43 protein-coding genes and 2 rRNA genes (2 of these 45 running past the window's edge) are annotated in these 57,671 nt (G+C 54.1%); 23 read left to right on the forward strand and 22 right to left on the reverse strand.

Annotation, left to right across the window (positions count from 1 at the left end):
* From FAES_RS08255 to FAES_RS08270, 4 genes are all read left to right on the forward strand, one after another.
* Positions 1-1,902 (forward strand): 23S ribosomal RNA (locus tag FAES_RS08255) (it extends 952 nt beyond the left edge of the window).
* Positions 1,903-2,034: 132 nt separating this feature from the next.
* A 5S ribosomal RNA gene (rrf, locus tag FAES_RS08260) occupies positions 2,035-2,145 on the forward strand.
* 131 nt (positions 2,146-2,276) lie between these two features.
* On the forward strand, positions 2,277-2,741 hold the full coding sequence (locus FAES_RS08265) for a (2Fe-2S)-binding protein (RefSeq protein ID WP_015330750.1): 465 nt from the start codon (positions 2,277-2,279) through the stop codon (positions 2,739-2,741).
* A 2-nt stretch (positions 2,742-2,743) separates the two neighbouring features.
* Positions 2,744-4,894, forward strand: coding sequence for a xanthine dehydrogenase family protein molybdopterin-binding subunit (locus FAES_RS08270; protein WP_015330751.1), 2,151 nt, complete (start codon positions 2,744-2,746; stop codon positions 4,892-4,894).
* Between the two features lie 83 nt (positions 4,895-4,977).
* Here FAES_RS08270 and FAES_RS08275 read toward each other — a convergent pair whose 3' ends face one another.
* The 4 genes from FAES_RS08275 to FAES_RS08285 all read right to left on the reverse strand — a co-directional run bounded on the left by FAES_RS08275 (position 4,978) and on the right by FAES_RS08285 (position 9,004).
* Complete coding sequence (locus FAES_RS08275; RefSeq protein ID WP_015330752.1) at positions 4,978-6,030, reverse strand: sugar phosphate isomerase/epimerase family protein; 1,053 nt, start codon at positions 6,028-6,030, stop codon at positions 4,978-4,980.
* 121 nt (positions 6,031-6,151) lie between these two features.
* On the reverse strand, positions 6,152-6,580 hold the full coding sequence (locus FAES_RS29520) for a four helix bundle protein (protein WP_083891521.1): 429 nt from the start codon (positions 6,578-6,580) through the stop codon (positions 6,152-6,154).
* Positions 6,581-6,627: 47 nt separating this feature from the next.
* A complete protein-coding gene (locus tag FAES_RS08280; protein ID WP_015330754.1) occupies positions 6,628-7,773 on the reverse strand; it encodes a Gfo/Idh/MocA family protein in 1,146 nt (381 codons plus the stop codon).
* Between the two features lie 91 nt (positions 7,774-7,864).
* The gene (locus tag FAES_RS08285; protein ID WP_041257666.1) at positions 7,865-9,004 is read right to left on the reverse strand and encodes a Gfo/Idh/MocA family protein; all 1,140 of its coding nucleotides are present in this window, start codon (positions 9,002-9,004) and stop codon (positions 7,865-7,867) included.
* 334 nt (positions 9,005-9,338) lie between these two features.
* Between FAES_RS08285 and FAES_RS08290 the strand changes: the two genes are divergently transcribed.
* Positions 9,339-10,580, forward strand: coding sequence for an MFS transporter (locus tag FAES_RS08290; protein WP_015330756.1), 1,242 nt, complete (start codon positions 9,339-9,341; stop codon positions 10,578-10,580).
* 86 nt (positions 10,581-10,666) lie between these two features.
* Here FAES_RS08290 and FAES_RS08295 read toward each other — a convergent pair whose 3' ends face one another.
* The gene (locus FAES_RS08295) at positions 10,667-10,948 is read right to left on the reverse strand and encodes a DUF427 domain-containing protein (RefSeq protein ID WP_015330757.1); all 282 of its coding nucleotides are present in this window, start codon (positions 10,946-10,948) and stop codon (positions 10,667-10,669) included.
* Positions 10,949-11,394: 446 nt separating this feature from the next.
* Positions 11,395-11,829, reverse strand: coding sequence for a globin domain-containing protein (locus tag FAES_RS08300; RefSeq protein WP_015330758.1), 435 nt, complete (start codon positions 11,827-11,829; stop codon positions 11,395-11,397).
* Positions 11,830-12,093: 264 nt separating this feature from the next.
* Between FAES_RS08300 and FAES_RS08305 the strand changes: the two genes are divergently transcribed.
* On the forward strand, positions 12,094-12,867 hold the full coding sequence (locus FAES_RS08305; RefSeq protein ID WP_015330759.1) for a LytR/AlgR family response regulator transcription factor: 774 nt from the start codon (positions 12,094-12,096) through the stop codon (positions 12,865-12,867).
* Between the two features lie 17 nt (positions 12,868-12,884).
* Here FAES_RS08305 and FAES_RS08310 read toward each other — a convergent pair whose 3' ends face one another.
* Positions 12,885-13,259, reverse strand: coding sequence for a hypothetical protein (locus FAES_RS08310; protein WP_015330760.1), 375 nt, complete (start codon positions 13,257-13,259; stop codon positions 12,885-12,887).
* A gap of 326 nt (positions 13,260-13,585) precedes the next feature.
* Here FAES_RS08310 and FAES_RS08315 point away from each other — a divergent pair, with 326 nt between their 5' ends.
* Positions 13,586-14,665: a hypothetical protein gene (locus FAES_RS08315; protein ID WP_015330761.1), complete on the forward strand. Its 1,080-nt coding sequence runs from the start codon at positions 13,586-13,588 to the stop codon at positions 14,663-14,665.
* 56 nt (positions 14,666-14,721) lie between these two features.
* Positions 14,722-15,744 carry a YqhG/Tai3 family protein gene (locus FAES_RS08320; protein ID WP_015330762.1) on the forward strand — a complete coding sequence of 341 codons (1,023 nt, stop codon included), beginning with the start codon at positions 14,722-14,724 and terminating at the stop codon, positions 15,742-15,744.
* 82 nt (positions 15,745-15,826) lie between these two features.
* On the opposite strand, the gene FAES_RS08325 is transcribed toward FAES_RS08320, so the two are convergent.
* Complete coding sequence (locus FAES_RS08325) at positions 15,827-16,267, reverse strand: DUF3592 domain-containing protein (protein ID WP_015330763.1); 441 nt, start codon at positions 16,265-16,267, stop codon at positions 15,827-15,829.
* A 229-nt stretch (positions 16,268-16,496) separates the two neighbouring features.
* Here FAES_RS08325 and FAES_RS08330 point away from each other — a divergent pair, with 229 nt between their 5' ends.
* Both FAES_RS08330 and FAES_RS08335 read left to right on the forward strand, forming a co-directional pair.
* Entirely contained in the window at positions 16,497-19,496 is a 3,000-nt protein-coding gene (locus FAES_RS08330) for a two-component regulator propeller domain-containing protein (protein ID WP_015330764.1), read from the forward strand.
* Between the two features lie 159 nt (positions 19,497-19,655).
* Positions 19,656-19,970 carry a hypothetical protein gene (locus FAES_RS08335; protein ID WP_015330765.1) on the forward strand — a complete coding sequence of 105 codons (315 nt, stop codon included), beginning with the start codon at positions 19,656-19,658 and terminating at the stop codon, positions 19,968-19,970.
* Positions 19,971-19,987: 17 nt separating this feature from the next.
* On the opposite strand, the gene FAES_RS08340 is transcribed toward FAES_RS08335, so the two are convergent.
* The 6 genes from FAES_RS08340 to FAES_RS08365 all read right to left on the reverse strand — a co-directional run bounded on the left by FAES_RS08340 (position 19,988) and on the right by FAES_RS08365 (position 29,894).
* Entirely contained in the window at positions 19,988-21,088 is a 1,101-nt protein-coding gene (locus FAES_RS08340) for a lytic transglycosylase domain-containing protein (RefSeq protein WP_229364447.1), read from the reverse strand.
* A 273-nt stretch (positions 21,089-21,361) separates the two neighbouring features.
* Positions 21,362-22,627 carry a lytic transglycosylase domain-containing protein gene (locus FAES_RS08345; RefSeq protein ID WP_015330767.1) on the reverse strand — a complete coding sequence of 422 codons (1,266 nt, stop codon included), beginning with the start codon at positions 22,625-22,627 and terminating at the stop codon, positions 21,362-21,364.
* Positions 22,628-22,812: 185 nt separating this feature from the next.
* On the reverse strand, positions 22,813-24,378 hold the full coding sequence (locus FAES_RS08350; protein ID WP_015330768.1) for a hypothetical protein: 1,566 nt from the start codon (positions 24,376-24,378) through the stop codon (positions 22,813-22,815).
* 237 nt (positions 24,379-24,615) lie between these two features.
* Positions 24,616-26,118, reverse strand: a complete 1,503-nt coding sequence (locus FAES_RS08355; protein ID WP_015330769.1) for an APC family permease — start codon at positions 26,116-26,118, stop codon at positions 24,616-24,618.
* 153 nt (positions 26,119-26,271) lie between these two features.
* The gene (secDF, locus tag FAES_RS08360) at positions 26,272-29,388 is read right to left on the reverse strand and encodes a protein translocase subunit SecDF (RefSeq protein ID WP_015330770.1); all 3,117 of its coding nucleotides are present in this window, start codon (positions 29,386-29,388) and stop codon (positions 26,272-26,274) included.
* A 137-nt stretch (positions 29,389-29,525) separates the two neighbouring features.
* On the reverse strand, positions 29,526-29,894 hold the full coding sequence (locus FAES_RS08365; RefSeq protein WP_041257667.1) for a hypothetical protein: 369 nt from the start codon (positions 29,892-29,894) through the stop codon (positions 29,526-29,528).
* A gap of 100 nt (positions 29,895-29,994) precedes the next feature.
* Between FAES_RS08365 and FAES_RS29525 the strand changes: the two genes are divergently transcribed.
* From FAES_RS29525 to FAES_RS08415, 11 genes are all read left to right on the forward strand, one after another.
* The gene (locus FAES_RS29525) at positions 29,995-30,609 is read left to right on the forward strand and encodes a phage integrase N-terminal SAM-like domain-containing protein (protein ID WP_015330772.1); all 615 of its coding nucleotides are present in this window, start codon (positions 29,995-29,997) and stop codon (positions 30,607-30,609) included.
* Between the two features lie 134 nt (positions 30,610-30,743).
* On the forward strand, positions 30,744-31,196 hold the full coding sequence (locus tag FAES_RS29530) for a tyrosine-type recombinase/integrase (RefSeq protein ID WP_374755352.1): 453 nt from the start codon (positions 30,744-30,746) through the stop codon (positions 31,194-31,196).
* A 762-nt stretch (positions 31,197-31,958) separates the two neighbouring features.
* Positions 31,959-33,293 carry a hypothetical protein gene (locus FAES_RS08380; protein ID WP_051054046.1) on the forward strand — a complete coding sequence of 445 codons (1,335 nt, stop codon included), beginning with the start codon at positions 31,959-31,961 and terminating at the stop codon, positions 33,291-33,293.
* Positions 33,294-33,653: 360 nt separating this feature from the next.
* Entirely contained in the window at positions 33,654-34,364 is a 711-nt protein-coding gene (locus FAES_RS29995; RefSeq protein ID WP_148289315.1) for a hypothetical protein, read from the forward strand.
* 244 nt (positions 34,365-34,608) lie between these two features.
* On the forward strand, positions 34,609-34,875 hold the full coding sequence (locus tag FAES_RS30000; RefSeq protein ID WP_148289316.1) for a hypothetical protein: 267 nt from the start codon (positions 34,609-34,611) through the stop codon (positions 34,873-34,875).
* 366 nt (positions 34,876-35,241) lie between these two features.
* A complete protein-coding gene (locus FAES_RS08390) occupies positions 35,242-36,000 on the forward strand; it encodes a DUF1889 family protein (protein WP_041257669.1) in 759 nt (252 codons plus the stop codon).
* A gap of 529 nt (positions 36,001-36,529) precedes the next feature.
* Positions 36,530-36,994 (forward strand): DUF4468 domain-containing protein, encoded by a 465-nt coding sequence (locus tag FAES_RS08395; RefSeq protein WP_229364448.1) that lies wholly within the window; start codon positions 36,530-36,532, stop codon positions 36,992-36,994.
* An 86-nt stretch (positions 36,995-37,080) separates the two neighbouring features.
* A complete protein-coding gene (locus FAES_RS08400) occupies positions 37,081-37,539 on the forward strand; it encodes a hypothetical protein (RefSeq protein WP_041257671.1) in 459 nt (152 codons plus the stop codon).
* Positions 37,540-37,887: 348 nt separating this feature from the next.
* Complete coding sequence (locus FAES_RS08405) at positions 37,888-38,250, forward strand: hypothetical protein (RefSeq protein ID WP_041257672.1); 363 nt, start codon at positions 37,888-37,890, stop codon at positions 38,248-38,250.
* 386 nt (positions 38,251-38,636) lie between these two features.
* A complete protein-coding gene (locus FAES_RS08410) occupies positions 38,637-38,843 on the forward strand; it encodes a YodC family protein (protein ID WP_041257673.1) in 207 nt (68 codons plus the stop codon).
* Between the two features lie 387 nt (positions 38,844-39,230).
* Complete coding sequence (locus FAES_RS08415) at positions 39,231-40,079, forward strand: hypothetical protein (RefSeq protein WP_229364449.1); 849 nt, start codon at positions 39,231-39,233, stop codon at positions 40,077-40,079.
* 36 nt (positions 40,080-40,115) lie between these two features.
* Here the strand turns inward: FAES_RS08415 and FAES_RS08420 are convergent, their stop codons facing one another.
* From FAES_RS08420 to FAES_RS08455, 8 genes are all read right to left on the reverse strand, one after another.
* Positions 40,116-42,734 carry a glycoside hydrolase family 95 protein gene (locus FAES_RS08420; protein WP_148289317.1) on the reverse strand — a complete coding sequence of 873 codons (2,619 nt, stop codon included), beginning with the start codon at positions 42,732-42,734 and terminating at the stop codon, positions 40,116-40,118.
* An 81-nt stretch (positions 42,735-42,815) separates the two neighbouring features.
* Positions 42,816-44,537, reverse strand: a complete 1,722-nt coding sequence (locus FAES_RS08425) for a RagB/SusD family nutrient uptake outer membrane protein (protein ID WP_015330778.1) — start codon at positions 44,535-44,537, stop codon at positions 42,816-42,818.
* A gap of 13 nt (positions 44,538-44,550) precedes the next feature.
* Positions 44,551-47,901, reverse strand: a complete 3,351-nt coding sequence (locus FAES_RS08430; protein WP_148289318.1) for a TonB-dependent receptor — start codon at positions 47,899-47,901, stop codon at positions 44,551-44,553.
* Between the two features lie 202 nt (positions 47,902-48,103).
* The gene (locus FAES_RS08435) at positions 48,104-49,231 is read right to left on the reverse strand and encodes a FecR family protein (RefSeq protein ID WP_015330780.1); all 1,128 of its coding nucleotides are present in this window, start codon (positions 49,229-49,231) and stop codon (positions 48,104-48,106) included.
* Between the two features lie 95 nt (positions 49,232-49,326).
* Complete coding sequence (locus tag FAES_RS08440) at positions 49,327-49,932, reverse strand: RNA polymerase sigma factor (RefSeq protein ID WP_015330781.1); 606 nt, start codon at positions 49,930-49,932, stop codon at positions 49,327-49,329.
* A gap of 319 nt (positions 49,933-50,251) precedes the next feature.
* Complete coding sequence (locus tag FAES_RS08445; RefSeq protein ID WP_015330782.1) at positions 50,252-52,528, reverse strand: alpha-L-rhamnosidase-related protein; 2,277 nt, start codon at positions 52,526-52,528, stop codon at positions 50,252-50,254.
* A gap of 5 nt (positions 52,529-52,533) precedes the next feature.
* Positions 52,534-53,814: a DUF2264 domain-containing protein gene (locus tag FAES_RS08450; protein ID WP_015330783.1), complete on the reverse strand. Its 1,281-nt coding sequence runs from the start codon at positions 53,812-53,814 to the stop codon at positions 52,534-52,536.
* 142 nt (positions 53,815-53,956) lie between these two features.
* Positions 53,957-54,850 carry a glycoside hydrolase family 16 protein gene (locus tag FAES_RS08455; protein ID WP_051054047.1) on the reverse strand — a complete coding sequence of 298 codons (894 nt, stop codon included), beginning with the start codon at positions 54,848-54,850 and terminating at the stop codon, positions 53,957-53,959.
* 358 nt (positions 54,851-55,208) lie between these two features.
* Between FAES_RS08455 and katG the strand changes: the two genes are divergently transcribed.
* Positions 55,209-57,488, forward strand: coding sequence for a catalase/peroxidase HPI (gene katG / locus FAES_RS08460; RefSeq protein WP_015330785.1), 2,280 nt, complete (start codon positions 55,209-55,211; stop codon positions 57,486-57,488).
* 126 nt (positions 57,489-57,614) lie between these two features.
* Positions 57,615-57,671, forward strand: partial view of a hypothetical protein gene (locus tag FAES_RS08465; RefSeq protein WP_148289319.1) — the beginning only. The gene runs 732 nt beyond the window's last position; only the first 57 of its 789 coding nucleotides appear in the window; the start codon lies at positions 57,615-57,617; its stop codon lies beyond the right edge, outside the window.

Below are 57,671 nucleotides of genomic sequence, written 5' to 3' on the forward strand. Positions count from 1 at the left end.
CGAATGCTGGCGAGGGTGCAGGGCAGTGAGGGGCAGGGTGCTAAGGTCCTGCTCCGAGAGGGGAACAACCCAGACCATCCGCTAAGGTCCCCAAGTGTGTGCTAAGTTGAACAAAGGTGGTCCGGCTGCCGAGACAGCCAGGAGGTTAGCTTGGAAGCAGCTATTCCTTTAAAGAGTGCGTAACAGCTCACTGGTCGAGCGGGGCGGGCATCGATAATAAACGGGCATCAAGCACATCACCGAAGCGGTGGATCGATACTACACACGTGTAGTGTCTGATGGTAGGAGAGCATACGACAACCGGCGAAGTTGGGGCGTGAGCCCTGGTGGAGGGTGTCGTAGAGCAAATGTAGGCATAAGTAACGAGAAGACAGGTGGGAACCCTGTCCGCCGAAAGACCAAGGGTTTCCGGGCGACGGCAGTCAACCCGGAGTTAGTCGGGACCTAATGGCTTAGCGACAGCGAAGGTCAGATGGACAACTGGTTAATAGTCCAGTACTACCCGCTGATGCCAATCACTGACAAATTGATGGAGTCCACACGTCCTGCGGGAATAGGGCGTCACAGCGGCGGCTTCGGCCAAAGCGAGGGGGCGAAGTTGGTTTCAAGAAAAGGTGGTGAAGCGTCAGTCAGTGGGTACCCGTACCGCAAACCGACACAGGTGGTTGGGGTGAATAACCTAAGGCGCACGAGAGAATCATGGCCAAGGAACTCGGCAAGATAACCCTGTAACTTCGGGAGAAGGGGGGCCTACCCTCGCAAGAGGGAGGTTGCAGAGCAAAGGCCCAGGCGACTGTTTACCAAAAACACAGGACTCTGCCAAATCGAGAGATGACGCATAGGGTCTGACACCTGCCCGGTGCTGGAAGGTTAAGGGGGGATGTTAGGGGCAACCCGACGCATTGAACTGAAGCCCCAGTAAACGGCGGCCGTAACTATAACGGTCCTAAGGTAGCGAAATTCCTTGTCGGGTAAGTTCCGACCTGCACGAATGGTGTAACGATCTGGGCACTGTCTCAGCCATGAGCTCGGTGAAATTGTAGTAGCGGTGAAGATGCCGCTTACCCGCCACGGGACGGAAAGACCCCGTGCACCTTTACTATAGCTTAACATGGATCGCTGGTCTGGCATGTGTAGGATAGGCGGGAGGCGTTGAATCGGTGTCGCCAGGCATCGTGGAGCCACCCTTGAAATACCGCCCTTTTCAGACTGGCGGTCTAACCCCTAATCGGGGGACAGTGTTTGGTGGGTAGTTTGACTGGGGTGGTCGCCTCCGAAAGGGTAACGGAGGCTTCCCAAGGTTTGCTCAGGCCGGACGGTAATCGGTCGGGGAGTGCAATAGCAGAAGCAAGCTTGACAGTGAGGCAAACAGGCCGATCTGGTGCGAAAGCAGGGTATAGTGATCCGGTGGTACTGCATGGGTGGGCCATCGCTCAAAGGATAAAAGGTACGCCGGGGATAACAGGCTGATCTCCCCCAAGAGCTCACATCGACGGGGAGGTTTGGCACCTCGATGTCGGCTCGTCACATCCTGGGGCTGGAGAAGGTTCCAAGGGTTCGGCTGTTCGCCGATTAAAGTGGCACGCGAGCTGGGTTCAGAACGTCGTGAGACAGTTCGGTCCCTATCTGTGGTGGGCGTGGGATGATTGCGGGGATCTGACCTTAGTACGAGAGGACCGGGTTGGACGCACCGCTGGCGGATCGGTTGTCGTGCCCGCGGCACGGCCGAGTAGCTACGTGCGGAACGGATAAGCGCTGAAGGCATCTAAGTGCGAAACCGACCTCAAGATGAGTCATCTGTTAATAAAGGCTGTGAGAGACGATCACGTGGATAGGCGGCAGGTGGAGGTGTGGAGACACATGGAGCCGAGCCGTACTAATGAGCCTGAAAGGTTAGTCCTGAACAATAAAGGTGCTAGCTGCTTGCTACGTGCTGAACGAAACGTGTTGTAAATATTCTCTTCTCGATTGGGAACGAACGAAATGATACTGATCAAACTGGCTTAGGCTGGTTTGAATCGAAAGAGTAAGGAGGTTGGTAACGACGGGCGGGTGAACACCTTTTCCCATTCCGAACAGAGCCGTTAAGCCCCGCACTGCCGATGGTACTGGAGTCGAATCCGGGAGAGTAGGCGGTCGCCACCTCTGAAACAGCGAGAGCCGTGTTCCACAAGAACACGGCTTTTTGCATTTATATCCTGTTACTGTTATCTGCAATCCATTGCATGCCGTTTTTGTGTACCTTCGATTGCTAGGTAGTTAATTCAACAAACAGGATGGCAGTTTTCAAACTAACTATTAATGGACGTACCCATCAGGCTGATGTAGAGGCTGATACGCCGCTACTTTGGGTACTGCGCGATCACCTTGGGCTTGTCGGGACAAAGTACGGTTGTGGCATTGCCCAGTGCGGAGCCTGTACGGTACACGTCAACGGGGAAGCGACGCGTTCTTGCGTGTTGCCAGTTTCGGCTATCGGTGCCGGGAAAGTAGTCACCATCGAAGGGTTATCGGCGAAAGGAGATCATCCGGTGCAACAAGCTTGGAACGAGGTGGACGTACCCCAGTGTGGGTATTGTCAGGCTGGGCAGATTATGACCGCCGCTGCATTTCTCAAGCGCAATCCTAAACCAGCCGCTGCCGACATCGATTCAGCTATGAGCGGAAATATTTGCCGCTGTGGTACCTACCACCGGATTCGGGAAGCCGTGCAGTTGGCCAGTACAAAACTGAAAAAATAGCCATGCAGACACAGACTAACGAAAGCCGCCGGAACTTCATGAAGATGGCCGCTATGGCCGGCGGCGGATTTGTCTTGGGCTTCAACTGGCTCGAGTCGGAAGCTGCCGCGGTCAGCATGGCGGTGCCAGCGCAGGCACTCACGTTTAACAGTTATTTATCGATAAGCCCACAGGGTATCATCACGATTCTGTCGCCTAATCCGGAGGTTGGCCAGGGTATCAAAACCGCCTTCCCGATTATCGTAGCCGAAGAGCTCGATGCCGATTGGACGAAAGTGGTAGTTGAGCAGGCTCCCCTTGATACGAAAAAGTTCGAGCGACAGGTGGCGGGCGGTAGCGGTTCCATTCCTCACTCCTGGAAACGCCTGCGGGTAGCGGGGGCGACGGCGCGTCAAATGCTCGTTGAGGCGGCGGCTAAGCGCTGGAACGTACCTGCAACCACCTGCACGACGGATAAGGGCTTTGTACTGCATCAGGCCAGCAATCGGAAAGTAAGCTACGGCGAATTGGCTGCCGAAGCAGCCCAGATTCCGGTCCCGACGGATGTTAAGCTGAAAGATAGTAAAGACTTCAAATTGATTGGGAGTACGGTTAAGAATGTTGATAACCCGCCTATCCTGACCGGAAAGCCGCTGTTTGGGCTCGATTTCTACCGGGAGGGCATGCTGTTTGGCATGCTTCAGCGGCCTGCTTTTGGCTATAAAGCTAAGGCTATTACCAATGCGGCTACCGTGAAAAAAATGCCGGGTATCCTAGACGTGATGCTCGTCAATAATGGGGTGGCCGTGGTTGGGAAATCAACCTGGCAGGTGCAGAAAGCCAAAAGCGCGTTGCAGGTGGAATGGGAGAAAACGGACACGCTCGAAAACAGCGCCGACCACAACCGGATATTGAGCGAGCTACTCGATAGCTCATCGGCGATGGTACGTCGGCAGGATGGCGATGTGAAAACGGCTTTCGCCAACGCCGCCAAGGTGGTTAAGGCGGAGTATCAGTGTCCATTTCTGCCGCACAGCCCGATGGAGCCAATGAACTTCTTTGCGCACGTGCGTTCGGGAGCCAATGGCGTTGAGAGTGCGGAACTGGTAGGCCCGACCCAAACGCCCGAACTCGCCCGCAACGAAACAGCCAAGCTGCTCGGCATCGCCCCGGATAAAGTCACGGTAGAACTTACCCGTATGGGTGGGGGATTTGGCCGCCGTTTGAAGGCCGATTATGTGGTTGAAGCCGTGCAGGTGTCGAAACTGATGAATGCGCCGGTGAAGCTGATCTGGACGCGCGAGGACGACATGACGGGTGGTAGCTATCGCCCCGCCGTTCGGTATCGGTTCGAAGCGGCGCTGGATGCGCAAAATAACCTGATTGGCTATAAACTACGGGGCGTCGGTATCAACGCCGGCAACCCGACGCGGGAAGACAATTTCCCCGCTGGTTCGGTAGAAAACCTGCTGATCGACAGCGTTGAGCACAAATCTCCCATTACGACTGGCGCGTGGCGGGCACCCATTACCAACTTCCTGGCGTTTGCCGAGCAGTCGTTTCTGGATGAGGTCGCGCAGGCGGCGGGTAAAGATCCCGTGCAGTTCAGGCTGGAATTGCTCGACCGCGCGAAGCAGAAGCCGACCGGCGCCATCAAATACGACATCGACCGGATGCGTGGCGTAATTGAACTGGCGGCTGAAAAGGCAGGCTGGGGCAAAAAGAAAGACGTGGCGCAGGGCTTCAGCGTGTATTTCTCGCACCGCTCCTACGTGGCGCAGGTGGGCGAGGTGGTCGTTCAAAAAGGAAAACCCGTGCTGCAAAAGGTCTATGCGGCGGCTGATTGCGGCGTGGTTATCAACCAGAGCGGCGCCCGGCAACAGGTAACCGGTTGTATCGTCGATGGTATCGGCCACGCCATGTATGGGCAGTTGACCTTTAAAGATGGTGCCACTGAGCAAAAGAATTTCGGCGAGTACCGGCTCATTCGGATGAACGAGATCCCGAACGTTGAAGTGCATTTCGTGAAAAACGACATCGAACCAACGGGCCTGGGTGAACCAGCTTTACCACCGGCAGGCGCTGCAATTGCGAACGCTATCTTTAAAGCGACGGGTAAGCGGCTGCGTAATCAGCCCTTTGTCGAAGAGGATGCCCTCAAGCGGGTTTCGTAATGGCTCCATTGCCTTTGAAACTATAGAAAAAGCCCACTCAGGTACGTTGAGTGGGCTTTTTTATGAACAGTCGGTTCTAGCGTTTAGAGGCCTAGCACGCGTTTGTTGAAGGCCTCGTCGGCACCTGTACCGGCAAAGTCATCGAAGGCCCGCTCCGTAACGCGGATCATGTGGTTCTCGATGAAGGGCGCGCCTTCCGCGGCTCCCTGCTCGGGGTGTTTGATCGCGCATTCCCACTCCAGTACGGCCCAGCCGTCGTAATCGTATTGAGCCAGTTTGCTGAAGATGCTGCCAAAGTCGACCTGCCCATCGCCCAGCGAACGGAACCGGCCCGCGCGTTCTACCCAGCCCTGGAAACCACCATATACACCCTGCCGGCCCGTTGGGTTGAACTCGGCATCTTTCACGTGGAAGGCATAAATCCGCTCGTGGTAGATATCGATGAAATCCAGGTAATTGAGGCACTGCAACACAAAGTGGCTGGGATCGTAGTTGATGCCCGCCCGCTTGTGGTTGCCAACCGCCTCAAGGAATAGCTCAAACGTGACGCCATCGTGCACATCTTCGCCGGGGTGCAACTCATAACCGACGTTAACACCGGCCTCTTCATAAGCGTCCAGAATTGGCTTCCAGCGTTTGCCCAGTTCGGCAAAACCCGTTTCGACCAGTCCGGCCGGGCGTTGGGGCCAGGGATACATAAACGGCCACAGCAAGGCACCCGAGAACGTTACGTGCGACGTAAGGCCGAGGTTCTGACTGGCTTTGGCCGCCAGCATCAGCTGATCGACTGCCCAGGCTTGCTGTTCCGTTGGTTTGCCCGCCAGTTCGGCCGGGCCAAAGCCATCGAACATAGGCGCGTAGGCTGGGTGAACAGCCACCAACTGCCCTTGCAGGTGCGTTGATAGCTCCGTGATTTCAACGCCAATGTCGGCGAGTTTACCTTTTAGCTCATCGCAGTAGGTTTTGCTGTCGGCAGCCTGTTTAAGGTCGATAACGCGCGGGTCCCAGGTGGGGAGCTGAATGCCCTTGTAGCCTAAGTCAGCCATGTACCGGGCAATCGAATCCAGGTTGTTGAAGGGTTCGGCATCGCCCATGAATTGAGCCAGAAAAATGCCAGGGCCTTTGAGTGATTTCATTCTTATAAAGAGCGAAAGAATGAAAGAGTGAAAGAGTGAAAGGGCTTCGTATACATGTAAACATGAAGTTTACCAGCTAAACAGCCACTCTTTCACGCTTCCGCTCTTTCATTCATTAAGTTCAGTCGCTCGCTGTTTTTCGGGATTTAGATAAAATTTTCAACAGTTGGTATCCCTCATCAATCAAATCAGACAGTCTGGACTGGGAAACAAGCTGCGTATTGATGAGGGTTTCCAGCCAGAAAAGACACTCGTCTAGTTCTTCAATAACTAAACTAAGTTTAGCAAAATATTCTTTTCCACTTCGGCCTCGTCGGACAGCCCGAAAATTGGCTGCTGCTGAAGAAGACGCACGAATGAGTTGCCGACTAAAATGTTGAGCTTCAAAGCTTTCAGGTAACGACCGACAGACGTTCAAGCAACGAAGCATAAGGTTATTCAGCCGACGAGTGATATCATCCAAAAATTGGCTCTTTGAATAGCTGGCGTAATCTGCTGGTGCTTCACCAACGTGATCATCACCAGGCAAATCGTCGTTGATAGCATCCATAATTGAGAACCACTCTTTCACTCATTCGCTCTCTCACTCTTTGGCTTCTACACCTCAACCCAGCTCTGCGCCTTGTTGCTTTCCAGGATCCGCTCGCAGATGAGCAGTTCGCGGTAACCGTCGGCGAAGGTTGGGTACGTTGGGTTTTCGGGTTGTTTCCCGGCCTCAATGGCGGCGTATACCTCCTTGAAAAGCTGCTTTGACGTATCGGGGAAACCTTCGTTATGTCCACCGGGGAAACCAATCACCGAACGTACCTCGGCGTGCACCAGCGAGGGGTCGTCGGTAACGGTTTGGTTGTAGCCATCGCGATTACCCACCCAAAGCTGATTCGGCGCCTCAGAGTTGAAGGCAAGAGTTTTCTTCGAGCCCGAAATCTCAATCTTGAGTTGGTTTTTGCGTCCAGCCGATACCTGCGACACAGTGATGACGCCCCGGTTGCCGTTGTCGAACCGCAACAATACGTTGGCATGGTCTTCGGTATTGATGGGTACGTCGGCGTAATCGTCGGGTTGCAGCATCTTGCCCGAGTAGGTTTCAACGGGCTTCAGTGGCTTTTTGCGCGTCTTGTGGATGGTGTTGAAATCGGCCAGCACGGCGGTCGTTTTCAGACCCGTCACGTGCTCCAGAATATCCATCAGGTGCGAACCAATGTCGGCAATGGCCCGCGAATCGCCCGATTTGTCGGGTTCGAGGCGCCAGTTGTAGTCGGTTTCGTAGAAGAGCCAGTCTTGCAGGTAGGACCCAATAATGCTGTAGACGTCGCCCAGTTCGCCTTTCTCGCGCATCACTTTCATCTGCCGCACTAGTGGGTAGTAGCGCAGGTTGAAATGCACGGCGTTGACGAGCCCCGTTTGTTCAGCCAGTTGAACCAGCTCTTCGGCTTCGGCCAGGTCTTTCGCCAGCGGCTTCTCGCAGATGACGTGCTTGCCCGCCAGCAGCGCTGCCTTTGATTGGCTGTAATGCAGGAAATTAGGGGTACAGATGTGAATGGCCTGAATGTCGTCCTGCTTCAGCAAGTCGTCGAACGTATAGGCGCGGGGGATACCTAACTGAGCAGCTTTGGTTTCGGCCAGTTCCTGCGAGACTTCGCAGAGGGCAACAACCTCAACATTGGGCAGGCGACGGAGGGCTTCGATGTGAGCAGGACCGATGAATCCGGTGCCGACGACGCCCACTTGGATTTTTGACATGAGAGAGAAAATTGGTTAATCGTGCTAATTGCTGACGTCCAGAAGACGCAAAATTTGCCGCGGCGGCGTTGAGTCCGAACGGGACTGGTCGCTACGAAATGAACTTCGTCCACTTCTGATCCGATTTGTCGGACGATACCACGGTGTCGATAAAGGCCATGCCGCGAACGCCGTCGGCTACGCCGGGGAAGTCGAGGCGGATAGGGTCGGGCTCGGTGCCGTTGAGGCGCGCGCGGAGCGTGTGGGCAAAGTTGGTATAGATGTTGGCAAAAGCCTCCAGGAACGCTTCCGGGTGGCCGGCCGGCAGGCGGGTGTTGGCCTGTGCCTCGGGCGACAACGTACCCACGTTGGTTCGGATAAGGCGGGCGCCATTTTCGTTGGTCTTGTAGATGAGCGTATTCGGCTCCATCTGATGCCACTCCAGGCCGCCAAACTCTCCATATACCTTAATCTTGAGCGGGTTTTCTTCGCCGTTGGCAATCTGGCTGTTGGTGAGCATGCCTTTGGCCCCGTTGTCGAATCGCAACAGCATATTGGCGTCGTCGTCAAGCAGGCGGCCCTCCACGAAAATGGTGAGGTCGGCGCAGAGCTCGGTGATTTTCAGGCCGGTGATGTACTCGACGAGGTTTTCGGCGTGGGTGCCGATATCGCCAACGCCACCCACCGCGCCCGACTTGGCAGGGTCGGTGCGCCAGCTAGCCTGCTTCTGCCCCGTCGCTTCGACGAGTTGCGCCAGCCAGCCCTGCGGGTATTCGACCAGTACCTTCCGAATCTGCCCCAGCTTACCGGCTTTGATCATGGCCCGGGCTTCCTTCACCATTGGGTAGCCGGTGTAGTTGTGGGTCAGGCAGAAGATCAGGCCGGTTTTCTCCACTAGCTGAGCCAGTTCCTTGGCCTCGGCCAGGTTGAGCGTCATGGGTTTATCGCACACCACGTGAAAGCCATTTTCGAGGGCCATTTTCGCGGGGGCAAAGTGCATGTAGTTAGGCGTCACGATGGTCACAAAGTCCATTCGCTCACCCTCGGGCAGCTCTTTTTCCTGCCGGATCATGTCTTCGAAGGTATCATAGACACGGTTGGGAGGCAGGTACAGGGCGTGACCGGTTTGCCGCGATTTTTCGGGGTTCGAGCTAAACGCTCCACACACGAGTTCGATCTCATTATCGAGAGCGGCTGCCCGGCGGTGAACGGCACCAATAAAAGCGTCGAGGCTACCACCGACCATCCCCATGCGGAGCTTACGGTGTGTGGTTGAAGGAAAATGAGAAGGCCGGTTTTCCGATGTAATTGTCATAAGCGCAACGGCAGTAATGCTTGTTCTACGCAAAGTAATGGGCTACCTCCCGGAAGACGCAACCACTTCCTAACGAAATAAGAAAACTGGGCCGATTTACTTTTATTTCGCTCATTTTGGATTGCGCAAAGAAGCAAATTGGGTAACATTGGGATTCAAATGGCTTTGGACTCTGAACATCGGAAGCCAGACAACCTCTGAATCTCGGCCCATCCGATACGTTATAGCCAACAACTAACGTCTCTTATCTAATCAACTCCTTCTGTTACACATGGACCTAACCGTTAACCGCTCCCGACTTTTCAACGCGAGCTGCTTTGCTATCATCACTACGGCCATGGCGTTCGCCATCCGGGCGGGCGTTCTGACTCAACTAGGGGCGGAGTTCAACCTGACCGCCAAAGAACTGGGCTACGTGAACCAGATGGCGTTCCTGGGCTTTCCCATCGCGATGATTTTTGGGGGGCCGCTCTACAACGTCATTGGTCCGAAGCGCATTGCCTGGGTGGCGTTTGCTACGCACGTACTGGGACTGGTGCTGACCATCACGGCGTCGGGTTTCTGGAGCCTGCTGATCTCGACATTCTTCGTGGGTTTTGGTAATGGTACGGTAGAAGCCGCCTGTAATCCGCTGGTGACAGACATGTATAGTGGTAATCAGACGACCAAGATGCTCAACCGGCTCCACATGTGGTTTCCTGGCGGCATCGTAATTGGTAGCCTGCTCTCGAAGTTTATGACACAGGCCGGGCTCGGCTGGCAGTTGCAGATCGGAGCTATCTTGATTCCGGCTGTGATTTATGCCGGTCTTTTCTTGGGACAGCAGTTCCCGGCCAGCAAAGTAGAAGGGGCATCATCGACGGGAGAAAATCTCAGATCGATGGCGTCGCCATTGTACCTGTTCATGCTGGTTTGTATGGCCCTGACGGCTGTTTCGGAGTTCGGTCCTGAGCAGTGGATTGATCCCATCATGAAAAACGCCGGTGCCGACCCGATGATTATCCTGGCGCTGGTGACGGGATTGATGGCTGTAGGTCGGTTCTTCGCTGGTCCGATCGTGCACCGCCTGAACCCAACCGGTGTCCTGTGGGGTTCATCGATCATGGCGGCGCTTGGCGTATACCTAATGGGTAATGCCACGGGCGGGATGGTGTATCTGTCGGCCATTGTCTTTGCCATCGGGGTTTGTTATTTCTGGCCCACGATGCTCGGTTTTGTGGCCGAATACATCCCGAAAGCGGGCGCCTTCGGTCTGTCGATCATGGGCGGTATGGGCATGTTTGCTACTTCGATCTTCCAGCCCATTATCGGCGGCTGGCTCGATGAGGAAGCCAGCAAGCGGGGCCTGACCGCCGAAACGGCTGATTTGGCCACCGGCCAGGCTACACTAGGCCACATGGTCATTTTTCCGCTGGTCCTGATTGTGGCGTTTGGTATTCTGTGGTTTGTGATGCGCAATCGCAAACCGGCCCACGCTGACGAAACCCTGATTGCCGAGCAGCCTCAACTGTAAGCAGCTAAACGTCAATCCATAAAAAGAGGGCCGAGTCAACACTCGGCCCTCTTTTTATGGGCTGGTAGCATCGGGTACGTTGCTGATCAGTCGACAACCGAAACACCTTTCCAGAAGGCTATGCGGCCTTTGATCTGGCTGGCGGCTGGTTTCGGGTCCGGGTAGTACCAGGCGGCGTCGGGGTTCGACCGACCATCGACGTTGAGTGAGTAATACGAAGCTACACCTTTCCACGGGCAGGTGGTGTGGGTGGGGCTGTTGGTCAGGTAGTCTGCTTTCACCGATTCGACAGGGAAATAGTGGTTGTTCTCAACGACCACCGTATCGTTACTTTCGGCAATCGTCTGCCCATTCCAGATGGCTTTCATACTTGTCTTGTTTTAGGACTCCGCTTTTACTGAATAACACGGTCAGCACGTAACTGTTTGAGAAACAGAAGCTACACGGTCAGGCCAGCTGGCGCATCGATAAAAAGAGGCAGGTGCCAACGGTTCATCGGCTTTTTGCTACGGCTCCCCCTCGTTTACAGCCGCTTAGGCTATCCTTTACTGTGCGCCACCGACGATCCGCTGCAACTTTGGCCTGTCAAACCGACAACGAGACGATCAGCTAAACACCCTGTTTGCGTCGATAGCTCGAATCAGTAAACAAACAACCCAATGAATTCACTACTTGTAACGCTGCTGTCTCCCATTCAGGCCCTAAGCGTCTCCCTGTTGGCAGCTGCGATCATCGTCACATCTATCGGCGACTAAACCACCTGCTGGAAAGTCGCCGCTGCCCGAAAGCCCACCTCGGTATGAGGTGGGCTTTTTTAGTGCCCTTCTGCTGCGTAACCACCAGCGTAAACCCTCGCCAGCATCTGCTGGCTAAGTTCCTGATAACAGGCTAGCCAGGCATCGCGTACGTCGGCGTTCCATTGTTTACCCAATCCTTGTTCCAGCGTCCAGAGCAATACCTCACCCACGGCCGCATAATGGGCTGGCTGCACCCCGTAAGCTTCGTGCCAACGGGTCATGTCGGCAATCTCAACGGCTACTTCGCCCGGGCGGTCGAGGCGGGCCACGATGATGTTAAGCATGTCGGCAAATTGCCCGTATTGCACATCCAGCGGCCCTTTAAACAAGGCACGTACCTGAGGGTATTGTAGCGCCAGACGGCTGTAGAACACGTCGCCAATAAGCGCCGGGTCGATAGACCACAGTAGTCGTCCTGTCTGTTTCACCAGGTCGATTTGTTGGCTTGTCATCAGTTGAGTACGTTAACGAACGACCAACTACGTCCCCTTGTCGCTACTAGCAAAAAAAAGCTACTTCAGCCGCTATCTACGATTGTTGAACCGTCATATTCAATTAGTTAACCGTGGCCGACCGTTGCTTTAAACTAGCGATAACGGCTGATTGGCTCAGCTAGACCATTCGGTCAATAAGGCAAGCGATCTGAGTAAAAATCGTTGCATTTACTGGTTGATTTTACGGAATTTAGGCGCTCAGGGATCAGGCCGTTAGCTGTCATGAATGCGCTCATTATCGAAGACGAAAAACTGGTTGCCCACGAGTTGGCGGCCAGCATTGCCGAGGTCGATCCTGGCATCACCATTATCGGTACGGTTGGCAGTCTGAAGACGGCGCTCAACTGGTTTGCCGAGCATGCCGAACCCGATCTGATCTTCGCCGATATTCAGCTTTCCGATGGGGTCAGCTTCCGGATCTTCGATCAGTTTGCCCTGTCATGTCCGGTTATTTTTACCACCGCCTACAACGAATACGCTATTCAGGCCTTCAAAGTCAACGGCATCGATTACCTGCTGAAGCCTGTGGATTGGACCGAATTGCAACGGGCGATTGCGCGGGCAAAAACGGTGATGAAGAGTCGATCGGTCAGTACGTTCGATGTCAAGAAACTGATCGAATCCCTGAACGGCCCTACCGGGACGCGCTCGACATACAAGGTGCATTTTCTGGGCAATGCCCGAAATAGTTGGGTGCCCGTAAACGTAGCTCAGATTGCCTACTTCACCCGCGATCAGCTCAATTTCATGGTGACGAATGCGGGGGAACGCTTTATCGTGGATTATGATACGCTCGACGAGATTGAGCAACTACTCGATCCGGCGTGTTTTTACCGGGCCAACCGGCATTGCCTCATCAACATCAACGCCATACAGCAGGTGAGAGGCATGGGCAATCTAAAGCTGAACGTAAAGCTGAAATTGCCCAACCATGGTTTTGACGTTGACATCAGCCGCGATAAAGCGCCAGCCTTCAAAAAGTGGCTCGAAAAATAGATGACTGCTAGCCCGTTTCAGTGCGTATTGAGCCGGTTGGCCAGTTCGTGTTGCAAGGCAAGTCGGTAGGGTTCGTGCATAGCCATTGTACCGCTGCTGAGGTTCACAGCCTCATTCAACAGGGCCAGCTCGTCGGTGCGGCCTAGCAGGCGCAACAGGGCTTCGGCACACGTACAGCGCACCAGAAAGGCCAGTTCCTCGCGCTGCAATACCCGAAACAATACCCAACCTGCCTGCTGGAGGGTAGCCCGTTGTGCCACTGAGTGCCATAAGCCATAATAATCGCCGTATTGACCTGCCTCAACGTACCTGAGCAACGTGTCGACGGGGAGTTCGTCAAACCCAGTGCGCTCCCGTTGCGCTGCCTGTTCGTATTGATCCTGCCACGACATAATCGATGAATGTACAGATCGCGGCCGATTAGCTGCAACTATAACCGGCTGGCTGGCCGTGGATACCGAACGGATGACGCGCAATGCTTGATGAACCGTAGCGCAAAGCTCACTCGCCAACACGGCTCATAACGTACCTGATTCGGTTCAAAGGCATTCCTGCGTCAGTGGTAGTCGTTTTTTTGTGCTACTTGCTTAGCGTAGCCTTTTTTGCCAGCGGCTGGCGAGGTCTTTAGGCGGATCAATAGCTTGTCTAACAGCAGGCTATGGTTTGCCAGATCAGTTAATCCAGCGCCACATCCACCAGTTACTAACCCCATAAAACTATGTCAGTGCTGGGCTACGTTTTCGTCGTTATCACGACGGTATTCTATTTGGGTCTGGGCATGCTGACGGCCTCTAAACCTAACCTGGCGGGCGAAAACGCAATGGGCTACGGGTTGGGCTTCTTCTTTCTGGGCGTCGGCTTTGCCATCAGCAGCCTGGTGTTAACCATCGCGATCAACTCGAAAGGCGGCTTCCAGTGGGTCACTACCGAAACCGGTCTGCGCACACCGCTTGTTTTTGCAACCTGGTTTGTGGTGGCGCTCACCACTTTCTTCTGCGCGACTTTCAAGTGGGAATGGCCTTCCGATACCCTTTACCCGCAGTTTTTGCATTGGCTGGGGGTGCATCATGGGCAACTGTGGGTTCCGCTGTTGTGGCTGCTGCCCTGTTTTCTGTCTCTCGGCGCAACCGGGCAGCCTACGGGGCTGTACAGACTGCCGTTCTTCACCAGCATGCTGATCGGCGCCGTCTTCACGGCGGGTTTACTCACGGGCTATTTTCGGGAATCGGCGCAGCGGGCAGAAGCCGAGATCGCTACCCGAACAGCCGATGAAGCCCGATGGCATCAGGACGATCTGAACACGATCGCCGCGCAACAGGTGCAGGATCCGATTTATACGCTGCTGAGCTATACGAACCGCTTTCAGGCTGACGACGTACGCGCAGCGGCATTGGCCAAGATCAAGGCGCGTCCTGCCTGGGAAAGCGACCTGCTGGCGGTGCTGACGAATAAAGACTATTACAAACAGGCCTATTACTTTCTGGATGGTAATGCCGTCACGCACCCCGAGCAGTTTGCCCGCCCATTGAATCAGAGCTTGCTTTGGCTGGCTGAAACGGTGCGGAACGACATTAACGGCAGCAACAACCTGCAACACTGGAGCTTCGATTCGTACGGGATCGAGCGGGCGCTCAGAGCCATCGATGAGCAGTTTATGAACCGGGGCGTTGATTTCTATCCGGCCGTTCAAACGCTCAGAGCGGCGCTCAACACAACCCCGCCCGACCGGTTCAAAGACGTGCGCTTCGACATCACCCCCGTCGTTGATCAGTGGCTGGCTAACCACCGAAAGCGATGATCGCGACGGGCCGCCGCAACCGAGCCGCTTGACTTTTTCTTTCTCTCCCGTCTTATATGTACCATCTCTTTACTACGCTGGTAGTGGCAGGCTTACTGCTTGCCTGCCAGCAGCAATCCCAACCGGAACAGGCTGCGCAACGCGCCATCGTCGTGTCGGATTCGGCCGCTGTCGCCGATGTGGTACATGGCTTCTACAAATGGTATACGGCCTTCTCCCAAAAGGCGGCCAACCAGATAGATTTCACCGACGACAACGGCCCGCACCTGACCCTTAACCAGGAGAAACTGGAGCGCTACTTGGCCCGTTTCGCCGCCAGCAACTTTGTTAGCCGTGAGTTTATCGCAAACGAAGTGGCGTTTTACAGGCAATGCAGCCAGTGGTGGCAGCACGAGCCAATCGACGATGTGCCTTCCTGTCTGGATGCTGACAGGTACTTCTGCGCGCAGGAGTGGGAACCGGACTTCTGGCTAAAATCGCCCGTCAGAATCCGGCCCAATGGCCCGGATCGGGTCACTGCCACGCTCGTTGGGCAAGCCTATGGTAGCCCCATGGAGCGAACAGTCGAACTCAAGAAGGAAGAAGGTAAGTGGCTGATCGCCAATATTGAGTGCGATATGGGCCTGAGCGATAAGGCAATTGACCTGAAAAGGGTAACCATCAACGAAGCCTACATCGACGGCCGGATAGCCAGCCACCAGCCCATGTCACCCGCTGATGCCAGGCGGATGGGGCTCGATGCGCTTATTGCCGATGACCTGCTGAACGTACCTGGAACCCGCCTGCGGGTGCTGGATACCTTATTCGCAACCGGGCGGGGTAGGCTCGTTGTTGTGGCCAGAGACAGCGAAAACGAGCGCGAAGCATGGCTGGTACAGTATGATGCCAGCCCGCGGCTTGTGTTCTGGGTGCCGGTTTATTACGATGATCTGGTCGAGTATTTGAAGACGATCGAAACGACAGTAGCTGGGCAGGAAGTCGCCATCAGAACAACCACGGATATCGACGGTACGAAGTCGGTAAACGTGACGAAATACGCACTCAACAGGCAACTCATCTTCGAGCGCATCAACCGATAAGGTGCGTACAACGGCTGCGAAACAGGGGAAAACGGTGTTGGACAGGCTCAACAATGTAAGGTAGACGCTGCTACCATCCCAATCAGTGCGCCAACGTACCCAGCAGCGACCGAATAAGGCCCGGCACCCCGATCAGGCTGAATACCAGCCCGAAACCGCCCAGAATCAGTGGCAGCAGCCATTCGTCTTTTCCTTCCATCAGCAACTCGTTGGGCCTGTCGCTCATGTACCACAGCTTAATGACCTCCCCAATCTGAAACATGGGCGGGGTTGTGTAGGTGGTCGAGTAATAGATCTGTGACTGGTTGTGCTGGTCGGTGTATTGCACAACGACCGCCTGCGCCGTGCTGGGCGTAATCTGCCGTTTTTTATGATGGGCAATCACGACGCCGCGCGTTTCGATGCCGTGGGTTTTCATATACCTCGTTTTGCTCCAGAGCGAATAGGCGATGCCGGTGCATACGATCCCGATCAACGCAAATACGCCTAAAAAAAGCAGCCAGAGTTTGTCGCCAGTAGCCATAATCAATGCCGAGAGGAAGGATAGCACAAACCTATACGGGCACCGATGTCATCGTCAACTATACTTGATTTAATGCGCCTGAACACCCGATGAACGACGCATAAAGCCGTCTGAATCGTGTCGACTACCACCAGTGCCGGGCCGGGCCAAATCGTAGCCGGTCCACAGGCTGGACATTGACGCCGCAACCTGCTAATATGGTGCCGCGAAGCCCAGAACTCACCTTGCTATGACGCCTAAGTGCCTGCTTATCTGCGCTCTGTCGCTGTTCATGAACGTGACCTGCCCGGCGCAGAAAACGACGTTGAACTTTCGCCATATTTCGGTCGCCGACGGACTAAACGACGGCTCCATCATGGCCATGTGCCAGGACAAATACGGCTACATGTGGTTTGCCACCCTGGGCGCACTGCATCGCTACAACGGGCATTCGATCGAACGATTCAGCCACATTGTTGGCGACAGTACCTCGGCCCCTGTCGATAATGCCTGGAGCATAGCCAACGATGCGGACGGGCGGCTTTGGCTGGGTTACGATCTGGGGTTGTACGAGTTCGACCATGACACCAATAAGTTTATCCACCATCCGGCGTTGAAAGGCCTATACATCCAGCAGATTGTGCCGGCCCGGCAGCACACGCTCTACCTACTGACTAGCCTTGGGGTGATCCGGTACGATACCCAAACGGGCCAGACTCGTAACCTGAGCCAAATAAACGCGCTGTTGACAAAGCACCCCGCCCACTCCCTGCAACTGCGGAATGGGCATTTGTTTATCGGTTCGGTGAACGGCTACGTTACCTACGCGATTGACACCGACAAATGGCTATTTACCCCCTTCGGGAACGTCGGTGACTTCAAAGCCAATCGAATTTTAGTTGATCAGACTGGTAACTTATGGCTCAGCGATTTTGCCCGGTTTCAACTGGCTACGTATGATCCGGCAGCAAAGCAATTTGCCATTTTTCGAGACCCGAAGTTGCCCCGGGCGGCCGTTCGTGAAACTGCCTACAACGATTTCGTCTGTGACAAAACGAATACAATCTGGGTGACGTCGCTGTTGGGTGGTCTGATGAAAATCAACGCATCGACGCATGCCGTAGACTACTTCTTCAATGCAAAAACAGAATCGCTAAAAAATGGGTGGCGAAACCTGCGCAACATTTACCTGAGCAACGACGCGAATTTGTTTATCGGGTGCGCCGATGGAGTCATTTATTTTCAGGCCGCCGACGGTTTGTTTACGACCGTGCTGCCAAAACCATTCGAAGGCCCCTCGCCCTTTGCCCGGGCAATGCTCGAAGATCGTGACGGCCGTTGGTGGTTTACGTCGGGTGACGGAGTGGTGCGCTATAACCCTGACTCAGAGCAAACGGTGGTCTGGAAAAACGAGACGGGTAAAGAGCCCGTAATTTATTTCAACTCAGTTCGTGGTATTGCCGAAGACCGCGAAGGCACCATCTGGCTGGCTACCGGCAAGGGTATCAACAGCTATAGCCGTGGGGCAACAAAGTTCAGGTTTTACACCGCGGCCGATTCCATTCCAAACGCCTTTTATTATTGCGCCAACGCAGACAGCCAGGGCCGTATCTGGTTCGGTACGAAAGATGCGGATGGGCTGTATTATTTCTCGTTAAAAACCCATCGCTTTTACAGCCTGACAACGCACCCTCTATTGAAAAAATACAGTGGCCTAGGTGCCCGAATTGTCTTTGAAGATAGCCAGCGTCGCCTCTGGATCGGTCATAACGGGAATGGCTTGGTTATGCTCGATGAACGCCGGGGCATAACGCGCTACTGGTTCAATACGAGTACGACGAAAGCAACAATTTGTGGCAACACGATTGTCGATATCAAGGAAGATAAAAAAGGGGTTATCTGGGTCAGTACATTCAATGGCGTAACGGGTATCGATCTGCGGCAGAACACGTACACCTGGCTTACCGACCAGTCGTTTTTTAAATCGACGTTTACCGGTCCCCTGGCCGTCGACGCAAAAAACCGGCTCTGGGTAGGTACCGGCAATGGGTTGTATGTGGTGGATGAGCCGCGAAAAACCGCCGCTCTTTTCGATGAAAACAGCGGGATGCAAAGCGCTGCCTTTACCGAACATTCGGGCTACACGACCAAAGACGGCTGGATGATGCTGCCGACGCTGCGGGGCTTCGTGCGCTTCGACCCGATGCGGTACGTACCCAGCCCGAGCCGGTACGACTTCTTTGCCTCGACCGTCGAAGCGCTCAACAAAAGCTACAAACTGCCCAGGCGGTCCAACACCGAGCTAGACCTCAAACCTGACGAGAACTTCCTGACCATTACCCTCGAGGCCATCAACTTCATTAACCCTACCCAAACCCAATATGCCTACAAGCTGGAAGGCGTTGATCCGGATTGGGTGTACAGCCAGTACCCCAAGGCAACGTATACCAACCTGGACGGTGGAACCTACACGTTTCACTATAAAGTGAGCGCATCGCCGGGCAATTGGGCCGTGCCTGAAAAGACAATCACGCTGACTATCGGCACGCTCTTTTATAAAACCAGCTGGTTTAAGGGACTGATCCTGTGTTTGGTAGGTCTGCTCGTTGTTGATTTTGTCCGGTTCCGAATAGCCCAGCGTCAGCGAATTCACAACCTGCAATTGCAATCGACCCGGCTCGAACGCGACAAGACCGAGCTGCAATACCAGAACCTGATCAACCACCTCAATCCGCACTTTCTGTTCAACAGCCTTACGTCGCTCAACAGCCTCATCCTGACAAGCCCGCGGGAGGCCTCTCAGTTTTTGCGCAAGCTGTCGGCGATCTACCGGTATATCCTGCAGAACAAAGACAAAGAACTCGTGCCCCTGCGCGACGAACTGGCTTTCGTGCAGCCGTACATCGACCTGCAAACAGCGCGTTTTGGGTTGGGGCTGCGCATCACCATCGCCGTACCCGACACGTACCTGACGCAACTGATTGTACCCGTGACGCTGCAAAACCTGCTCGAAAATGCCATCAAGCACAACAGTATCGATGAAGACAACCCGTTGGTCATTCGCATCTACCCCGATGAGGACTACCTCTGTGTGGCCAATCACCTGCAAAAGAAAGGCTTCGTGGAGACCTCCAACAAGCAGGGGCTGGCCAGCATGAAATCCATGTACCACTACCTGAGTCGCCGGGCGGTTGACGTGATCGAGACCGACAGCGAATTTATCGTCAAAGTGCCCCTGATCCAGCCGTAAACCGATGCACTCAGAACGTACCTGAGCGCGACTAACTGGCGCCGATAACGGCTCAGCGCCGGTTGACGGCCACTCAACCTGGAAATAAGGCGCCTTGGCGTCCTTTTCTGGACTTAAGCCCGACGAGCCGCCATCTTGAGCCGATTCCTGAAAACGGTTATGAATACGTTTGCGCTAAGTCTGGCTGCTATGGGGCTATCGGTAGGGGTGTGGCTACTGGTGCGGTTGGGATATACGTACCTGCCACCCTCGTGGGACGACAAACCGTTTCAGGTAGGCTTGCTGTTGTATCTGGTAGCCTTGCTGGTGACGGGCTGGGCCATTGTTCGGGCCGTTGGTTTCCTGGCGCAACAAATCCCCAATTGGGGGCGGGGCTTGTTGGCGGTGGCATTGTCGCTAGTCGCGGGATTGGTGGCGCTCGCCGCGTTTATGCTCATCTACGGCGAGGGAATGCAGGGCTATAGTGATCGCTAGCGACGCCAGCAACGTACCTAGAACTCGGTTTTCCATTGCACCACCCAGCCTGTTTTCAGCTGTTTGGGCAAAGGCAAGCCTAGCAACCCCGTAGCCGGGTTCATCGCCGACAAGGTCAAGGGCTGTTCCTCTTTTGTCGCGCCGGAGATAACTTTGGTCGCCCGCAGGAAGATCTGCCCCCGGCTATCGACATCGTCAACGACGGCATAAAGCGCGTCGCCGGGCTTCAGATCGACTTCGCCGACCTGCGCGGGCTGCGTGACCACAAAGGCCCAGCTTTGGCCAAGTTTGGGTTTGCCCGCTTTCTGCAACTTGGCCTCAACGTCGCCGGTAAAAATAGCGGGTGTCTTGGGGCGTTGCGCCAGCAGGTCCGTCAGGATGCTATCCATAACGGCCGCTTCACTTTGCGGAGCTGGTGAGCCGAGCAGATCGCCCTGAATGGGTTCGCCGGTCAGCTCGGGATCTTCGTCGATCAGCCAGCCCATCCGGCGGGCCTGCTGTCGTTCGCGCTCATACGGGTCATCCGCGTAGGCAAGCATACCCGAACTCATCCCGGCATAGCGGCCCGGATTGGTCATCAATTCCTTAAAGGCGAGCATCCGATACAAGTAATAGCCCGTTTCTTCGTTCATCGCCATTTCGTAGTAGCTGCGGGTTGCCTGCCGCACGATCTTTTTCTCGATCATACCCATGCCGCCGTTGTAGGCTGCCGCTGCCAACGTCCACGAACCCAGCCGCTTGTGCAGGGCATGCAGGTACCGGCACGCTGCCTCTGTCGATTTCACTAGGTCCATACGCTCGTCGTGGCCGGGGTCGATACGTAACCCCATATCGCGGGCCGTTTCGTCCATAAACTGCCAATAGCCCACCGCGCCGGCCGACGACACGGCATCGGCCTTGAAGTTGCTTTCGATGAGCGGCATGTACTTGAAATCGTTCGGAATATGGTGCTTGGCCAAAATAGGTTCGATCACGGCAAAATAGGGTGTAGCCCGCTGAACCAGCAGCTGTACCCGTTTGGCGTACCCCGAGGTGCTCATTAGCGCCAGGGCTAGTTTGGCCGATACGACCCCCTGCTCCGTTGGTACCAGTTCACCTGCAAAGTTGGTGCGCTGCACAGGTTGAGGCGCCTGTATCGCCGATTTAGCCGTTGACTTCTTTGGTTTCTTCCGTGACTGAGCAACGGAGAAATGTGCAAGAAGCAAAAGGAGCAAACTGCTTAGAATGATCGTGTTACTGAAATGACGTTCTCGTTTCAAGGCAATTTGGATGGGTGCTTGTACGTAACTAACGAGCGTGGCTAGAAGTTCGTGCCGCCGCTACCAAACAGAAAGACCCGTCCAGGATGAAGGATCATCCGAACGGGTCTTAACCGGGCTGTGGTAAGATGGTTATAAGGCTTTCCAGGTGAGGATCCACCCGGTCTTTAGTTGAGTCAGGTCGGGTAGTTTAATACCCATGCGGCCGGTAGAGGCGTCCACGGCGATGAGCGGGAGGCTCAAGGTTTCGTGTCGGCTGTTGGTATAAATTTTATCGGCTCGGAAATACACTTTGTTCGTTTTGGGGTCGATGTCCTCCACGACTGCGTACAGCCGATCCCCTTCCGATACCGTCACGTCATCGACCAGGCCGGTACGGGTCAGGTTAAAAACCCACACGCTGCCGCGCTCCAGAGGGCCGCCTTCCAGCAATCGTGCCTTGATGCCGCCCCGGAACACATCGGCCGCGTTGGGGAGCGGTAGGTCTTCGGGGCGCTGATCGCCCGCCGATAGGCCCTGTCCCAGGGCGGGTAGGGGTAACGGCGACGAAACAGCTTCGCGCTCCAGATTGACCATCACTTTCTCGTCGAACAACACCTCGTCGGCCTGACTCCCGCTCTCATCCATTACGGGCTTGTTAAGGCTAGCCAGCATGGGTTCGGGGATGAGTTCGCGGTAGTCGACCGGGTGCGTAAATAACTCCTTGAACGCCAGAATCCGGTACAGGTACTTGCCCGTTTCGGCGTTGAGGCGCAGGTAATAGTAGTTGCGTTTCTGCTGCCGCCGGATGTTGCTCAGCAGGTTACCGATGCCGTTGTTGTAGGCTGCTGCGGCCAGCGTCCACGATCCCAACCGGTTGTACAGAAACCGCAGATACCGACAGGCAGCATCCGTCGACCGCATCAGGTTGAGGCGTTCGTCATGGTCACGAGTCACCGTCAGACCCAGTTCACGGGCCGTATCGGGCATGAGTTGCCAATAACCGGCTGCTCCTTTGACCGAGATTGCCGTGCCTACCAGCGCACTCTCGACCAGCGGCAGGTATTTGAAGTCGGCGGGGATGTCGTACCGGGCCAGCACGGGCTCGATAAGCGGGAAGAAGGCCGCCGCGCGTTGACGGAGGCGCATCATTGACCGGGCCTGCACGGCGTTGCGCGATAAGGCCGAGATCAGCCGACGGGCAACGGCTTCTTCGTGCAGGGGCACCGCCTCACCGCAGAAATAAACCGGCGGGAAGGGGTTGTCCAGTAAAGGGGTAAAACCAATCGAACAGGAGGCTGTGTAACAGTTACGATTAGCGTCGGGAGCAGTACTGATTCCGGTGGGGTTTGCTAGACCTGCCACCGAGTCGGCCAGCCATATAATCAGGGCGAGACCGCTACATGCCAACAGCTTCATTCGTTACGGTATGGAGTAAACGGCCTGTATTCCGCTACTCCTTTTCTGACGGTAAATCACGGGGTACGTCACTCAACAATTCACTTATGAGTGTAACCTGTTTACAGCCAGATGTATGCCAACATGAAAGAAGATAGCTATTTTCATGTTTATTTTTTGCCAGCCATCAGACCGGCTACCGCTCGCTACTGTGCTTCTTCCAGCGGCGTGAAGTCTTTGAACGTCCGCTTGATGGCTTTGTCGGTGGCTTCTTTTTTGTTCTGCCAGTTGGCATCGAGTTCCAGTGCCACCAGCCCGCTGAGGTTCATCGAATTGCGGAAATCGTCGAGCTTTTTGATGAAATCACCCGTACGACGAGTCGATTTGAGGGCAAACTCCCGAGCAAAAACATCGCCTTTGTTCTGCAATTCGGTTTTCTTACCCAATACGTAATTATACCGATCCAAGAGGTCTTTCATCGATTTGCCGATCACTTCCGTGGCTTCCAACGTACCCATCGTCAACACGGCTGTACCCCCAATGGCCGAAATAAGCCGCTGATTGCCAGGGTCTTTAATGGTTGGCGAAATGCCGGTTACCGCCCCCAGCGAGGCGTTGGCCATCGAGCGGTTGCGCTTGCCACCTTTTGCCCGCTTGTAGTCGCGTTTCAGTTCGCCCTCTTTTTCGTCGAGTTGCTCGACCAGGTTCCAGGCCTGTACCAGCACTTGCCGGTAGAGCGCATACGTGTAGCGGTCTTTGGCTTCTTCGTTGACGGTATTGCTGACCGTAATGTGAATGGTCTGCTCGTCGCGGTTCTGGGCTTTGTCGAGCACGAAAAAAGTCAGGTCGACGCGCACCGTATCGTAGGGGTCGCGGACAAAATCGTAGCCCGGCGTCCAGATAAACTCGTACTGGTTGTTGGTGTTCTTGACCAGCGCGGCTTTGGTAATGGCCTGATTGGTGCTCAGAAAATCGAACGTGCTGATGTCGTCGTCGCCGTTGGGGTCGGAGAGGTAGAACTTCAGGTTGATGGCGGCATTTTCCCGAATCCGGTACTGCGTGTCTTTCGGCACAATCGAGATAACCGGCGGCAGGTCCATCTGGGTCACGTCGATCTTGAGCCGGCCTTTGGTGCGCGCCTTGGTGGGTTGGTCTTCCACCCAGAACTCCACGTACAGTGGTTTGCCCCGCAGGGTGTTAAACTGGTTGCGTGAGAGTGTCCAGGTGAGTTCGCCCTGCGCCGTCAGCTTGCTCCCCTCGGGCATCTGATCGGGAATGGGAATAAACACGATGGGGTCGCCATCGGCATCGTATACCTGCTTGGCGTCAAATTTATAGACGTTCTGGGTCTGAAACCGCACGTAGAACGTGGGCAGGTCTTCAACCACCGGCGGGCGGTTTACGTGCTGCACCTTAAATTCGATCAGTTGCGTCGCCGATTCACCACGGCGGTTACGTACCTGGAAAATGACCGGGATAACCCGTACGGTTTTGATTCGGTCGGCCAGGTCGTAGGAAGGTGTCCAGCTAAAATGCCCGAGCGAATCGAAACTCATTCCCTCAACAATACCCTGCTCAATACTGAACGTGGCTGAATCGGCGGGAGGGCAGTTGGATTTGAGATCGAAACGGAGCGTTTGCCCCTCCGCTATATTTTGCCAGTCGGTCTGTTGTGGGAAGAGGAGTTGAATGGTTTTAGAGTCCTGCGCCCAGCATGCCGGGCCGACAAACCACCCCAACAGCAGGAACGCCAGTACACGAAAGTTCGTCATGCGCGGTGTCTTGCTCAATTTCTGTAGAAACGCAAAACTAAGGGGAAGATTACAAGGGATGGTGCCAAATGCTATTTTTTCGAGTAAAATGCCCTCTTAAAAAGGCAATCGTTGTATTTTTTGAATACCAAATAGTTTTTATTAACGCAGAAACGCCCGGCTACATCCATCGTAACCGGGCGTTTGCCTCTTTCAGTACAATACTCATCAACCGCCTCATCGACGGCACAGATCCGCTTATAGCTGCTTGTTCAGATTGCTGTTGCGGCGGCTGTAGAGGAAGTAAACGATGATACCCAGCGCGCCCCAAACCACAAACGTCACCTTGGTGTCGAAGCGGAGGTTATACATCAGGTACAGGTTGGCCAGAATGCCCAGAGTGGCCACAACCGGCAGCGCCGGGGTGCGGTACGGGCGCTCGAGGTTCGGTTCCCGAACGCGCAGAATCCAGACGGCGGCGCAGATCATGGCAAACGCCAGCAACGTACCTGAGCTACACAGTTCCGATACCTTGTCGATGGGTGTCAGGGCCGCCACAATCGACACGATACCACCTACCAGAATGGTGCTTTTCCAGGGGGTGCGGAACGTGGGGTGAATGTCGCGGAAGAATTTCGGCAGCAGCCCGTCTTTGGCCATGCCCAGGAAGATCCGGGTTTGGCCCAGCATCATCACCAGCATCACCGACGTGAGCCCGCCAATAGCGGCGATGGTGATCAGGTACACGGCCCAGGTCAGCCCCACGTCGGAGAAGGCCTGCGCGACCGGCGCTTTCATGTCGAGTTGGTCGTACTTGACCATGCCCGTCAGCACGAGCGACACCAGGATGTAAAGGATCGTACAAATAACGAGTGAGGCAATGATGGCAAACGGAACGTCTTTCTTGGGGTTGATGGCTTCACCAGCCTGCGTCGACACGGCGTCGAAGCCAATGTAGGCGAAGAACACGATCCCGGCAGCCGTTACGATCCCGTCGAAACCGTAGTGGGTCTGCCCCGATTCATCAACGACCGGATTCGGAATAAACGGTGTCCAGTTGGCGACGTCGACGTAGAAGGCCCCGGCGATAATCACGAAAATAACCGTGGCTACTTTCACGATCACGATGATGTTGTTGGTGCTGGCGGCTTCTTTGATGCCTTTCACCAGAATATAGGTAACCAGCCATACGATCAGCAGGGCGGGTAGGTTAAGCGCAAACGAAAAGTCGGGTACGGCCTGCCCGGCAGCGCGAAGGGCGGCGGCTTTCTCCTGAGCGGTTACGGGGTCATTCATCAACCACAGGGGCGGGTCGATATGAAACAGGTGGAGCAGCTTCTCAAAATACCCCGACCAGCTTACGGCTACGGTGGTGGCACCCATCATGTATTCGAGGATGAGGTTCCAGCCAATGAACCAGGCAAAGATTTCGCCCACGGTGCCATACGAGTAGGCGTAGGCAGAGCCTTCAACGGGCAGGATCGACGCAAATTCGGCGTAGCAGAGAGCGGCAAACGTACAGGCGACCCCCGCCATAATGAAGGCGACGGCCAGGGCAGGGCCAGCCCAATCGTGCGCGGCAATCCCCGTCAATACGAAGATCCCCCCGCCGATAACGGCTCCGATACCCAGTGAGGTCAGCCCCCAGCGGGTCAGCACCCGTTTGAGCTCGCTCTTCTGTACGTCGGCTTCATACGCAGCCAGCGGCTTCCTACGCCAAACGCTGGTGGTGTCCACTGATTGTTTCATTTTTGTTTCCATGCAGGAAATATAGTTTGGTGATTTGGGTTTTCAATAAAATCAAAGAGTGAAAGAGCGAATGAGTGAAAGAGCGATAAAAGTGCCGTTCAGAGAACGTACCTGGCCCTGATTGCACGCGTTCGCGCTTTCACTCATTCGCTCTTTCACTCTTTGTTACTTCTGGCTTGGCTTAATTGGCAGGGGCGCTTTCGGCTTTTTCTCCTTGCCACCCGGCGTCTGCTGGAATTCGTCGGGCGTTTCTACCGTGTCGGGGAAATCGGTCGGAATCGCGCTGTAACCGGTTTTGGGAGCCGTAGGCTTGTTGTCTTCGTTGAGGTTGCTGCGGTTCAGGGCGTCAACTACGATCGGCGTAGCGACGAACAGCGACGAATACGTACCTACGATAACCCCGATCAGCATGGCGAACGAGAAGCCCCGGATGGTGGCCCCCCCGAAGATGAACAGCACAATCAGCACGAGCATCGTCGACAGACCCGTTACGGCCGTACGGCTCAGCGTGCTGTTCAGCGCGTTGTTGATGATGCTGGCGATGCTTTCATTCTTACCCCGGTTTTCGCTCAGGTACTCACGGACCCGGTCGAAGACCACTACGGTGTCGTTCATCGAGTAACCCATGATCGTCAGCAGGGCACCCACAAACGCCTGATCAATGTCGAGCGAGAACGGTAGCCAGCCGTTGAAGACCGAGAAGATAGCCAGGATGATGAGCACGTCGTGGAACAGAGCCACCACGGCACCGTAGCCGAAGGCCAGTTTCTTAAACCGGATCAGGATGTAGCCAAACACGACCGCGACCGCCAGCAGAATCGACCACATGGCCGAATAAATCAGGTCGTTGGCGATCGTTGGCCCTACTTTCTGCGAGCTTTCGATGGTGCCTTTGTTACCCTGAATTGAGGCGAGCCCTTTCTGAACGGCGGCAGCTACCTGCTTGTCGGCGTCGGGAGCATTGTTCTCAATCTGGTAGCTCGTGGTCATTTTTACCTGATCCGAGCCAATGCCTGACCCACCGTAGGTTTTCACTTCCGGCTCATCGCCACCCAGCGCGGGGGCCACGGCAGCACGGACCTCATCGGTCGTGACGGCCTTTTCAAACTTGACCACATACGAGCGGCCGCCTTTGAAATCGACACCCAGCCCGAAGCCTTTCCACAGTACCGACACGATACCGATGGCGATAATCGTCGACGAGATGATGTAGTAGGTACGGCGGCCCGATACGAAGTCGAAGTTCGAATCTTTGAACAGGTTTTTCGCCCACGACGATGCGAAGGTCAGCGTGTTACCGCGGCCCACGTACCATTCCACCATCAGGCGGGTGATGAGCAGCGCAGCAAACAGCGACGTGGCAATACCGATGATCAGCGTTACGGCAAAGCCTTTAATCAGACCCGTACCGAAAATCAGCAGGATAAAGCCCGTCAGCAGGGTCGTTACGTTTGAGTCGATGATCGACGACAAGGCGTTTCGGAAGCCATCCGATACGGCCTGCCGCAGCGTTTTGCCCAACTCCATCTCTTCTTTGATCCGTTCGTAGATCAAGACGTTGGCGTCTACGGCCATACCGATCGTCAGCACGATACCGGCAATACCGGGCATTGTCAGCACCGTACCGGGTACGGCGGCCATCACGCCCAGCAGGAAAAACAGGTTGACGAACAGCGTTACGTCGGCGAACAGACCGGCGCGGCCATAATAGAGGGCCACGAAGATCAGGACGATCAGCAGACCCACCAGCGACGAGATGATACCCGCCGAAATAGCCTGCGAACCCAGCGTAGCACCCACGATGCTTTCTTCCACGATCACGGCGGGGGCGTCTAGCTTACCAGCTTTCAGCACGTTGGCCATGTCTTTGGTTTCGTCGACGGTGAAGTTACCCGTAATGCTTGAGCTACCGTTCGGAATTTCGTTCTGTACGTTAGGCGCCGTATACACCAGCCCGTCGAGCAGGATAGCCACGGGACGGTTTACGTTAGCGGCGGTGAGGGCCCGCCATTTTTTGGCACCCTCGGCGTTCATGCGCATCGTTACTTCCGGCCGGCCCCGCTCATCGTAGTCGTTGCCTGCGTCGGTGATCACGTTACCTTCGATGGGCGCTTTGCCCCCTTCTTTCTTCACGAAATAAAGCGGCAGCAACTCGCGCTTGGGTTTGCCACCCTGCGCGTCGATGGCCATCGCTTTGCGGTCCCAGGCAAACACCACGTCATTGGGGAACAGGCTACGTACCTCCGGATCGGCGAAGATGGCGTTGGCCCGAGCTGTGTCTTTCAGATCAACGGCCAGTTGGTCCTGTGAAATCGGCACAAACAGGTTCGTCAGGGCAGCCTGCGCCTGCGCGGTGTCGCCCTTCGCTGCCGTACCTGATGACGCCTGCGCCGTGGCCGTGTTGGCCGCCGCGCCACCCAACTGAGCAGCCAGGTCGCCCGAGGTCGCCGTGCCCGATACCGTCGTGGTGGGTTTCGCCGAAGCCGCCGCTGCTTTGCGGGCTACTTCTGCTTTGGCCAGGTAGGCACCCAGCCCATCGATGGCGGGCGCAATTTCGTTAAGGCGATACACCTCCGTGAATTCCAGCTTGGCGGCACCCGTCAGCAGTTTCCGCACGCGGTCGGGGTTGTCGGCACCGGGCAACTCAATTAGGATGCGGTTTGAACCGGGCAAACGCTGTACGTTCGGGTTGGTCACGCCGAATTTGTCGATACGCGCCTGAATCACGCGGAAAGAGCGGTCGATGGCGCCGTTCACTTCGTCGTTCAGGAAGCGCTTCACTTCCGTATCCGACGACTGGTAGTTGATGCGCGACCGGTTGGCGCTCGTGGCAAACACCGTAGCCAATTTGGCACCCGGCACCACGTCTTTGTAGTTCTTCACGAACAGGTCGACATAGCTGCTCTGGCTGCTCTGCTGATCGCGGCTGGCGCGCTTCAGCGCCTCGTTGAACTGCGGATCGCGGGTGTTACCGGCGAGGCTGCGCAGCACTTCAGCGGGCGATACCTCAAGCACCACGTGCATACCGCCCTGCAAATCGAGACCCAGACCCAACTCGCGCTCGGTCACCTCCTGAAGCGTGTTGCCCAGGTAAACGGGCTGCTTCCAGAGCGAATCGAGGTATTGTTGTTTCCGTTTGATGTCTACCTGCCCCTGGGCGTTGGTAGCAAAGCGCTCCGCGTCTTTTTTGATATTACGCGAAACGAAGGTAAATGACAGGTAATAGAGGCAAAGCACCGCTATAATCCCCGTCAGAACCACTACGACGGTTCTGTTTTGCATTGTATGGAGAAATTGGAAATTGGAGGAAAAAGAAAAAAAGGGGTTCAATGTCCAAGGTTCCAAGTCCAATGTGGTTCTGCACGCCCATTCAGGCGTAGAGAAACGTTGGACTTGGAACCTTGGACATTGAACCCCTTTTAAGGCGCATTCGGGGCGATAGCGTGCCCGAAGACGTGTCGTAAGTACGAGAAATAGAAGTACGGGACGTCGTGAATCCGGCGGAGCAGCGGCGGATTGAGCGCCAGAAACCGGAAACAGGGGAGAGGCAGCAGGTACGTTACCTGCGAGAAATCGAACGACAGCGCCGAGGCCACCACGGCTTCGTCGGTCGCGGCTTTAACCACGGCCTCGTGGCTATCCGTTTTCTGAGCTTTCTTGGCCGTTTGCGTGGCCGTCTGCATCGGCGCACCACCCCGCACCAACTGACCACCACTGCCGTGCAACAGCAACAGCAGTCCCGCGAGAGCGAGGGTCAGAAAGCGATGAAAAGCGTGCGTCGGCTTCATGTACAGAAAACAGGATGACAAATTTCGCACCAAATTAGACCAATAGCAAGATGAAGTAGGCGTAAACCGGCTTATTTGCCAATGATTCACCCACCACATCATGATCACCATCTGCCTCGACGAGCGTGACCCAGCCCTACTTACCATTTCTTTTTCCCAAGACCCCGTCGGCAACGACCTCATCCGCAACGTACCTGGCCGCCGCTGGAGCTATTCTCGACGCTGCTGGACCGTACCCAACACCCGCGCTAGTGTCGTGAAAGTGGGCCAATTATTTGGCAAAGATTACTGTCGATTCGACGAAGCCATAGTGAGACTCTACAAACTCGCTGCAACGACTGCCGAGGTCGAACAGGCAACCAATCCGCCCTGGCCCGGACGCGGGACCGCGCCACTGCACGTTCGCTCTCTGCACAAGCCATTTCGCTATGCGCCACTTGCCAACGAGTTCGATACCCACCCGGTCATCGTGGCCGTGACCCAGGCGTTGTGCGTTCAGCACTATAGCCGGAAAACATACAAAAACTATAAACAGGCGCTAGTATCGCTCATACGTTACGCCCAACCTAAAGACATTGCAGACTTTGAGAAAGTGGATTACCAAAAATATCTGCTGTTTTTACGTGATAGGAAACGGTTGGGAGCGGCTACTATCAACGTCCACATTAACCGCAGCGGCGGACCGGCTGGAAGTTCTACCAGGAGAAGGTTTTAGGCCGCGATAAGACCTATTACGACGTAGCCTTTGCCCGGCTTCCCCACAAGCTCCCGACCGTCTACAGCATCGAGGAAGTAAGGGCCATTTTCGCCGCTACAACCAGTCGGAAGTACCGAACGCTATTCAAACTAGTGTATTCGACGGGGTTGCGCCTAAGCGAGGTGGCTCATCTGCGCTTAACTGACCTCGACCGGATTCGGCGACTCATCATGGTGCGGGGTGGTAAAGGCAAAAAGGACCGCGTGGTGATGTTAACAGAAAAACTAGAGACCGTTTTGGACGAGTATTTAGCCGCCTATACCCCGCAAACGTACCTGCTTGAAAACTTCGAGAACGGCGAACCCCTCGCCACGCGTACAATTCAGCTCGTATACAGCGACGTAACCCGGTATGCACAGATCACCAAACGGGGCGGCATTCATTCGTTACGGCATAGCTTCGCGACGCATCTATTGGAAGCGGGCACCGACATACGTTACATTCAGCAACTGCTGGGGCATGAAAGCATCCTGACCACTATGCGGTACACCCACGTCACGGCTGATAAGATCAGTAAAATCAGCAGTCCGTTAGACAACATATAGGGGATTGGTGGGAACGTACCGCCGCAGCATCCGCCGCAATTGAGATAAACTGTAAAAGCGGCTCTTGAGCACATACCCAACCGTGTATCGTTTTACGGTTCGTTTAAGGGCGACTACCTCACCGCGAGCGTTGAACCGATACAAGCGACCTTTCGTATCGAAGAAGTAACTGGGGTACCCGTCTATATCCCAGGCTCGGTCAGCCACAGCTAGTATTTGCTTCTTTTTCAAGATTTTTCAAGTAAAGGTTGGAAGTAAAAATAGCGATTCCGATCCTTGTAAACGATGTCAACTAGTTATTGACGCTAGAAACAAATTGCGGAATTATAAATAGTTGATTATCAACATAAACTAGTTCCGCAACTTTGCGTCCAATACTATGTTGGGTGACTAGGCCATTCGTTCATGGCGTGGGCGGGTTGCGGTTGACAGGATAATGCGCTAGTATTGATAGATATTTGCATGTATGCAACTTACCTAAAGACATTTTAATATCGACTTGGCAGAACTTACTTGGCGAAAACTCACATCCACGCCCGACATTTATACAGGAAACTGAATGTAATTGCGACGAGTTTTACCTCTGTCTGACATGTCAACTTCAATTATCAACTTGGACTAAAGTGGTATATTAAACTGTCTAAAACAAGAGCGTATAATAGTTAATTTTATATGTCATTTGTTTGATAATTATATATATTTCTGAGCACACTCTTGTAAGTGTCTGTACACGTAAAACTCTTCAAAAATCCCACCAAAGCAATGTCTCCACAACAGATAGATTCCGTTCTAGAGTTATGTAATCAAGCAAAAGCACTGAGTGTTGCTGATATATTGATCACACATGAAGTTGAGAGTATTGGAGATTATACTAGCAGCGAGTTTATAAATTTATACAACAGAGTTGTCAAACAACTGAAAAACGAATTAGAAAGTGAAAATGGAAAATATTTACCAAATAATTATAACTATAACAATGAATTTGGAAGTGGTTATTTAGAGAGTGATTTACAAAATCTAATTTCTAATATACAGGGTTCGAATAGTATATACAATACGAGCACATATCTAGGCAAGCTTATTTACTACCAGATTATAAATGGTTTCTGGGATAGAAGTAGTAAAAAAATTCATTCTACAGATGAAATTAAAATAAAGGATATGTATACCAAAATAGATTTATCTAAAGTAATAATAGAAAAAGAAGTTGAATCAATTAAAAAGGCTAAGTATGAATTGTCTTCATTTGTTGATCAAAAGAAGTCGGAACTCGACCAAATTGAGAGGAATCGTAATTTAGCGACAAATAACACTCAAGAAATAGCCGCTTTATTAAATCAAAGCATTGCAAATAATGAAAAGATTTTGAGTTTATTTACTCAACAACAACAAAAAAACGATGAAATCAAACAAATTATAGATGAAAAAAAGTTGGATTTAAATCAAACAGTTAAAGATTTTGATGCGCAAAAAAGTCAAAATGATAATTATATATCTGAGTTGTCTAAAATGAGCGATCAGTTTTCTGCAATGCTAGGTATAGTAGAAGGGAAAACGAAATATTTTGAAGAAAGAAATGTTTACTTAGATAACTTGATCGGTAGAGAAGTTGGAGCATCTCTATTTGAAACGTTTAAACAAAGAAAAAATGAATTAAAGCAGCCATTGAATTTCTGGAAATGGGCAGTGCCTGCGACGTCAATCTTTACTATTATATGGATTTTTGCACTTTTTTATCATTTCAACGAATACACCGATCTAAACCAAAGATGGCAACTCTTTGCATTGAATACGCTTAAAACGATTCCGGCTATAGTTTTAACATTTTTTGCTGTCAATCAGTATAGGAAGGAACGAAATTTTCAAGAAGAATATGCCTTTAAATCAGCCGTTGCTTTGACTATTTCAGAATATGCAAATAAATTGACAATAGTGGAGAATAAAGATAAGTTGATCATGGAAGCGGTTACTGGTATCTTTAGTTCACCAATCGAGAGACGCCAAAAGCATGATGACCAAAAAAGCGATTCAGTATTTGAAACAGTTAAAACCTTGAAAGAAGGCATTAGTGAGATGATAGACAAAGTGAAAAAGTAAATTTCATTTCTGATGGTTGGGTTGAACAGGAATAATCTTCGGCCATTGTCATCCTGTGCCAACCAAGGCTGTGGTTGAAAAGATTTTAACCACCATACTTCGTCTGCCTACAGTACACTTATAAGCACTCAGGAGGGGATTTAATCATATAAGTGAGTATTCCACGTTGAGGTCGACATGTTAACGGATTGATAATGAAAAAATTTAATATGTTTGCCACGTGCCAGCTGATAATCTGATTTCCGTTTGACAGCGCGTTTTTTTGGACATTTCTCGTCTAGTTGGACAGGTCAATCAACGGTCGACAGAACGCTAATAACGCATTTATGTACCCTTTGTTATATTACATTTTGCCCTTCAATGTTTCTAAGAACTCTTTTTTCAGCCTTTTTGGTCAGTTTACCACTTTGTGGTTTTACTCAATCTCCTAATCTTCAAAAGGAAGTTGCCAAAGCGGTGCACGGAGTAACTGTTAACATTTCCGGCTGGAGTTTTGGCAATAACAAAATTACCAAGGATGAGCTGGGCGGGGAAGGTAAAATTGTCTATCAGTTGCGTGTAGACAACGGTAATATTGTCTCGGCTCGGCCTCTGCAACAAACCGTTAGTCCTTCGGTTGAAAGTTTTTACCGACAACAGATACTACGACTCAAACTAAGCCCCAAAGGTTCTATCGCACCCTCAGATTTGACAACAGGAACGCTAACGGTTAACATTTCCGACAGTCAATCATTACAAGTTACTGGCGACAACCCGAACGTTATTCAAAGTAGCTTGAATCAGGACACTACAGGCAAAAGCTCGTCAGCCATATACTTATCAGTACTACGGTATCGGGGTAAGGTAATCGATATAAGTCCTATAGGTAGAGACTACTCGGGGGAGGAAGATTACAGCCGAACAGTGCATAAATCATCCAGATCGTCTCTTGATCCTAGCGATGCTTTGGAAATGGTATCGAACTATGGTTGGCAAGTAACTGGGAGCAAGTTGTATAAATCATATTCATCTTACAATCAAAAAGATCCGTCGTTCATTTCCAGAACAATTGAATTGATAAGACTAAAATGATTTAAAGCTCTGTGGGGTGCACTTACCTCCCTGCTGACAGGATAAGTGATTAGTAGTGAGCGTTCTTTGCAGGCGTTTCGCGCTTTGTTCGACAGGTCAAAGTCCGGCTGGACAGAAAGCTTTGGTTGGTTTGCCACGTACTTGTTGACAGATCAATCTTTTCCAGATAGAAAGGCCTAAATAAGTTTGGCTAGTTTCGGTTGACAAGCCAACCGCTTTGAGGTGAAAACTGAATTATTTTAGGATGGAAGTTGAGTTAATTGAATGCCACGAGCATGGGAGCCTGCCAATAGCTTTCGTCTGCCAACATTTATTTCATGGTGAACTTTCTAGCTTTCATCAAGGATACGATGAAGATGATAAACCTACTTTATCTGGATGGTGTGATAAATGCGAGGAAGTGAGGGCAAAAGACCGCGAATGGAACGACGAAAACATGGCTTTTGCCGATATAAAACTGGTGTGTTCGAAATGTTTTGAAAATATCAAGGCTTCCAACTTGCTGCAATAAATAGATTGTACGTTGTTGGTCAGCTTTGCGGGGTCCACTTACCGCAGACAGGAAAGTGGCTGATCAGGCCCGTGTGGCTCCCAACACGAACAAGGGTGAAAAGGTCAGGGGCACGTTGTTTGCGGTGAGTAAAGTGGCTTCCATCAGCCCTTGTGGCCGTTGGGTGGCCCGTCCAAGTAGGTGGGTATTTTGCGTGTCCTGCGGCAGGATAACTATTTGATAGTGAGCGTTCTTTTAAGGGTGTCTTGCGTCTCGGTCGACAGGTAAATCACCTTTCCACAAAACTTATCATTATTAAATTAGAAGTGGATTGTGTGTTATTTTACCAGATAATTATTTTTTCAGCGTCCCAAACTTTTCTAAAAAATGAGTAAGCAGAGATTCTATATTCCAACACGAGGTAATGATGACGAGGCTTACAAGGAAGCACTGAAATTCGCTTGCGAATTAGCTAACTCTGACTCAGAACTTACTAAAGTTATATTGCTGATTCCTAGTAAAGGAAACACAGGATGGTTTGATAGATTATTTGGTCCGGCTATAGTTAAAGAATTGTTTAAAGGGAAAATATTTAAAAATTGTATCCCTATTTTTAAATTCGAAACAATCAAAACTTATAAGGATAATTTTAAAGCTGGGGATATAGTAATCACTTGTGGTTTATATGAAGAAGATATTTTCAAGATAGATGACTATTACTGCGTAAAGGCGATAATAGCTATTCCTTGGTTACCAGAAAAGGTTCAAAAGTGGATTCAAACGTGGAATCCAATAGATATTAGAACCGAGACGTCCACGCTAGATCAGGTTCAAGAACCTTCATGCATTGTTAAAAAAGCCTTGGAAGAACTCACTGATTATGTAAATATGGGTACTGGCATCGTTCATCCAGACGACAATGAACGTGCTAAAACAATCATAATGGCATTACATAAGTATGAACCTGCTTTAGATTCTAATCTTGTTGGTGCATACCTGGTTAGAGAACTAAATTGGGATAATAGACATGCGCAAGACGTTGAAAAGTTGATAATTACCCTCAACAACGGAAAGCATTTCAAGGGCGGGCAAAGAACGGGTTTGCAGAACTACTATAAAGACTGGAAGAATCAGTGTAACCAATAATTTAGCTTTATTCCGTCTGGCAATCAACACATGCGGAGATAAAGATTCGGACTATCAGAAATTGAACGAATGACTTTAATTTCCAGATTCGGCCTCTCTCGGCTTAATCGGATTTGTGCGTTGTTAGTTAGCTCTGCGGGGTCCACTTACCTCGGACAGGAAATTGCCCGGCTAGCCTGACCGGCACCCAACGAAGGCGAAGTTGAAAAGGTGGCAACGTACCTGAGTTTGCTCTATCTTGCTTCATCCATCAGCCTTCGCGGGCGTTGGATGAACCGTCTATGCAAGTAGGTATGTCACGTCTCGTGCGACAGGATAACGAGTTGATAGTGAGTGTTTTTTGTAAATTTGCCACGTTCCTAGCGACAAAGCAAAGTCTGGTGTTTAGAACGAGTATAAGCGTTTATTTGGATTAACCAAGGCCTGCGGTCACCAAAATCACATTCACGCTATTAAAGAAAACTTAATGAGATTCGCTTACCTTCTATTGCTTGTTTGCGGTACGTCATATTCAGTCTTGAGCCAGAATATGACTATCAGGTATGGTAAAAAGCATATTCTACCTATTGATGAAAATGGGCATGCTATTTATCAAGTTGTCGAACAAGTACCTGGTGCCTCAGCTGCCCAATTATACCAACGTTCTAGAAAATGGTTTGCCAATGGGTATGATTGGGATGGTAAGTTGCAACTGTCGGGTATTGACTCACTTACGGGCGAGTTAACTAGTAAAGGATGGTTTAAATTTGGGTCTACCATTTATATATTCCCAGTTAGCGTCACCGTTAGTCATTGTATGTCAGTAAAGGTCAAGGAGGACCAGTATCAAGTAGAAATAACAAATCTTTCTCTAAAAACACCTTTCTACAAAGGCCCTATTGAGTCAGTACATGGCCCTAGCGGCTTTGTTCACGATACATTTATCCAAACTGATACCATTGTACAAGTGATCCTTCTTGAGTCTTTCAGGAAAGCAATGAAAATAGATAATTAGACTTTGACAGCGCGTTTTTGTTGGTGTGCAACGTACCTGACGACAAGTCAACCCACCGGAGACAGAATCATTGCTCGACTCATCTTATGGCATCTTATTCCCATCTTCCATACCTTATCAGGAGTCTTTTAGTCCTCTGTTTGATGACAGCCTGCCATCAAACGGCTAAGAGTCAACAGGCCGATAAGGGCTTTGCGGATGCTGTTTTCATCTACAAAGGATACGCTTTGGGAGGATCAACAGCCAGCCTAAAGCATCATAGTAAAGCAGTCGATACTATAAGGCATGTCAGTAAAATTCAATTAGACAGGCAGGATGTTGATACGTTGAAATTTTTAATTGGACAGGTCAAATCAAAAAGACACTTTCAACAAAAAATAGGACCTAGTTACTATGCAAGGATAATCAAAAACGGGCAAGAACGTCGAATTGCCCTTGTACCTGGCTGGGCTGTCATTGATTTACAAAACATGAGGCAGTACGTTTTTAGAGATACGCCTTACGGGGAACTTTACAACCGCTTCATAGAGAAGAACTACCGCTAATTTGCTTCCATGCGTTTTTGGTTAGCGTTGCCGGGGCCACTCACGGGCGACAGGAGACTGTCCGGCTAGCCCGAGCGGCACCCAACGTGGGCAAAGGTGTAAAGGTGGCAAAGTACCTGATTTTAGCCTATCTTGCTTCATCCATCAGCCTTTGCGGTCGTTGGGTGATTCAGTCCTTTAAGTGGGCGTTTCACGTTCCGGTCGACAGGATAGCCAATTGGTAATGAGTGCTTCTTGCTGGTTTGCCACGTGCCTACCGACAGGTCAATGTCCGGTTGACAGAACGCGAAAATGGCGTTTCGGCCGACAAGGGAAACACTATAGACATTAACTTTTCTGTACAAGATTATGCCATACAAGTTTAAAAAAGGAGGCATCTTGACCGAAACAGGAGCAAAAGAGATTCTGCTTCAGCATACGAAAGAAAATCTCAAAAAACTTCTGACTGAAATTGTTAATCAAACACTATCATACTCTCATCAGGACTTCACTAATTGGTGCAGTAAATTCTACTTTGATGTTCATATTAGTGATAAGGACATTGAAGAATTAAATATTGATCAAGCGACAATCAACGTACTTGGTGATATCGATGCCCAATGGGATCTGTACCTTATCGGCACTTTTCCCTACGATGAATTGCAATCGTTAGACCTTTCAACTGTAAAATTGCCGAGCGGTTGGTTTGTTAATTGGTTGAACCAACTTTGAAATCGGTACTGTGCGTTGTTGGTTAGCTCTGCGGGGGCCTCTTACCTGGGACATGAATCACGCGATTAGGCACATGCGGCAGCCCAACTGGCAAAGGGTGAAAAGGTCAAGGCAACGTACCTGCGTTTGGCCTATCTTTCGGCCATCAGCCCTTTGGGGTGTTGGGTGCTCGCATAAGCCGTTATCGCCTGCCTCGTTTCGTGCGACAAAGTAACATACCTGTGACAAAGTGCTTTTTTGTGGGCGTTCTGCGTCTCGTCCGACAGGTTAAATCCCGTGCGACAGAACGTTTTTTACTGGTTTGCCACGTACCTGCTGACACAGACTAAACACTCCGATTGGTGAGTTTTGAGCTTAGTGCTTGATGAAAAAAGAAATACAACACAATGGAACAAATCTCGATTGGTAGCGTAGTTAAACTTAAATCAGGCAGTCCTAACATGACAGTCACAGGCTACGGGAAAAAATACGGAGCCGGTAAAATACTGATTAATCTCGAGGAGGATAGAGAGCAAGTTAAATGCCAATGGTTTGATGCAACAGGAACTTTGCAGCAAGAGACATTTCCCGTTACTTCCTTGCAGTTAGCTTGATCGGTTGTGTTTGCTTGGCGTGGGCGGATCTCCGTCGACAGGCAGCAGACTGCGAGGTCATGTGGCAACCCAACAAAAAAAGGTGTAAAGGACAGAGAAACGTACCTGGTAGTGATTAGCGTTGCGGCCATCAGCCCTTGTGGGCGTTGTCCGAGATGCCCCTTACTTTTGCCGTGCATTTTTGGGATAGCTTTTCGGCGCGACAAGCAGGCTTAGCCGCGCCGAAAAGCTATCCCAAAAATGCACGGCCACCGCGTCAGTCTATCCCCGGTTGGGTGCAAAGCCAAGCCGATTGATCAACAAAAGGCGACGTTATTTCATATGCGGTGTGCAGGATTTCTCTGTTTTATTTTTCTGTGTGCAGGCTGCACCCTTAATCGATCGCTGGTGACGACGGGAGCGGTTGGTAATTACTGCGAACCGGCCCTGACGTACCGGTATAATGAGCGCTATCGGCCCTTGCCCGCGCTTCCCACTGATACCAGCCTGACTAATCATCTGTCGGCGCACGACCTGTTGCTGGCCAACGCGGCGGGCATCATTCCGCTGTTGCAGGCCCTGGCCCGACTGCCGCAGCGCGCCAGTCTTCAGAATCAGCTCGACCGAGTGATTATTCAACAGCAGATCCAGCAGCGGCTGTTGCAGGTATCGACGGAGATTGCCAGTCTGGCGGCCGAGCTTGATTGTGAAGGCGAACGGGCCGATCAGCTGGGTACGTTCCTGGATCAGCAAGACCAGAAACGTATCCGCAACCTGACGTTGCTGTCGGTCGTCATTGGGGCGGCGACTACGGTGGCGACGTCGCTGATTCAGGCCGATGGCGTCGACAAGACAGTGGGCATTGGTGGGGGCCTGGTCAGCGCCGGGCTGGGTGGCGCGGCGGCGTTTTCGTCGAACAAAGCGGTTCCGTTTCTGCACGAGCGCAACCTGCTGGCCGACATCTGGGCGCCGACGGACCAGTCGGCCACGTACTCGCCATTTATCTGGTACGTATTGAATGAAAAGGGCTTCAGCAACACAAAACAAACGTCCATTCGGGCCAATATCCGGCAGCGCTGGCAACGCTACGTGGTGCCGAACACTACAGCCGAGCAGCAACAGCTTTTTTTCGGAAAAGGAGGAAGGTATCAGGCCGACGACCTGCACACCCGCGCCAACATGTTGAATCAGCTACAGGCCTCGGTGCGGTCGATCAATCAGGACCTGCAAAGCCTGCTGAACTACGTCGCCCACTAAATCCGTAACGTCCGATGGCTCACCCGAAGGCCCGGTTCAGAGCGTTCCATTGAGCTCGTACACCTGCCCTGCGGTGGTCTGAAACGCCTGCACGTAGCCGCCGGGTAGTGGCGTAATCGGGCGCTTTGCTGCGTTGGAAACGAGGGGTTTGCCGGGGTCGATAAATGAGAACAACGGATTTGGATTGCGGCCCGTCGCTGGCACGGCACTGACCCCCACCACCGTTGCTTTTTGGCTGGTTCGTACCCGGCATACGCCACCTAGTTCTGACCGAATGGTGGCTTTTCTTAAACGGCTATTCGCCCATTCGATGTCGACGACAAAGCCACCTCGGGCTCTGAGGCCGGTAATTTTGCCGTTGGGCCAAGCTTTCGGCAGGGCAGGAAGTAATTGAATGTCACCGGCATGACTTTGAACGAGCATCTCGGCAATGCCGGCGGTGGCTCCGAAATTACCGTCGATCTGGAAAGGTGGGTGCGCATCAAACAGATTGGGGTACAGGCCCCCGCCCACCATCTTCGTGCCGTCTTCCTGCACCAGATGCACCAGATTCGTCAGCAGCTTGTGGGCCTTGTCGCCGTCTTGCAGGCGGGCATAAACGTTTATCTTCCAGCCCATCGACCAGCCCGTAGCCTTATCGCCCCGGCGTTCCATGGAGGTGGCAACCGCAGCCGTCAGCTCCGGGGTCGTGTACGGATTGATCTGATTCGACGGGTGAAAGCCATACAGATGGGAGATGTGCCGGTGCTCTTTTTCGCCATCCTCAAAATCGAATTGCCACTCCTGAAGTTGACCATATTTACCGATCTGGTAGGGCAGCAGTTTGGCCAGCTTGGCCTTTATCTCGTCATAAAGCGGCTGCTCCGACGTACCCAGTTTATCCGACGCTTCGATAAAACGGGTAAACGACTCGCGGATGATGGCCATATCCATGGTCGGGCCCGGACTCAGCGTCGATGTTTGCCCGTTGCCATACACGAAGGCATGCTCCGGCGAGTGGCCAATCGGCGTTACCAGATAGCCATCCTTGTTGGGAATCAGCCAGTCTTTATAAAACAGAACGACGCCTTTCAGAAGTGGATAGACGTCCGTTCTCAGGAAGGTTGTATCGCCCCGAAACAGGTAGCGTTCCCAGAAATGGCTTGTCAGCCAGCCCCCGGCCATCGGCCAGAAGGCACAGTTACAGTAATCGACCGGCTCGGTATGCCGCCAGATGTCGGTGTTATGATGCACGACCCAACCGTTGTTGCCGTACATGGCTCTGGCCGTTACGGCCCCGTTTATGGCCAGTTCGCGCACGGCTGTCAAAAACGGTTCGTGGCACTCCGACAGATTGGTGAGTTCGGCGGGCCAGTAGTTCATCTGGGCGTTTATGTTGACGGTATAGGCGCCGTTCCAGGGCGGAATAACCTTATCGTTCCAGATACCCTGCAGGTTCAGGGGCTGGCCACCGGGGCGGGAGCCCGCGATCATGAGGTACCGGCCAAACTGGTAGAGCAAGCCAACCAGCGATTGGTCTTTGCCGTTGGCAAACAGCGCAATGCGCTGATCCGTCGTCCGGGCCGACTGGTCGCTCACCGTCCCGATCTGTAGCTGTGAGCGGCTGAACAGGTGTTGGTAATCGGAGAGATGGGTTTTGGCCAAATCGTCGTACGACCGACCAGCTACCGAGGCGAGGTATTTTTGCGTGGAAGCTGCCGGGTTGAGCCCCTGCGTGACCGGGCTCTTATCAAAACCGTTGAAGCTGGTTGCGCATGTCAGGACAAGCAGCACCTCACGGGCTCCGCTGATTTTGATGGTCTGGTCGGTAGCCTGAAGGGTGCCACCTTGCTGCGTAGCCCGTAGGCGGGCTTCAAACCCCATGCCCCAGCCAGTTGCATCAGCGCCATACAGCACGTCCGAGGCGTTGGGTAAGACCGACCCGTCTTTGGCAAACACCTCAGGGTATTTGTGCTGATCGCCTAACTTCTGCACCAGTTTTACGGTGCGCCGCAGCACAAATCCCGGTGCTTTGCCGGCCATGATCAGTTGATCGGCTGACGCTGAATAGCGGGCCAGGGGCTTGTGAGGCGTTGAAAAACGGATCTCACCGTTTATTGTTTCTTTCCCCTCGGCCAGTAGCCTGATCACAATGACCCGGTCGGGGTAACTGGCAAAAATTTCCCGCCTGTAGGTGGTATTGGCTACCGTGTACTGAATCTGCGAAATCCCGGTTGACAGGTCGAGCGAACGCCGATACTTCGTAACCGGGCCAGTATGGGTAAACGCCATCCATAAATCGCCGAGGGGCTGGTAGTCCTGGTGATTTCGGCCCAGCCAGTCGGCCGCCACGAGGTTCTGCGCTTCCTTGTAGTTGCCCTGCTTGACCAGCGAGTCAACAGCCTTGAATTTTTTCCGCACATCGATCGCTGTGAACGTACCTGACGGATCGCCCGAATACAACGTGCCTTCGTTCAGTTGCAGATGCTCCTGTTCGACACCGCCGAAAAGCATGGCTCCCATGTAGCCATTGCCAATCGGCAGGGCTTCGGTCCAGGCGGCGGCGGGTTTGTCGTACCATAACGTTAGGTCCTGCCGGTTGGCGCCGGTACGTCTGCCCTGCGCGAGCGCTGCGTTCGTCCAGAGTAAGGCCAGGCTAACAAGAAATGCGTTCATCAGCATAAAGAAGAATAAAGAAAGTGAAGCCCGCCCAACACGAGGGTCCGACGGGCTATCGTCACGGTGGGAGGTAAGACGTTAATTGTAGCCGGGGTTTTGTTCCAGAACCGCGTTGACGTTCCGGTTGATTTCGCTGAACGGAATCGGCCACAGGTTGTGATAGGGTTCGATGCTCAAGCCCGCTTTTTCGTTGTATTTCTTGTTCCGGTCATACAACTTGCCCATGCGGGTGAGCGTCACCATCCGGAACTCTTCCGAATACAGCTCGCGCATCCGCTCATCGAGCAGGAAGTCGATCGATACGTCGGCGGCAGTAATAGGAGGGGCTTTGGCCCGCGCCCGAACCACGTTCAGGTCGGTAGCAGCACTGGCGTTGTCGCCCTTCCTGATGTACGCTTCGGCGCGCAGGAAGTAGGTTTCGGGGAGCCGCACCAGGTAATTGTCGCGGAACAGATCACTGCCGTTGATCAGCAACCGGCCACCCAACGGCGACGTAAGTACGTTGCCCGCCGCATCTTTCTGGAAATACGCATCGGGGAAGTCGCCGGCCGAAATCGTATTCTTCTTCAGAATAGGAAACCAGTAGCGAATGGTGTCGATAAAGCCGGTGGCTTTTGCCTTGTAGCCGTCTTTCACGTACCATTTGCCGTAATCAGGCGAGGTGGTGGGTACGCCATCGATCTGAAAATCCCGAATGATGTTATACTCCGAATTGCGGATATCGTCGCGGCCACTGCTCGCCCACATGCCATACAGCACAAAAGAAGTGGGCCGCATCCAGCCGATCCCGCGCCCGCTCCATTTTTCGTTCGGTCCCTTCACGGCGCTGACGCTCTTACCATCCACCGACGAGCGGATCGTTACGTTCTGTATCCCCGACATAACGGCCCACTGCTGGGCATCGCGCTGGGCAGAGGCCGGGTTGAGGTAGTCGGATTGAATGATGTACAGCCCTTCCCGGTTGCCACTGGTCCGGTTCTGGTTGCCCAGTTCGAACAGATCGCGGTAGACGTCCCCCGGCTTATCCTTACGCGTGCCGAAGCGGGCGGTCATCAGACTGACGCCGGGATAACTGATAACCTGCGTGGCGGCGGCAATAGCCTCGTCGTAGGCTTTCAGGGAAATGTTCACCTCGGCCAGTATGTGCTGGGCAATCTGTTTGTTGACGGCCCCGTCTTTCGCCACGTCGATGTTGGGCAGCGAGGCAATGGCTTCGGTCAGGTCTGCTTTGCACTGGGCATACACCTGATCGCGGGTAGCGCGCACCAGATCCCGGCGCGGTGTGGCAATTTCTTCCGTTATCAGCGGCACGCCCCCATACAGATTGGCGAGCATGTTATAGCCCCACGCCCGGAAAAACAGGCCCTGCGCTCTGAATATTTTTTTGTCCGCTTCCGACAGTTTGCCAGCCGTAGCCGAGCGGTTGATCACGACGTTGGCGTTGGCGATGATCTGATAGACATTCTGCCAGATAACCTGGGGTACGTTGTAGGTAGGGACCATCGTATTCTTGTAGTCGTTCAGCTTTACGGCGGGCTGATAATCGGTTCCGTTTACGGCGAAGTCGGTCGCGTAGCGCAACGCGAAATACGAATCGAGGTCGATACCTCCAAAGGCAATGGCGCGCAGTCGATTGTGCAGGTAGTTGATCGACAGCTGGAACTGCGCGCTGGTTTCCAGTGAGTTGTCAGGCGAGTAAAAGTCCAGTGGTTCCTCTTTGAGGAAGGTGTCTTCGTTACACGACATGACCAGGCTCATACCCACGAGCAGGGTCATGCAATAGGTGAGTAATTTTTTCATCGCAGTGAAGAGGTTAAAATTCGATGTTCAGCCCAGCCGTGTAATTCCGCAGGAGGGGGTAGGCCGACCGGTCCAGGCCCGTACCGGTTTCAGGGTCCCAGCCGTCCCAGTCGGTCAGGGTGACCAGGTTTTTGCCGTTCAGGAATAACTTGACCCGGTTGAGCTTCATTCTCTGAGTCAGCGTCTGCGGTAGATTGTAGGACAGCGTCACGTTCTGAAGCCGAACGAAATTGCGCTGAACGTAGGGCGAGAAGGTTTCGCCCAGCGCCACGGTGTAGTAGCCAATCTGCCGGTAGCGGGCGTTTGGCTTTTCGGGCGTCCAGTAATCGAATTTGAAAATATTACCATTCGATATGTTGTCCGGGTTGGGCAGCGCATTACCCGGCTGGCCGTAATAATACTTGCTGCCCCCCTGGATGGAGTTGATAAAGAAGCTGAATTCCCAGGCTTTGTACCGGAAACTATTCTGAATGCTGAATCGGTAGGAGGGGTCGGTGTAACCCAGAATCTTACGGTCGGCGGCGGCCGTGTAGGCACCGTCGCCGTTCAGGTCTTCCACTTTATAGGTGCCGTAGGTAAAGCCGGCGGGAATCCGGTTGGCCTCGGCATCGGCCACCTGCCACATGCCGATGATGTTGAAATCGTAGGCGACCCCATACGGCTGGTTGATGAATATCTTGGACGAAACCAGATCATCCTCAACCCCGTCTTTGTTGGCGTCGATCCCCAGAATGCTGACAACCTTGTTGCGGTTGCGGGCAAAATTGACCGTCATGTCCCAGGTGAAATCAGGCCGTTCGATGGGGCGACCCGAGAGGGTGAGCTCCTGCCCCGTATTGCGCAGCTTACCGATGTTGGCGGGCGTGCTGGTCAGGCCGTTGGCAACCGGCAGGTCCACGTTGAAGAGGAGGTTGTAGGTGTTGGAAATATAGGTGTTGAAACTACCCGACAGCCGGTTCTTGAAGAGGGCAAAATCCAGCCCGAAGTTGGCGGCCTGGGTCGATTCCCATTTCAGATCACTATTGGCCAGCGCACTCAAAAATTGACCCTGCTGGGCTGCGCCCCCATCGCCATACAAATACCCGTTGCCTACATTGGCGGTCATCTTGGCCAGCGTCTGGTAGCGGCCCAGCGTTCGGTTGCCACTAACTCCGTACGAAGCCCGCAGTTTCAGCTCATTCAGCACCGAAATCTTGTCTTTCAGGAACCCCTCTTCGCTCAGTGCCCACGCCATAGCCAGTGAGGGAAATACCCCAAACTTATTGGTTTCGCTGAAGCCGGAGAACCCGTCCCGGCGCACGGTGCCCGTAACGACGTATTTGTCCCTGAACGAGTAAATCAGGCGGGCCATCGAATACAGGCTGGCTTCCTTCCAGGCGTTTGACGTAGTCGATTGCAGACCAGCCTGGCCGGCGTCCAGCTTGTTGTACCCCAGTACATCGTTGGTGAAGAACGCTGCATACGCGTTTGTGCTTTCGAAGGTACGTCGCTCGGTGCCGTACAGCAGCGTGGCATTGACCGCGTGCGGGCCGAACGAGTTCTGGTACGTGACGATATTGTCCAGCGTGGCCAGGTACTGACTTGAATTCAGTTTGGCCGCTTCGCCGTTGAAATTCTGGGCAAACGAACTGAAGTTATAGGTTTTACCGTCGATTAGATTTTGGGAGAAGTTCAGTCGGTAACTCAGCCCCTTCACAAACGGGATACTGATGTCGGCGAAGAGCAGGCCGAAAAGGGTGCTGCGTTTTTCCAGATTCTGCTGCCCAATCTGAAGCAGCGGGTTGACCCGGGCGTTATCCGGCATACGGAGCAGCGCCCCGGTGGCATCGTAGGGCGATAGTTGCGGCACTTCATACTGTACATCATCGAGGCTGGGGGCCGCGCCCGAATAGTCGCTTAGGCCGTAAAACGACTGAAGGCCTACCTTCATCCAGTTGGTCACTTTCGAGTCCAGGTTGACCCGGAAGTTGTAGCGTTGGTAATCGTCGTTCTTGACAACGTTTTGTTGCTTCGTATACCCCAGCGAGAAAAAGTAGGAACTTTGTTCGGTGCGTCCGCTGATGCTCAGGTCATGGTTCATGATGAACGGCCGTCTGTTGGTCAGCAACTCCCACCAGTTGGTATCGGTGCCGTTCTGAATACCCGCCAGAACCTGGGGCGATACGAATTTGGTGACATCCCAGGTCGGATTCTCCTGCGTAAGGCCAGACCCGGTGCGGCTCAGCGATATGTAGCGGTCGGCTTTCTTTTGCAGGAAACCAGCGGCATTATCGGGCAACATGGCTTTGTTCGTGATTTCCTGTAGGGAGTAGGAGCCGCTGTATTCAACGGTGGGTTTCTTGGTACCTTTTCCGGTTTTTGACGTAATCAGGATTACCCCATTCGCTGCCTGCGAACCGTATACGGCTGCGGCACTGGCATCTTTCAGAATATCGACGGACGCAATATCATTCGGGTTGATGTCGACGATGCTACCCCGGTAGATGATTCCGTCCAGCACGATGAGCGGCGCCGTACTGCCTGAGATGGAGTTGCGCCCCCGAATGCTGATGGTGGGATCCTGTCCGGCCTGCGTGGTGGCCCCCACATTTAACCCCGGTACCGAGCCTTGCAGCGATTGGAGCAGGCTCACGTTGGGGGCTTCCTTGAAGGCGTTGAGGTCGGCTCGGGCTACGGCCCCGGTAATGTCGCGCTTCTTGGCTGTACCGTAGCCAATGACCACCACTTCATCAAGTGATTTATCGTCCAGCTTGAGGGCAATGTTGAGCGCCGTCCGGTTGCCTACGGTTAGTTCCTGGGGTACGTAGCCCACGAATGAAAAAATAAGGACGGCGTCGGCGTCGGGTACGTTGATCGAAAAGGTGCCGTCGCCCAGGGTGTTCGTACCCCGGGTAGTGCCTTTGATCACGATGCTTACCCCGGGTAGCTTTTCGCCTTTCTCATCGACAACGGTGCCGGTCACCGTGATGTCGGCGGGCTTGGTGCCGAGCTTATCGTCATTGGTCTGGTTTACCGGGCTGCGGCTCTCGGTTGCACTACCGGTGGGGGCTGGGTTCAGTACCACCTCGTCGGCATCGACCCGGTACTCGATTTTCAGCGGCACCAGCAGTTCGTTCAGGACGTTGCCCAGGGGCTGATTGCTTACGTTGATGGATACCTTTCGCTCCCCCCGAATCAGCGCTGAACTGTATGTAAACCGAACGTTAGTTTGCTTACTCAGTTGAGAGAGTACCGTTTTGATCGGCAGGTTCGTCAGTTGTAGGGTGACTTTACGGTTCAGGAGTTCTTGAGCGTGGGCATCGTAGGCTTTGGAAATACCCACGAATACCAGTGCAATCAAAAGCTGATATACGGTTCTTCGCATGACCAGGTACGGTAGCCTGTACGATTTTGATAGAAGTTGCATACATTCACTTGTTTTTGTTCGGTTTGTAAGGGCAAAAGCTCCCCGTGCCTCAGCAGTGAGGCCATTGATCAGCGGCGGAACGTGTTATGAGCCGGTAATGCTGGAACCATTACCGGCTTTTTTGGCAATAGACGCAGGGTGTTACATAGGCAGCTAGCGGTTAGGAAGTACAGCCGGTGCTGGTGATGATCAGTTGCCCGTCTACGACTTCGTAGGAGGCGCCAATCGCCCGGCATATGCGGTCAAGACGCTGATAAAGCCCTTCGTTGGCTGACAAGGTTGTTGTGATCGGGCACTGGCTCAGGAGTTGCGCATCAAACACGATATCCAGCCCGTACTGCTTTTCCAGGATAGCCAGTACATCTGAGACAGGCTTGTCGTCGAAACTTAACGGCTGAGTAACCGAAGAAACGGGAACTGGCTGCTCAATCAGGTCTTTGGCCAGTTGTTCGGTTGTTCGCTCGAACGTGGCCCGTTGGTTGGGCGTCAGCACCACCCCAGCTACCTGCGACGTGGCGGCCTGATCCATCCGGTCGAAATTGCGACGGGCAAACACCGATACCCGGCCCGTTCGAACAATCACCCGAACCGTTTTATCCTGGTCGTAGGCCTGTACGTGAAAGCTCGTACCGACCACTTTCGTTACGGTGCCGCCGGCGAATACGAGGAAAGGCCGGGCTGGATTCTTCGTGACGTTAAAAAAGGCTTCGCCCTGTAGGTCAACCTCGCGCCTGTTGGCGGCAAACGATTTGGCGTAACGCAACCGGCTGCCGGGCTGGAGTTGTACCGAACTGCCGTCGCTCAGCGTGATGGTTACAGGGTGAGCGGTAGTATTTACCGCTTCGTGCTGACTGGCCTGGTCCATAGAAGCCGTTGGCGACAACTGGCCGGCGATGGGGGCGGTTGTGTCGGTTTGGGTAAACCACCAGCCTGCGCTCAGTACCAGGGCCACGCCCGCCGCCACGGCCCAGCGCTGCCAGGATGGTGTATGCCGGATGATACGCCCAACGGGGATGGGTTCCGTGGTTTCCTGCTCGATGCGGCTGCGTAAGTGTTGCCAGATCGCCTCCAGCTGGTCGGCGTCGGCCACAGAGAGTGCCCCGGGATCGGTGGCCCGGCTTAGCTGTTGCAGCAAATGAATGGCCCTTACTACGATGGCAACTAGCTGAGGGTTTTCCTGGAGTAGGCCTATCCAGAACTGATCCGTTGCCGGGTTGGGTTGCATGACCCATTGTCGGAAGGCAGAATCGGCCGCTAAGTCTTCCGCATTATAGTTGGTATAGTCCATTCTGAATCTCGTCTCGAAGGCAAGAGAAGGACTGTATCGGTTTTAACTCATTATTTCTAAAAATAATTTTATAAATGACGCCGGGTTGGATCGACTCAGGTCATCAGGGACCAACTGGCCAGCAACAGGACGCTGATCAGCAGCTGGCGCAGCGCGTGAATAGCCCTGTTTATATTGTTGATGACAGACTGCGTGTTTATACCCATCAGGGAGGCAATCTCCTCATTGCTGAGTTGGTGGTAATAGGCCAGCACAAGGGCTTCCTGCTGCCGGGCTGGTAGGGTATCGACAGCCCGACGCAGGCGGTTTACCTGAAGCTCGCGCCTATCCAGATCCGACAGTAACGTTTCGACCGAAGGAATGCTCAGCAGGTTTTCAACACCGTCCAGGTCATCGGCTTGGTGTAATGGGTCCGACCGGAGGGAGAGGGAGCCTGTCAGCCGATTGCGCATGATGCGCAACAGATAATACCGGATGTTGGCGGGCGTAGTCAGGGTGGCGCGGTATTTCCAGATTTCCAGAAAAACGTCTTGTACCGCATCGGCTACCGCAGCGGAGTTGGGGTGTAATCGCTTCCCATACGTGAGCAGCGGTCCCGCATGAGCACGATACAGCTGCTCAAAGGCCTGGGTATTGCCTTTTGTAAACGCCTTCCAAAGAAGGGCGTCCGTTTCAAAGGGAGGTGGGCGATCAGTTGCCAAGTTACGGTAGCGTTTACGTCGATTTGGGTTTGTTGCATTTGCCCTGTTTACCGGCCTAGGTTGCCAGCCACAGTAAAGCCTCACAAGACGGTTTCAAACCGGAACGTATCGACGCTGAATCCAGACTAGTAAAGGCTGCAAACCCGTATTGGTCTCCTAGCAGCTGGCCGATCAGCCGCTAGCAGGGGGCTCATGCATTTTCTATGTATGAGTAATTCGTTTGTTGATAGCGGAAAGCTACGGTTTTCGCTTAAAATAAGGAATCTGTAGGCGGGTAATACCTACGTTGCGTTGTTTCATACTGTACCGGCTACCTATTTTAGGGCCTGACTTCCCATTGATGGGTGCCGCTGGGTACGTTGGTCAGTTGCCAACTGTGTTTGTCGGCGGGCGGGGTAAGCTGGCGGCCGTTTTGCCAGAGGGTGGCGGTTGGGCTGAGGCGGGGTACGTACACGACGCCCCGCGAGTTAGCGGGCAGCGTCAGTCGCATGTACCATCGCTGGGTACGTTGGGTGAACGCTACGCGCACGGGCCCGTGCAGGGTGGGTAGCTGTAGCGACGCCTGGTTCAGCGCGCCGGGTTGGGGTTTTACCTGAATGACGCCAAAGGCCGGGGTCAGCGGTTCGACGCCCATCAGTTTCCGCACGATTACGTTGGCCGGGGCGGCTCCCCAGGCGTGGTTCCAGTCCTGGTTGGGTTTGTAGCGCGTGTCCCAGGCTTCGGTAGTCATCGTGGAACCGGTCCGAATCATGTTGTACCAGCTCCGTTCGGCGGTCGAGGTCAGGAGCGAGAGGGCATAGTCGGCTTCATGCGCGTTGTACAGGGCGTCGAGCAGAAATTGCGCGCCGTAGACGCTACAGGCCATACCCCGCGACCGGATATGCGCCAGTACCCGCGCTCGGTTGGCCTCGGGCACCAGCCCAACCGCCAGCGCCATCATGTTGGCGTGCAACGATGCGTGGCGGGTGCTGTCGCCATCGGCTACAAGGCCCGTGGCAGGGTCGATAAACGTAGCCTGATAGGCCCGTTTAACCTGCTCACCGCGCTGCCGGAACTGCGCCGCGTCGGCGGATTGACCGAGTTGGTCCGCCAGGTCGGCCATGTAGCGCAGGGCCTGGTAATGGAAGGCGTTCACGACCGCATTGTAGTCGCAGAAGACGAAGCCATCGGTTTCGCCCGCTTCTCTCTTGCCCAGGCCTAGTACGCCCTGTTGCGGCCAGTCGACGATGTCCTGAAGGGTGGGGCGCCCGTCGAAGGTTTCGTAGTGAATCGATGCTTTGAAAGCAGGCGTTTGTAAACCGGTGCGGGTGCTGATGAGGCCATCGGGCCGGGCCAGCGGTAGCAGCAGTTTGGCGCTTAGGTCGGTATAGAGGCGGGTCAGGTTGCGCGCGTCGCCCGAGTAGCGGTAGTCGTTCCAGGCGATCAGTACGTTTTGCAAGGACCACTCAGTAGGCCAGGTGGCGTGAAAAATGAGGTAATCGAGCGAGCGTTTGGCCATGGTATACTCCCCATCGGTCGCGTAGTGCGCCAATTGATTGATCAGCGCGTCGGCTTCGTAAGGAATCCGTTCGCGGTCACCGTCGACGTAATAGCCCGTAAACGAGGTGGCTTTGATGGTGTGTTTGCACAGCGCCCAAACCCGATTCAACGTGGTGTCGGAGCTACCGAAGGTCGCGGCGGTATCATCGAACGGGTACGTGACGACGTGACGCACTAACTCCCCCACCTGCACCGTAGCAGCGGGCCGTTCGAGCTCGATGTACCGAAACGGCAGCACTTCGCCGATGTAACCGGGCATCATAATCGCCTTGGGGCCGGTGTTACGCTTGTCGGGCGGGATCGGCACCGGGTACGTGTGCGTGCCGGGGCGCAGCCGCAAGATGAGCCGCCGGTAGCGGATGGTGCCGGGCGGTTTACGCTGCACCGCACCCCCGGGCGTGAGCGCTTCGCCCAGGTGCAGCACCAGCGAGTCGGTGGTGGCTGTCGTTTGGGCGGTAAGCCATACCTGCCCAAAGGCGTCGTTACTAAAGTCATACAGCCGCGCGCCGTTGGGCTGGGTACGTTGCCGGGCCGGTTTCTGCTGCTCCTTCACGAGCGGATAATGGCTCGTGGCGTAGTCGGCCAACTCGGGGGCGGTGCGGAATACCCGGATCGCCGAATAGGGGCTAGCCCGTCGCCGGTCGTCCCAGACCCGGATTTTCCAGTAGTAGACCCGATTGGGCTGTAAGCGCCGTCCGGCTGGCAGCAACACGCCTACACTCTGATCGCTGGGTACGTTCCCCGAATCCCATACGTCGCCCCGCCCGGCGGCGCAGTTGGCCCGCGACGAGCTTAGCACTAGCTGCCAGGCCGTCTGTCGATAGCCAGTGCGGGTGTCGGGTAGTTGCCAGCTAAAGGAGGGTCGTTCGCTGCGGACCAAGGCCATTTGCAGGGAGTCGGGTGCTGTTTCGGGCGTCAGCGTGGTCAGAAAACCGCGTTGCCAGACCTTGTCGGTATGCAGCAGTAAATCGGTACGCAGCGCCACCGGAGCCAGCGGCGCCTGCGCCCATAGCGACGACACGGTCAGCGAAAACAGAGCCAGCAAAAAGGATCGCATAAAGGTCAGCGTAAGTCTTCGCCGTGGTCATTGGGGAAATCGCTGCCGCTCCAGATGGCCTGGGCACTCCACGGCTGCGGCGGGTCGGCCCAGAACGGGTCGGTGGCGGGCAAGCCGAGCGGCAGGAACAAACTGGTGGCCAGATAGAGGCTCCCCTGGTTGTTATACACGTCGGCAATGTCGGGTTGCGCGCCATACAGGCCGATGGTCAGCCAGCCGTTCTGATAGGTGGTGGGGCTTTCAAGTGTTTTCCGAAGCACGGCGGTCAGCGCGCCCCGCACCTGCGCCGGTTTCAGTGATGTTGGCAAGGACTTTCGCCAGGCTATATCGGCCAGATGATGAAACGCCGCCCCCCGATACACGATGGAGCGACCCGTGGCCGGAAACGAGCCATCGGTGTTGATGAGCCGTTCCTGGATGACGGCGTACCGTTCGTTGCGCCGACGAATTTTGTCGGTCATGGCCGCGTAGGCGTTGGTTTTGGTGCCGATGATGCCCGTAATGGCGGCCAGATAAGGGTGAATGACGTAGCTGTTGTAATAGTCGAAGGCATAGCGGGGACCGTCGGTGTACATCCCGTCGCCCACGTACCACTGCTCCATTTGTTGCAGCGCGTAGTCGACGCGCATCGGGTCCCAGTCGTAGCCGAAGCGGCAGAAAAAGGCTTCGTTCATGGCCGAAAACAACAGCCAGTTGGAAAAACCCGGCTTGAATTTACGCGTGCTGCGAATGGCCGTAACGAGCCGGTCGCGGTCAGTGGCCGACAGGTGATCCCACAGCCACGGCGCCCGCACGACCGCCAGCGCCAGAAACGACGCATCGACCAGCGACTGACCGGCGATGTCGAACCGCATGTAGTCGCGGGCCGTGGAGTCGAGCGCGTTGGACAGGCCTTTGAGCACCCACTGCCGGTACTGGTTGCGCAGGGCCACTTCGTCGGGGGCGCCACCTTCGGCCTGTAGCCAGGGCGCCATGCCGCTCAGCACCCGGCCCAGCACTTCCACATACTGCACCTGCAGCCGTTGATCGCGGTTGTCGACCCGTTTCGATACTACTTTGGGCATCAGAATACGCAGGCTGTCGTGGGCCAGGCTCTGCAACACGGGCCGCACCATCCGGTCCATCTCGTAGAGCCAGTATTGGCGGTCGGTGCGAGTTGGCGTCAAGTTAGGTGCCGTGCCCGAGCGGGTCCGGCTGTTTCGTTTCGACTGGGCCTGTAGCGGCGCGGTCAGGCCGATCAGCCCGCACAATCCGATCAGCAGCAGACAGATAATCCGGCGTTTCATGGGCGGTGGTTTGTTGGGTACGTAGTAAGAGGCCGATTTGCAGCCGAGGAGAGGTCAGGTACGTTGGGGCTGGCTTTTCCTGGTTGAAGACGACAAACGGCCAGATATACCGGCTGGTGAATGGCCTGAGGCTTGTTTATGCTTACCGCTGGTAGACCCGAACGTACTCGATTTCGTACCGCGTTGGGAAGGTCGTGCCGCTGGGGTCGCCGCCGTTGTCGCCGCCAATCGCCAGGTTCAGCAGCAGGTAGTGTGGTTGCCGGAACGGGTTCTTGCCCGAGCCATCTCCATTAAGGGTCTGCGTCAATAAGACCTCGTTGAGCAATTGCCCATCTACGAACAACCGGATCGCTTCGGGTGTCCAGTCCATGCGCCAGGTGTGAAAACGACTCGCCCAATCGGCCCCGCCTAACGAGGCGAGCGGCGTTTTGGTGGTGCGCCAGTTGGCTGTGTAGCGCTTCGACGTACCCCAGGCTACGTTGGCCAGCAGGTCGTTGCGGTAATACTCCATAATGTCGATTTCGCCGTTCGACGGCCATTCCCCCGCAACGCCCAGGGTCCAGAAGGCGGGCCATAAACCGGGGCTGACGTCGATGCGCCCCCGCATCTCGAAGCGACCATACTGCCAGCTGTGCAGCCCCTCGGTTTTCAGGCTGGCCGCCGTGTAGTCGATGGTCGGGCGGCTGCGGCGCCAGTCGGTGCTGCCGGGCTGGTGTTGCGGGTTAGGGCGTTGGTCGCGCCGTCCTTCAATGATGAGCCTGCCGTTCTGGCAAAAGGCATTGTCGGGCTGGTACCACTGTAGTTCGTGGTTACGTACAAAGCCCCGCTCAAAGGTCCAGTTGGCCGGGTTGGGCGGGCCGTCGGTGTCAAATTCGTCGGCCCATACGAGCCGCCAGGTCGTGTCGGTAGGGGCGGCGGCGGGCGTTACAGACTGAGCTGTCGCAGACTGAGCCGTCGCGGACTGAGCCAGACCGTTTAGCCGCAATAGCAGCAACAGGGCGGGCAGATACAAACAAGAGCGGGAAAAACTGGGCATGAGCTTAACGGATATGTCGTCTGACGAGCTACTGACTGCCATCGATTCGCTGACGAGTAGCTCGTGGTTCGACTGTGATACCGGAATTCAGATAAAGGTACCAGCGCCACTTTTTACCCGAAATCCGATGAAGCCGAACAAATGCGGGGGCAGGCAACCGGCGCAGGCGTGGTGTAGCTGAGCTACCGTTCGCTCACAATCTGGCCGTGAGATTCCCCACCATGACTGCTTACTAGCCTATACGTTAGTCCAATACCTATTTATAGAAATAATCTATGGCGAAATAAAAACAATAAATAAACACTATAAAGGAGATTCGTTTATTTTTGATCCGTCAACCAATAATACTCTGCCAAACATGAGAGACAACGGAACTCAGGATACCAAAGACCCATCTGTATGGGACGTGAATGACGATAGCCATGTCAACACGGTGGGCAAATGTCCATTTTCAGGTGGCGCGCTGAACAAAAGCGCGGGTGGCGGTACGCGTAACCGCGACTGGTGGCCCAACGCCCTGAAACTAAACATCCTCCGCCAGCACTCGCCGCTGACGGATCCGATGGACGATGATTTTAACTACGCCGAAGAATTCAAGAGCCTCGATCTGGCGGCTGTCAAGCAGGATATCTACGACCTGATGACCACCTCGCAGGACTGGTGGCCCGCCGACTACGGTCACTACGGCCCGTTCTTTATCCGCATGGCCTGGCACAGCGCCGGTACGTACCGCATCGGTGATGGCCGCGGTGGCGCCAGCTCGGGCGATCAGCGGTTTGCGCCGCTCAACAGCTGGCCCGACAACACCAACCTCGACAAAGCCCGCCTGCTGCTGTGGCCGATCAAGCAGAAATATGGCCGGAAACTGTCGTGGGCCGATTTGATGATCCTCACCGGTAACTGCGCGCTGGAGTCGATGGGCCTGAAAACCTTCGGTTTCGGTGGTGGCCGCGAAGACATCTGGGAGCCCGAAGAAGACATCTATTGGGGTTCAGAAACGGAATGGCTCGGCGATAGCGTCCGGTATGCCGGCAGCAAAAATGGGGAGCGCGTGCTGGAGCATCCGCTGGGTGCGGCCAACATGGGCCTTATCTACGTGAACCCCGAAGGCCCGGCGGGCAATCCTGACCCGATGGGGGCGGCTTACGACATCCGCGAGACGTTTGGGCGCATGGCCATGAACGACGAAGAGACGGTGGCGTTGATCGCGGGTGGCCACACCTTCGGCAAAACCCACGGCGCGGCCGATCCTACCAAGTATGTGGGTTCTGAACCCGCTGGTGCCAACATCGAGGAGATGAGCACGGGTTGGAAAAATACGTATGGCCGTGGCCACGGTGCCGACACCATCACTAGCGGGCTGGAGGTAACCTGGACCAAGACCCCGACTCAGTGGAGCAACGATTATTTCGATCACCTGTTCAGCTACGAATGGGAGTTGACCAAGAGCCCCGGCGGTGCGCATCAGTGGCAGCCTAAGAATGGTGCTGGTGCCGGTACGGTACCCGACGCGCACGACCCGGCCAAACGGCACGCTCCGATGATGCTGACGACCGACCTGGCGCTGATCACCGACCCGGCCTACGCGAAAATCTCACGGCGGTTCTACGAAAACCCGGATGAGTTTGCTGATGCCTTCGCCCGCGCCTGGTTCAAACTGACGCACCGCGACATGGGCCCTATCGAGCGTTACCTCGGCCCCGAAGTGCCCACCGAAGAGTTGATCTGGCAGGACCCCGTGCCCGCCGTAACGCACGAACTGGTCAACGCCGACGATATCGCTGCGCTGAAAAGCAAGATCCTGGCGTCGGGCCTGACGGTGTCGCAACTGGTGACTACCGCCTGGGCATCGGCTTCGACCTACCGTAACTCCGACAAGCGCGGTGGTACCAACGGCGGTCGCCTCCGGCTGGCTCCGCAGAAAGACTGGAAAGTAAACGACCCCGAGCAACTGGCTACCGTCCTGCAAACCCTCGAAGGCATTCAGCAGGAATTCAACGGGGCGCAGGCCAACGGCAAACAGATTTCAATGGCCGACCTGATCGTGCTGGCTGGTTGTGCCGGTGTGGAGCAGGGCGCCCGCAATGCCGGTCATGAGATAACGGTGCCGTTCACGCCGGGTCGTGGCGATGCATCGCAGGAGCAAACCGACGTGGTGTCGTTCCAGGCGATGGAGCACAGCGCCGACGGCTTCCGCAACTACGTCAACGCCAAACATAAGTCGGCGGCTGAAGAGATGTTGATCGACAAGGCGCAATTGCTGACGCTGACGATCCCGCAGCTGACGGTGCTGATCGGCGGGATGCGCGTGCTGAACACCAACTTCGACCACTCGAAGCACGGTGTCTTCACCAACCGACCCGAAGCGCTCACGAACGACTACTTTGTGAACCTGCTCGATATGAGCACGACCTGGCGGGCTACCTCGGATGCGCAGACCGTGTTCGTCGGCAGCGACCGCAAAACGGGCGAACCCAAATGGACCGGCACCCGCGTCGACCTGATCTTCGGATCGAACTCCGAGCTGCGCGCCGTGGCCGAAGTGTACGGATGCAGCGACTCGCAGGAGAAATTCGTGCGTGACTTCGTCGCCGCCTGGGATAAAGTGATGAATCTGGGCCGCTTCAACCTGGCCTAGTCATCAGTAAGTAAAGAGTAAGAAAGGTGGTCTGACAACAGGCCACCTTTTTTTGTACCCAATGCCCACTGGCAACGTACCTGAAGCCAGTCACCGTCGCGCTGATGCGGCACTTATCCGGACGCAGTGAAGGGGATTCTGCACGAAAATGCCCTGTCGATTACCGTTCGTGGAAAACGGACA

This window comes from Fibrella aestuarina BUZ 2 (genome assembly GCF_000331105.1).
Classification (GTDB): domain Bacteria; phylum Bacteroidota; class Bacteroidia; order Cytophagales; family Spirosomataceae; genus Fibrella; species Fibrella aestuarina.

Coding starts and splice junctions, on each gene's coding strand:
- FAES_RS08315 (WP_015330761.1), top strand. CDS start 13,586: ATGTCAGTGCTGGGCTACGTTTTCGTCGTTATCACGACGGTATTCTAT.
- FAES_RS08330 (WP_015330764.1), top strand. CDS start 16,497: ATGACGCCTAAGTGCCTGCTTATCTGCGCTCTGTCGCTGTTCATGAAC.
- FAES_RS08380 (WP_051054046.1), top strand. CDS start 31,959: ATGTCTCCACAACAGATAGATTCCGTTCTAGAGTTATGTAATCAAGCA.
- FAES_RS08310 (WP_015330760.1), bottom strand. CDS start 13,259: ATGTCGTGGCAGGATCAATACGAACAGGCAGCGCAACGGGAGCGCACT.
- FAES_RS08280 (WP_015330754.1), bottom strand. CDS start 7,773: ATGTCAAAAATCCAAGTGGGCGTCGTCGGCACCGGATTCATCGGTCCT.
- FAES_RS08420 (WP_148289317.1), bottom strand. CDS start 42,734: ATGAACGCATTTCTTGTTAGCCTGGCCTTACTCTGGACGAACGCAGCG.
- FAES_RS08285 (WP_041257666.1), bottom strand. CDS start 9,004: ATGGGGATGGTCGGTGGTAGCCTCGACGCTTTTATTGGTGCCGTTCAC.
- FAES_RS30000 (WP_148289316.1), top strand. CDS start 34,609: ATGGAAGTTGAGTTAATTGAATGCCACGAGCATGGGAGCCTGCCAATA.
- secDF (WP_015330770.1), bottom strand. CDS start 29,388: ATGCAAAACAGAACCGTCGTAGTGGTTCTGACGGGGATTATAGCGGTG.
- FAES_RS08275 (WP_015330752.1), bottom strand. CDS start 6,030: ATGAAATCACTCAAAGGCCCTGGCATTTTTCTGGCTCAATTCATGGGC.
- FAES_RS29520 (WP_083891521.1), bottom strand. CDS start 6,580: ATGGATGCTATCAACGACGATTTGCCTGGTGATGATCACGTTGGTGAA.
- FAES_RS08410 (WP_041257673.1), top strand. CDS start 38,637: ATGGAACAAATCTCGATTGGTAGCGTAGTTAAACTTAAATCAGGCAGT.
- FAES_RS08295 (WP_015330757.1), bottom strand. CDS start 10,948: ATGAAAGCCATCTGGAATGGGCAGACGATTGCCGAAAGTAACGATACG.
- FAES_RS08325 (WP_015330763.1), bottom strand. CDS start 16,267: ATGGCTACTGGCGACAAACTCTGGCTGCTTTTTTTAGGCGTATTTGCG.
- FAES_RS08270 (WP_015330751.1), top strand. CDS start 2,744: ATGCAGACACAGACTAACGAAAGCCGCCGGAACTTCATGAAGATGGCC.
- FAES_RS08335 (WP_015330765.1), top strand. CDS start 19,656: ATGAATACGTTTGCGCTAAGTCTGGCTGCTATGGGGCTATCGGTAGGG.
- FAES_RS08395 (WP_229364448.1), top strand. CDS start 36,530: ATGACTATCAGGTATGGTAAAAAGCATATTCTACCTATTGATGAAAAT.
- FAES_RS08450 (WP_015330783.1), bottom strand. CDS start 53,814: ATGAAACGCCGGATTATCTGTCTGCTGCTGATCGGATTGTGCGGGCTG.
- katG (WP_015330785.1), top strand. CDS start 55,209: ATGAGAGACAACGGAACTCAGGATACCAAAGACCCATCTGTATGGGAC.
- FAES_RS29995 (WP_148289315.1), top strand. CDS start 33,654: ATGTTTCTAAGAACTCTTTTTTCAGCCTTTTTGGTCAGTTTACCACTT.
- FAES_RS08390 (WP_041257669.1), top strand. CDS start 35,242: ATGAGTAAGCAGAGATTCTATATTCCAACACGAGGTAATGATGACGAG.
- FAES_RS08425 (WP_015330778.1), bottom strand. CDS start 44,537: ATGAAAAAATTACTCACCTATTGCATGACCCTGCTCGTGGGTATGAGC.
- FAES_RS08430 (WP_148289318.1), bottom strand. CDS start 47,901: ATGCGAAGAACCGTATATCAGCTTTTGATTGCACTGGTATTCGTGGGT.
- FAES_RS08400 (WP_041257671.1), top strand. CDS start 37,081: ATGGCATCTTATTCCCATCTTCCATACCTTATCAGGAGTCTTTTAGTC.
- FAES_RS08405 (WP_041257672.1), top strand. CDS start 37,888: ATGCCATACAAGTTTAAAAAAGGAGGCATCTTGACCGAAACAGGAGCA.
- FAES_RS08345 (WP_015330767.1), bottom strand. CDS start 22,627: ATGAAGCTGTTGGCATGTAGCGGTCTCGCCCTGATTATATGGCTGGCC.
- FAES_RS29525 (WP_015330772.1), top strand. CDS start 29,995: ATGATCACCATCTGCCTCGACGAGCGTGACCCAGCCCTACTTACCATT.
- FAES_RS08445 (WP_015330782.1), bottom strand. CDS start 52,528: ATGCGATCCTTTTTGCTGGCTCTGTTTTCGCTGACCGTGTCGTCGCTA.
- FAES_RS08320 (WP_015330762.1), top strand. CDS start 14,722: ATGTACCATCTCTTTACTACGCTGGTAGTGGCAGGCTTACTGCTTGCC.
- FAES_RS08455 (WP_051054047.1), bottom strand. CDS start 54,850: ATGCCCAGTTTTTCCCGCTCTTGTTTGTATCTGCCCGCCCTGTTGCTG.
- FAES_RS08305 (WP_015330759.1), top strand. CDS start 12,094: ATGAATGCGCTCATTATCGAAGACGAAAAACTGGTTGCCCACGAGTTG.
- FAES_RS08290 (WP_015330756.1), top strand. CDS start 9,339: ATGGACCTAACCGTTAACCGCTCCCGACTTTTCAACGCGAGCTGCTTT.
- FAES_RS08300 (WP_015330758.1), bottom strand. CDS start 11,829: ATGACAAGCCAACAAATCGACCTGGTGAAACAGACAGGACGACTACTG.
- FAES_RS08365 (WP_041257667.1), bottom strand. CDS start 29,894: ATGAAGCCGACGCACGCTTTTCATCGCTTTCTGACCCTCGCTCTCGCG.
- FAES_RS08350 (WP_015330768.1), bottom strand. CDS start 24,378: ATGACGAACTTTCGTGTACTGGCGTTCCTGCTGTTGGGGTGGTTTGTC.
- FAES_RS08265 (WP_015330750.1), top strand. CDS start 2,277: ATGGCAGTTTTCAAACTAACTATTAATGGACGTACCCATCAGGCTGAT.
- FAES_RS08355 (WP_015330769.1), bottom strand. CDS start 26,118: ATGGAAACAAAAATGAAACAATCAGTGGACACCACCAGCGTTTGGCGT.
- FAES_RS08435 (WP_015330780.1), bottom strand. CDS start 49,231: ATGGACTATACCAACTATAATGCGGAAGACTTAGCGGCCGATTCTGCC.